Origin of the sequence: Sphingobium sp. AP50, from assembly GCF_900109095.1 — a bacterium.
In the GTDB taxonomy this organism is placed as follows: Bacteria; Pseudomonadota; Alphaproteobacteria; order Sphingomonadales; family Sphingomonadaceae; genus Sphingobium.
The window spans coordinates 112,444-154,583 of sequence record NZ_FNYZ01000015.1; the positions used below are offsets into that span (position 1 = coordinate 112,444).

Annotated in this window: 48 protein-coding genes and 1 tRNA gene; 30 read left to right on the top strand and 19 right to left on the bottom strand. The window is 63.6% G+C overall.

Annotated features, from left to right (window positions below; all coding sequences use genetic code 11):
* The first annotated feature begins 41 nt into the window (after positions 1-41).
* Entirely contained in the window at positions 42-938 is an 897-nt protein-coding gene (locus BMY84_RS20745; RefSeq protein ID WP_093086224.1) for a peptidylprolyl isomerase, read from the top strand.
* A gap of 67 nt (positions 939-1,005) precedes the next feature.
* On the opposite strand, the gene BMY84_RS20750 is transcribed toward BMY84_RS20745, so the two are convergent.
* Complete coding sequence (locus tag BMY84_RS20750) at positions 1,006-1,473, bottom strand: Lrp/AsnC family transcriptional regulator (RefSeq protein ID WP_093086225.1); 468 nt, start codon at positions 1,471-1,473, stop codon at positions 1,006-1,008.
* A gap of 157 nt (positions 1,474-1,630) precedes the next feature.
* Between BMY84_RS20750 and ald the strand changes: the two genes are divergently transcribed.
* The 6 genes from ald (at position 1,631) to BMY84_RS20780 (ending at position 7,219) form a co-directional block, all read left to right on the top strand.
* On the top strand, positions 1,631-2,746 hold the full coding sequence (ald, locus tag BMY84_RS20755) for an alanine dehydrogenase (RefSeq protein ID WP_093086304.1): 1,116 nt from the start codon (positions 1,631-1,633) through the stop codon (positions 2,744-2,746).
* A gap of 347 nt (positions 2,747-3,093) precedes the next feature.
* Positions 3,094-3,924: a sulfite exporter TauE/SafE family protein gene (locus BMY84_RS20760; RefSeq protein WP_093086227.1), complete on the top strand. Its 831-nt coding sequence runs from the start codon at positions 3,094-3,096 to the stop codon at positions 3,922-3,924.
* 140 nt (positions 3,925-4,064) lie between these two features.
* On the top strand, positions 4,065-4,778 hold the full coding sequence (locus BMY84_RS20765) for a response regulator transcription factor (RefSeq protein ID WP_093086228.1): 714 nt from the start codon (positions 4,065-4,067) through the stop codon (positions 4,776-4,778).
* Positions 4,771-6,123, top strand: coding sequence for a sensor histidine kinase (locus BMY84_RS20770; protein WP_093086230.1), 1,353 nt, complete (start codon positions 4,771-4,773; stop codon positions 6,121-6,123). The genes BMY84_RS20765 and BMY84_RS20770 overlap by 8 nt, the downstream gene beginning before the upstream one ends.
* Positions 6,116-6,667, top strand: a complete 552-nt coding sequence (locus tag BMY84_RS20775; RefSeq protein ID WP_093086231.1) for a hypothetical protein — start codon at positions 6,116-6,118, stop codon at positions 6,665-6,667. The genes BMY84_RS20770 and BMY84_RS20775 overlap by 8 nt, the downstream gene beginning before the upstream one ends.
* Positions 6,668-6,841: 174 nt before the next feature.
* Entirely contained in the window at positions 6,842-7,219 is a 378-nt protein-coding gene (locus BMY84_RS20780) for a hypothetical protein (RefSeq protein ID WP_093086233.1), read from the top strand.
* Between the two features lie 34 nt (positions 7,220-7,253).
* Here BMY84_RS20780 and BMY84_RS20785 read toward each other — a convergent pair whose 3' ends face one another.
* Complete coding sequence (locus BMY84_RS20785; protein WP_093086234.1) at positions 7,254-8,504, bottom strand: phospholipase D-like domain-containing protein; 1,251 nt, start codon at positions 8,502-8,504, stop codon at positions 7,254-7,256.
* A gap of 89 nt (positions 8,505-8,593) precedes the next feature.
* Between BMY84_RS20785 and rpoZ the strand changes: the two genes are divergently transcribed.
* Positions 8,594-8,938: a DNA-directed RNA polymerase subunit omega gene (gene rpoZ / locus BMY84_RS20790; protein ID WP_093086236.1), complete on the top strand. Its 345-nt coding sequence runs from the start codon at positions 8,594-8,596 to the stop codon at positions 8,936-8,938.
* A gap of 118 nt (positions 8,939-9,056) precedes the next feature.
* Here the strand turns inward: rpoZ and BMY84_RS20795 are convergent, their stop codons facing one another.
* Together BMY84_RS20795 and ung are read right to left on the bottom strand one after the other, a co-directional pair.
* Entirely contained in the window at positions 9,057-9,407 is a 351-nt protein-coding gene (locus tag BMY84_RS20795) for a glycine zipper 2TM domain-containing protein (RefSeq protein ID WP_093086238.1), read from the bottom strand.
* Between the two features lie 108 nt (positions 9,408-9,515).
* The gene (gene ung / locus BMY84_RS20800; RefSeq protein WP_093086306.1) at positions 9,516-10,205 is read right to left on the bottom strand and encodes a uracil-DNA glycosylase; all 690 of its coding nucleotides are present in this window, start codon (positions 10,203-10,205) and stop codon (positions 9,516-9,518) included.
* A gap of 96 nt (positions 10,206-10,301) precedes the next feature.
* Between ung and BMY84_RS20805 the strand changes: the two genes are divergently transcribed.
* From BMY84_RS20805 to BMY84_RS20815, 3 genes are all read left to right on the top strand, one after another.
* Positions 10,302-11,357: a serine hydrolase gene (locus BMY84_RS20805; protein ID WP_093086239.1), complete on the top strand. Its 1,056-nt coding sequence runs from the start codon at positions 10,302-10,304 to the stop codon at positions 11,355-11,357.
* A gap of 65 nt (positions 11,358-11,422) precedes the next feature.
* Complete coding sequence (locus BMY84_RS20810; protein WP_371262434.1) at positions 11,423-11,779, top strand: Mpo1-like protein; 357 nt, start codon at positions 11,423-11,425, stop codon at positions 11,777-11,779.
* Between the two features lie 51 nt (positions 11,780-11,830).
* The gene (locus BMY84_RS20815) at positions 11,831-12,898 is read left to right on the top strand and encodes a GNAT family N-acetyltransferase (RefSeq protein WP_093086242.1); all 1,068 of its coding nucleotides are present in this window, start codon (positions 11,831-11,833) and stop codon (positions 12,896-12,898) included.
* Here BMY84_RS20815 and BMY84_RS20820 read toward each other — a convergent pair.
* On the bottom strand, positions 12,876-13,745 hold the full coding sequence (locus BMY84_RS20820; protein ID WP_093086244.1) for a cupin-like domain-containing protein: 870 nt from the start codon (positions 13,743-13,745) through the stop codon (positions 12,876-12,878). The genes BMY84_RS20815 and BMY84_RS20820 overlap by 23 nt on opposite strands.
* Positions 13,742-14,872: a GNAT family N-acetyltransferase gene (locus tag BMY84_RS20825; RefSeq protein ID WP_093086246.1), complete on the bottom strand. Its 1,131-nt coding sequence runs from the start codon at positions 14,870-14,872 to the stop codon at positions 13,742-13,744. Before BMY84_RS20825 ends, BMY84_RS20820 begins: the two co-directional genes overlap by 4 nt.
* Before the next feature lie 154 nt (positions 14,873-15,026).
* Here BMY84_RS20825 and BMY84_RS20830 point away from each other — a divergent pair, with 154 nt between their 5' ends.
* Entirely contained in the window at positions 15,027-16,028 is a 1,002-nt protein-coding gene (locus BMY84_RS20830) for an NAD-dependent epimerase/dehydratase family protein (protein WP_093086248.1), read from the top strand.
* A gap of 20 nt (positions 16,029-16,048) precedes the next feature.
* On the opposite strand, the gene BMY84_RS30205 is transcribed toward BMY84_RS20830, so the two are convergent.
* Entirely contained in the window at positions 16,049-16,195 is a 147-nt protein-coding gene (locus tag BMY84_RS30205; RefSeq protein ID WP_218146996.1) for a hypothetical protein, read from the bottom strand.
* A gap of 132 nt (positions 16,196-16,327) precedes the next feature.
* On the opposite strand from BMY84_RS30205, the gene BMY84_RS20835 reads away from it, so the two are divergent.
* The 3 genes from BMY84_RS20835 to BMY84_RS20845 are packed head-to-tail and all read left to right on the top strand — an operon-like array spanning position 16,328 to position 18,734.
* Positions 16,328-17,338 carry a KpsF/GutQ family sugar-phosphate isomerase gene (locus BMY84_RS20835; RefSeq protein ID WP_093086249.1) on the top strand — a complete coding sequence of 337 codons (1,011 nt, stop codon included), beginning with the start codon at positions 16,328-16,330 and terminating at the stop codon, positions 17,336-17,338.
* Positions 17,335-18,144: a 3-deoxy-manno-octulosonate cytidylyltransferase gene (gene kdsB, locus BMY84_RS20840; protein WP_093086251.1), complete on the top strand. Its 810-nt coding sequence runs from the start codon at positions 17,335-17,337 to the stop codon at positions 18,142-18,144. The genes BMY84_RS20835 and kdsB overlap by 4 nt, the downstream gene beginning before the upstream one ends.
* A complete protein-coding gene (locus BMY84_RS20845) occupies positions 18,144-18,734 on the top strand; it encodes a histidine phosphatase family protein (RefSeq protein WP_093086252.1) in 591 nt (196 codons plus the stop codon). The genes kdsB and BMY84_RS20845 overlap by 1 nt, the downstream gene beginning before the upstream one ends.
* A gap of 10 nt (positions 18,735-18,744) precedes the next feature.
* Here BMY84_RS20845 and BMY84_RS20850 read toward each other — a convergent pair whose 3' ends face one another.
* Genes BMY84_RS20850 through BMY84_RS20860 form a run of 3 tightly spaced genes read right to left on the bottom strand, consistent with a single transcriptional unit; the run spans position 18,745 to position 20,586 of the window.
* A complete protein-coding gene (locus tag BMY84_RS20850) occupies positions 18,745-19,305 on the bottom strand; it encodes an LptA/OstA family protein (protein WP_093086254.1) in 561 nt (186 codons plus the stop codon).
* Positions 19,305-19,952, bottom strand: a complete 648-nt coding sequence (locus BMY84_RS20855) for an LPS export ABC transporter periplasmic protein LptC (RefSeq protein WP_093020807.1) — start codon at positions 19,950-19,952, stop codon at positions 19,305-19,307. Before BMY84_RS20855 ends, BMY84_RS20850 begins: the two co-directional genes overlap by 1 nt.
* 16 nt (positions 19,953-19,968) lie before the next feature.
* On the bottom strand, positions 19,969-20,586 hold the full coding sequence (locus tag BMY84_RS20860) for a ribonuclease D (protein WP_093086255.1): 618 nt from the start codon (positions 20,584-20,586) through the stop codon (positions 19,969-19,971).
* Positions 20,587-20,853: 267 nt separating this feature from the next.
* Here BMY84_RS20860 and BMY84_RS30765 point away from each other — a divergent pair, with 267 nt between their 5' ends.
* Together BMY84_RS30765 and BMY84_RS20870 are read left to right on the top strand one after the other, a co-directional pair.
* Positions 20,854-21,702 (top strand): cold-shock protein, encoded by an 849-nt coding sequence (locus BMY84_RS30765; RefSeq protein ID WP_093086257.1) that lies wholly within the window; start codon positions 20,854-20,856, stop codon positions 21,700-21,702.
* A gap of 382 nt (positions 21,703-22,084) precedes the next feature.
* A complete protein-coding gene (locus BMY84_RS20870; protein WP_093086258.1) occupies positions 22,085-22,366 on the top strand; it encodes a hypothetical protein in 282 nt (93 codons plus the stop codon).
* Positions 22,367-22,443: 77 nt separating this feature from the next.
* Here BMY84_RS20870 and BMY84_RS29890 read toward each other — a convergent pair whose 3' ends face one another.
* The gene (locus tag BMY84_RS29890; RefSeq protein ID WP_177204107.1) at positions 22,444-22,608 is read right to left on the bottom strand and encodes a hypothetical protein; all 165 of its coding nucleotides are present in this window, start codon (positions 22,606-22,608) and stop codon (positions 22,444-22,446) included.
* Between the two features lie 564 nt (positions 22,609-23,172).
* Between BMY84_RS29890 and BMY84_RS20875 the strand changes: the two genes are divergently transcribed.
* On the top strand, positions 23,173-23,346 hold the full coding sequence (locus BMY84_RS20875; RefSeq protein ID WP_256215337.1) for a hypothetical protein: 174 nt from the start codon (positions 23,173-23,175) through the stop codon (positions 23,344-23,346).
* A 346-nt stretch (positions 23,347-23,692) separates the two neighbouring features.
* On the opposite strand, the gene BMY84_RS20880 is transcribed toward BMY84_RS20875, so the two are convergent.
* The 6 genes from BMY84_RS20880 to BMY84_RS20905 all read right to left on the bottom strand — a co-directional run bounded on the left by BMY84_RS20880 (position 23,693) and on the right by BMY84_RS20905 (position 29,475).
* On the bottom strand, positions 23,693-25,036 hold the full coding sequence (locus BMY84_RS20880) for a sensor histidine kinase (protein WP_093086261.1): 1,344 nt from the start codon (positions 25,034-25,036) through the stop codon (positions 23,693-23,695).
* A gap of 10 nt (positions 25,037-25,046) precedes the next feature.
* A complete protein-coding gene (locus BMY84_RS20885; protein WP_093086262.1) occupies positions 25,047-25,766 on the bottom strand; it encodes a response regulator in 720 nt (239 codons plus the stop codon).
* Positions 25,767-25,907: 141 nt separating this feature from the next.
* Positions 25,908-26,594 (bottom strand): EF-hand domain-containing protein, encoded by a 687-nt coding sequence (locus BMY84_RS20890; protein ID WP_093086263.1) that lies wholly within the window; start codon positions 26,592-26,594, stop codon positions 25,908-25,910.
* Positions 26,595-26,818: 224 nt separating this feature from the next.
* A complete protein-coding gene (locus BMY84_RS20895; RefSeq protein WP_093086307.1) occupies positions 26,819-28,036 on the bottom strand; it encodes an argininosuccinate synthase in 1,218 nt (405 codons plus the stop codon).
* Between the two features lie 144 nt (positions 28,037-28,180).
* Positions 28,181-29,122, bottom strand: coding sequence for a hypothetical protein (locus BMY84_RS20900; RefSeq protein ID WP_256215338.1), 942 nt, complete (start codon positions 29,120-29,122; stop codon positions 28,181-28,183).
* 155 nt (positions 29,123-29,277) lie between these two features.
* On the bottom strand, positions 29,278-29,475 hold the full coding sequence (locus tag BMY84_RS20905; RefSeq protein WP_093086311.1) for a DUF4169 family protein: 198 nt from the start codon (positions 29,473-29,475) through the stop codon (positions 29,278-29,280).
* A 91-nt stretch (positions 29,476-29,566) separates the two neighbouring features.
* Between BMY84_RS20905 and BMY84_RS20910 the strand changes: the two genes are divergently transcribed.
* The 7 genes from BMY84_RS20910 to BMY84_RS20940 all read left to right on the top strand — a co-directional run bounded on the left by BMY84_RS20910 (position 29,567) and on the right by BMY84_RS20940 (position 34,319).
* Positions 29,567-30,553 carry a LacI family DNA-binding transcriptional regulator gene (locus tag BMY84_RS20910; protein ID WP_093086265.1) on the top strand — a complete coding sequence of 329 codons (987 nt, stop codon included), beginning with the start codon at positions 29,567-29,569 and terminating at the stop codon, positions 30,551-30,553.
* Positions 30,554-30,743: 190 nt separating this feature from the next.
* Positions 30,744-31,493, top strand: a complete 750-nt coding sequence (locus BMY84_RS20915; protein WP_093086266.1) for a hypothetical protein — start codon at positions 30,744-30,746, stop codon at positions 31,491-31,493.
* Positions 31,490-31,735 (top strand): J domain-containing protein, encoded by a 246-nt coding sequence (locus BMY84_RS20920; RefSeq protein WP_093086268.1) that lies wholly within the window; start codon positions 31,490-31,492, stop codon positions 31,733-31,735. Before BMY84_RS20915 ends, BMY84_RS20920 begins: the two co-directional genes overlap by 4 nt.
* A gap of 2 nt (positions 31,736-31,737) precedes the next feature.
* Entirely contained in the window at positions 31,738-32,841 is a 1,104-nt protein-coding gene (locus BMY84_RS20925) for a HesA/MoeB/ThiF family protein (RefSeq protein ID WP_093086269.1), read from the top strand.
* The gene (locus BMY84_RS20930; protein WP_093086271.1) at positions 32,834-33,094 is read left to right on the top strand and encodes a hypothetical protein; all 261 of its coding nucleotides are present in this window, start codon (positions 32,834-32,836) and stop codon (positions 33,092-33,094) included. Before BMY84_RS20925 ends, BMY84_RS20930 begins: the two co-directional genes overlap by 8 nt.
* The gene (locus BMY84_RS20935; protein WP_093086272.1) at positions 33,094-33,735 is read left to right on the top strand and encodes a ubiquitin-conjugating enzyme E2; all 642 of its coding nucleotides are present in this window, start codon (positions 33,094-33,096) and stop codon (positions 33,733-33,735) included. Before BMY84_RS20930 ends, BMY84_RS20935 begins: the two co-directional genes overlap by 1 nt.
* The gene (locus BMY84_RS20940) at positions 33,732-34,319 is read left to right on the top strand and encodes a Mov34/MPN/PAD-1 family protein (RefSeq protein WP_177204108.1); all 588 of its coding nucleotides are present in this window, start codon (positions 33,732-33,734) and stop codon (positions 34,317-34,319) included. The genes BMY84_RS20935 and BMY84_RS20940 overlap by 4 nt, the downstream gene beginning before the upstream one ends.
* 164 nt (positions 34,320-34,483) lie before the next feature.
* Here BMY84_RS20940 and BMY84_RS20945 read toward each other — a convergent pair.
* Positions 34,484-34,557, bottom strand: a tRNA-Gly gene (locus BMY84_RS20945).
* A gap of 149 nt (positions 34,558-34,706) precedes the next feature.
* Between BMY84_RS20945 and BMY84_RS20950 the strand changes: the two genes are divergently transcribed.
* The 4 genes from BMY84_RS20950 (at position 34,707) to BMY84_RS20965 (ending at position 40,254) form a co-directional block, all read left to right on the top strand.
* Complete coding sequence (locus BMY84_RS20950) at positions 34,707-35,642, top strand: LysR family transcriptional regulator (RefSeq protein ID WP_093086275.1); 936 nt, start codon at positions 34,707-34,709, stop codon at positions 35,640-35,642.
* A 114-nt stretch (positions 35,643-35,756) separates the two neighbouring features.
* Entirely contained in the window at positions 35,757-37,883 is a 2,127-nt protein-coding gene (locus BMY84_RS20955) for a TonB-dependent receptor (RefSeq protein ID WP_093086277.1), read from the top strand.
* An 85-nt stretch (positions 37,884-37,968) separates the two neighbouring features.
* The gene (locus BMY84_RS20960) at positions 37,969-39,084 is read left to right on the top strand and encodes a DUF47 family protein (protein ID WP_093086278.1); all 1,116 of its coding nucleotides are present in this window, start codon (positions 37,969-37,971) and stop codon (positions 39,082-39,084) included.
* Between the two features lie 168 nt (positions 39,085-39,252).
* A complete protein-coding gene (locus BMY84_RS20965; RefSeq protein ID WP_093086280.1) occupies positions 39,253-40,254 on the top strand; it encodes an inorganic phosphate transporter in 1,002 nt (333 codons plus the stop codon).
* A 77-nt stretch (positions 40,255-40,331) separates the two neighbouring features.
* Here BMY84_RS20965 and BMY84_RS29895 read toward each other — a convergent pair whose 3' ends face one another.
* The gene (locus BMY84_RS29895; protein WP_177184898.1) at positions 40,332-40,505 is read right to left on the bottom strand and encodes a hypothetical protein; all 174 of its coding nucleotides are present in this window, start codon (positions 40,503-40,505) and stop codon (positions 40,332-40,334) included.
* Positions 40,506-40,644: 139 nt separating this feature from the next.
* Between BMY84_RS29895 and BMY84_RS20970 the strand changes: the two genes are divergently transcribed.
* Positions 40,645-42,048, top strand: coding sequence for a helix-turn-helix domain-containing protein (locus tag BMY84_RS20970; protein ID WP_093086281.1), 1,404 nt, complete (start codon positions 40,645-40,647; stop codon positions 42,046-42,048).
* The last annotated feature ends 92 nt before the right edge of the window (positions 42,049-42,140 follow it).

Here is a 42,140-nt window from a genome sequence, read left to right on the forward strand (position 1 = left end):
AGGCTTTACATTATGTCGCGCGCGCTGTTTGATCGCGCACCATGAGCCATCGCCTTCCCATCGCCGCCCTGCTCGCATCGCTGAGCGCCGTCCCCGTGCTTGCCGCCGATGCGCCCGCGACCACGCCTTCCGCCGTCGTGGCGCAGGCACCGGCCTCCGCTTGGCGCGCCATTCCGGCCGAGGAATTGCTGGTGATGACGATCGAGGGCGGCAAGCGGGTCGTCATCCAGCTTGCACCGGCCTTCGCGCCGCGCCACGTCGCCAATATTCAGGCGCTGGCGAAGGCGCATTGGTGGGACGGGACCAGCATCAACCGGGTGCAGGATAATTATGTGGTTCAATGGGGCGACGCGACCGAGAAGAAGCCGATGCCGCCCGGCTTGTCCGTCACCAGTACGGAGGATTATACCGTGTCGATCGCCAATCGGCGGCTGGCGATCACGCCTTTGCCCTATGCCGATCCCTATGCGGCCAAGGCCGGCTTTGTCGGCGGCTGGCCGGTGGCGATGGATGGATCGGCCGCCTGGCTGCCGCATTGCTATGGCGCGGTCGGCGTGGGCCGCAATATCTCGCCCGATGCCGGGACCGGCGCGGAACTCTACACCGTGATCGGGCAGGCGCCGCGTCAGCTCGATCGCAACATCGCGGTGGTGGGGCGGATTATCGAGGGCATGGCGAACCTGTCGAGCCTGCCGCGCGGCACCGGAGACCTCGGCTTCTACACGCCGCAGGAACATCAGGTGCCGATCTTGTCCGTGCGCCTTGCCAGCGAGTTGCCGGAGGCGGAACGGCCGCATTTTCAGGTGATGGACGTCGCGTCGCCCAGTTTCGCGGATTATCTGCGCCTGCGCGCCAACCGGAAAGATGATTTCTACGATCGTCCCGCCGGCGGCGTGGACATCTGCAATGCGCCGGTGCCGGTCAGGGCTGCGCCATAAGCGATTTCAAGCCTGATGCCGCATCCGATGTTTGGAAATGGCATCTCCTGTGCCGAAATCGCGCCCATCAAAGACGTAGCCCGCGCAGGCGATAGCCCTGCCAGTTGCGGATGCGGCGGATGGCAAAGCTGGTGCGGATTGCCGATACACCGGGCAGGCGCGCCAGACAGTCGCGATGGATGGCGTCGAAGCCCTTCAGGTCTGCCGCCGCTACCCGCAACAGATAGTCGGCCTGCCCAGCCATCAGATGGCATTCCAATATTTCGGGGAAGTCCGCCACGGCCGTTTCGAACCGGTCCATCGTCTCGCGGCTCTGGCTGGTCAGCGACATCTCGACAAAGGCGTGCAGCGTCAGGCCCAGTGCCTCCGGGTCCAGTTGCGCCGCATAGCCCGCGATCAGCCCGGCATCCTCCAGCGACTTGATGCGCCGGTGGCAGGCGGAAGCGGACAGGCCGATATGCTCGCCCAGTTCCGCCATCGACCGGCGTGAGTCGGCCTGCAACGCTTCCAGCAACGCGACATCGAACCGATCCATGCAATGATATCCTGATAAATATAATTTATGCAGGATATCATCCTGATCCTCTCAGCCAAAGCCGGAAAATCAGGGAACATAAACCGACTCGTCTGCGCTATCCTGTGGTCATGAGGATGCGCATCGGCGCGCCGCCTGATTTTTTCGGAGAGTCATGATGATCGTCGGCACCGTCAAAGAGATCAAGAATCACGAATATCGCGTCGGCCTGACGCCCGAAAGCGTGCATGAACTGACCGCCCATGGGCATCGCGTACTGGTGGAAAGCGGCGCGGGCGAGGGGATCGGCGCGCATGACGCACTGTACGAAAAGGCGGGTGCCGAAATCGTCGCGACCGCCGCCGAGATTTTCGCCACGGCGGACATGATCGTGAAGGTGAAGGAGCCGCAGGCCGTAGAGCGCGCCATGCTGCGCTCCGGCCAGATTCTCTACACCTATCTCCACCTCGCCCCCGATCCGGAGCAGACCCGCGACCTGATCGCCTCTGGCGCGACCTGCATCGCCTATGAAACCGTGACCGACGCTAGCGGCGGCCTGCCGTTGCTCAAGCCCATGAGCCAGGTGGCTGGCCGCATGGCGATTCAGGCTGGCGCCACCGCACTGGAAAAGGCGCATGGCGGCCGTGGCGTGCTGCTGGGCGGCGTGCCGGGCGTGCTCCCGGCCAAGGTCGCGGTGATCGGCGGCGGTGTCGTCGGCTTCAACGCGGCGCAGATGGCGGCGGGCCTGGGCGCAGACGTCACCATTCTCGACCGCAGCCCCGAAGTGCTGGAAAAGCTGGGCATGTATTTCGAGGCGCGGGCCAAGACCCGTTTCTCCAACCGCGCGAACCTGGCCGAATGCGTGGCCGAGGCCGATCTGGTGATCGGCGCGGTGCTGATCCCCGGCGCCGCCGCGCCCAAGCTGGTCAGCGCGGAAATGCTCAAGACCATGAAGAAGGGGGCGGTGCTGGTCGACGTCGCGATCGATCAGGGCGGCTGCTTTGAAACCAGCCACGCCACCACCCATGCCGATCCGACCTATATCGTCGATGGCGTGGTCCATTATTGCGTCGCCAACATGCCCGGCGCGGTCGCCCGCACCAGCACCTATGCGCTTAACAATGTGACGCTGCCCCATGCGCTGCGCATCGCCGAACTGGGCTGGAAGGAAGCGCTGCGCCGCGATCCGCACCTGCGCGAAGGGCTCAATGTCTGGGACGGCAAGGTGACCTATCGCGCCGTCGCCGACGATCTGGGCCTGCCCTACTCCCCGGCGGAAGAAGCGATCGCCTGATCCCTGCAGGCGGTGATCCGGCGCTCCGACAGGCGCCGGACAAAAAGCGGCGTCAGCTCCTTCCTGGAGCTGACGCCCTTTATTTTTCTTGCGCCTTTGATCCAGCAATTCCGGGCATTGTTTCCCGATCGCGTCAGCCCTCGGCAGAATCTGTTGCGGGTTCCGCCCCCTTGTTCGTCTAGCCGGGACAGGGGGACATGACCACATGCCCCCCATGCATCCTGGTTCCGCCGAAGAGAGGCATGGTTTAACGTCATGGTCGATTACCCAAAATTCGCCGCCTTGATCCGCAACGGCGAACGCAGCAATGTGCGCGTTCGCAGCACTGTGCAGAAAGGGGCGCGCTGATGTCTGGTGATCTTATGACCTGGCTCGTTCCGCTTGTCGCCATGCTGGCGGCGGGTCTGCTCGCCGGCTTTGCGGCGGGCATCTTCGGCATCGGCGGCGGTTTCGTCGTCGTGCCTGCGCTGCTGGTCGTGCTGCCCCTGCTGGGCGGTACGAAGGACGCCATCGCTCATGTCGCGATCGGCACGTCGGCCGCGACCATCATCGTCACCTCGATCCGCTCGCTCCTCTCCCATGCCAAGCGCGGAGCGGTGGAGTTCGAAGTGCTCAAGACATGGGCGCCCTGGATCATCCTGGGCTGCGGCGCCGGCGTGATGCTGGCCAGCCATGTCGATGGCACGACGCTCAAGATGATCTTCGGCGGCGGCGTCATCCTCATGTCGCTCAACTTCCTGCTGCCCAAGGTCAGCGGCAAGGTGCTGAGCGAAAACATGCCCTCGGGCATGCTGCGGGTCGGCATCGCCGGTGGCCTCGGCACCTTCTCGTCGCTGCTGGGCATTGGTGGCGGCACCATCGCCATCATGGTGATGACGCTCTGCGGCCGCACCATCCACCGCGCCATCGCCACCGCTTCGGGTATCGGCACGCTGATCGCGATCCCGACGACCATCGGCTTTGCCATCATCGGCCTCAAGGAAGGCGGCCTGCCCTGGGGTTCGCTGGGCTATATCAACCTGCCCGCTACCTTCGCCATCGCCTCCATGTCGATGCTGACCGCGCCGCTCGGTGTCGCCGCCGCGCACAGCCTGCCCGCCGGCCCGCTCAAGAAGATCTTCGGCATCTATCTGCTGATCATCGGCGCCCTGATGCTCCGCGCCGGCCTGAAGGTCTGATCCCTTCCACCATCGGTCGATCTGAAACGGCCGTCAGTGACGGGCTAGGGCCCATCGACACGTCACCATCTGACTGTCGGTAGGCCCTAACAGCCTTTGTCACTGGCGGCCGTTGCCGTTATGGATAAGGCGGGGGGATTATGGGGCAGGCCGATCAGATTAGCATTTTGCTGGTGGAGGATGACGATGCCGCGCGCGCCAATATCGCCGGCATCCTGACCGGCGCGGGCATGACCGTGGAGCAGGCAGCCGATGGCGCCACCGGGCTGCATCGCGCGGGCGGCGGCAGCCATGACGTGATCATCCTCGACCGGATGCTGCCGCACCTGACCGGCATCGACATCGTCACCCGGCTGCGCGTTGCGGGGGTGGGTGCGCCGGTGCTGATGCTGTCCGCGCTCGGCCGCAGCGAACATCGGGTCGAGGGGCTGGAAAGCGGCGTCGACGATTATCTGGCCAAGCCCTTCGAACCGGACGAACTGGTCGCCCGCGTCCGGGCGCTGTGGCGTCGCGCCAATCGCGGCGGCAGCCATGATCCGGTGCTGCTGTTCGGCGATCTGGAATGCCATGTGAAGGCGCGCACCGCCTTCCGCAACGGACGGCATCTGCCGCTCTCGCCCAAGGAATTCGAACTTTTCCGCTATCTGATGGACCATGCCGGCGAAGTGGTGACGCGCGAAATGCTGCTGCGCCATGTGTGGAAACTAAACTTCGATCCCCAGACCAATGTCGTGGACGTCAATGTCGGCCGGTTGCGGCGCAAGCTGGAAGACGGATTTGACGGCCCGGTGCTGGAAACCGTTTGGGGCACGGGCTATCGCTTGATCGCGGCATCGGCGCCCGCCAGTGCCTAGACCCGGCCTGCTGCGGTCTGTCTTCGGCCGTGTCACTCTCTCCGCGCTACTGGTCAGTCTGCTTTCCACCCTGGCCCTGTTTCTGGTCGTCCAGAAGATCGTCGACGATGACGGCCGCACCATGTTGGCGCGGGAAGTCGATACCGATCTTGCGGGCCTTGCCGACATCTATCTCAGCGGAGGCGGCTCGGAACTGCGCGATCGCATGAGCGATCGTCTGGCCGTCAACCGGGAGGATGGCGAACGCAGCTGGTATCTGCTGGCCGACGCCAATGGCCGGATATTGGCCGGCAATCTCGATCGCTGGCCCGCCATCGCGCCCGAAGTGTCGGAAGCGCGCTTCGTCGTCCTGCCCGATGGCGAGCGCATGTTCGCGCGCGCGACCCAATTGGGACCAACGACCCGTCTGGTCGTGGGGCGCAGCAATTATCGCGGCGAAGCGCTGCTTACCCGGCTGGCCGTCGCCTTCTCCATCGCCGGGGCGGGCATCGCTCTCCTCAGCCTGATCGCAGGGCATTTTGCTGCCCGCCGCCTGCGCGCGCGGGTGGGCATGGTGAATGCCACTTTCGACGCCGTGCGCGCCGGCAGCATCACGGCGCGGGCGCCCAGCGCCGGGGACAATGACGAACTGGCCGAACTGGCCGCCAATACCAACACCATGCTCGACCAGCTCGAACGACTGGTGGAGGCGCAGCGCGCCGTGTCGGATCAGACCGCGCATGAAATCCGCACGCCGCTGATGCATCTCGACACGCGTATCCTCAAGGCGATGGAGGGTACGCAGGACGAAGCGCTGCTGCGCACGCTGGAACAGTCGCGCGGGGAAATTCGCGGCGTCGTGCGCCTGCTCGATTCGCTGCTGGATATCGCCAGTACGCAGGCGATGCGTGGCGACCTGCGCGGTCTGGCCGATGTCGACCTCAGCGATATCGCCGAAAGCCTGGCCGACCTCTACGGCGCCAGTGCCGAGGAGCTGGGCATCGGTTTCCATGCCCGGATCGCGTCGGGCGTGCATTTCCGGGCCGATCCGATGCAGATGACGCGGCTGATGTCCAACCTGCTCGACAATGCCTTCAAATATGTGCCGAGCGGCGGTTCCGTCACGCTGCAACTGGCGCCAGGGCCGCATATCATCGTGCAGGATGACGGGCCGGGCATCCCCTGTGCCGATCGGGAGCGGGTGTTCGATCGCTATGTCCGGCTTGACGGCGCGCGGGGCGGGGGGCATGGCTTGGGCCTGTCGCTCGCACGGGCGATTGCGGAACGGCATGCGCTGTCGCTGCATGTGGAAGACGCCGCGCCGGGGGCGCGGTTCGTCGTTCAGCCGGAGAAGGGCGATGATTAGGTTGCTCATGTCGGGATTGCTGCTCGCTGCCGCGCCGGTTGTCGACACGCAGCCTATCGACCCGGTATTGCACACCCTGATGGAGGGCGACGCTGCGCAGGCGCATGGCGACCCCGATACGCTGATCGACATGGCCCAACTGCTCGACACGCTGGGCGCGAAGCCGGCGGAGGGGCAGGAAGATCTGGCCGCGCTCTGGACGCGGGAGGCCAGCGATCATGGCGCCAACGGATCGCCGCTGGCTTATCGGGGGCGGGCGCTCGGCCCGGCCTATCGGCGCGGATCGCTCAATGCCGGCGGCACCGTCACCATGCGGCAGCTTTTCTTCGCGGGCCAGCGGGCGCAGATTTCGGTCGCGCCCTCCGGCCCCACCGCCAAATTGTCGGTGAGGGTACGCAACGCCGACGGCGGCACGCTGTGCGCCAAGCCGGTCGGCGGCCCACAGGCCGATTGCGCCTGGATGCCGATTTTCACCGACCGCTTCGACATCGTCATAGCCAATAGCGGCGCGGAACCGGCGGCTTTCTATCTGGTCGTGCGTTGACCCTTCAGGGCGCTGATTTCATTCGATAAAGATGCAGATCATCGCCGATATCCCCGGCGCGACCCATCGCTGACTCCGCTCGCTTCATCCCTTCTGCACATCCGTTCAGGCGCAAACAGCGCGGGTCGGTGCGTTATGTTCATCATGGTTCACACCAGCAGGAAGGAGAAAACCATGATCCGTTCGAAGATATTTGCCGCCGCCGCGCTGCTTGGTTCCGCCACGCTGGCGCTGCCCGTCGCCGCGATCGCCCAGGCACCGGTGGTCAGCTATGAGGAACAGCTCGCCAAGGTAGAGGACCAGCTGGCCTATCAGGCGCCGATCGCCGGGGTCGAGAACAACTATTGGTTCAACTATCAGACCGATCTGGCCGAAGCCCGCAAGGAACTGACCAAGGATCTGCGCCATGCCACCGATGCCGAGGATAATCGCGATGCCTGGGACGAATATCGCGCCGAACTGGCCGATGCCCGCGGCGACTATGCCAAGGAAATGGCCGAAAAGGGCTATCCGGTCGGCGAAGTCCGCGTCCTGACCGACAATGGCCGCTAATCCGCATTGATTGAGGGGGAGGGGCGCTTCCCCCTCAGTCCGCATCCGGATCGCGGAAATTCAGCCGCCGCGTGACGGTATAGTCCAGCACGCCGACCAGCAGATAGCTGATCCCCTGCTTCAGCAAGGTCAGGAAAGTGCGGCTGGCCCGATGCTCCGCCAGGCTGATCGCCCGGCTTTGCCCGGCCTCCTGCGTGATGAAGGCGCGCATGGTCGCGGCGAAATCCCGGTCCTCCACCCGCAGCATCACTTCCAGATTCAGGAACAGGCTGCGCATGTCGAAATTGGCCGATCCAATGAACACCGCGTCATCGATGACGATCAGCTTCATATGCAGCTTGCAGGGCTGATATTCGTAAATCTCGACCCCGCGCCGCAACAGCGGCCCATAGAGCAGACGCGCCGCCGCCACCGTCGCGCCATTGTCCGACCGGGTCGGCAGGATGATGCGCGCGCCCTTGCGCCGCGCCGCCCGCGCTATCCGCTTCAACATGCCCCGGCCGGGCGAGAAATAGGCCGCGATCATGTCGACCCGCCCGGCATGTTCCAGATCATGTTTCACCACCTGCGCCCAGGGGCTCAGGCGCCGGGTCGGTCCGCCGATCAGCCAGCGAAACGGTTCGGCCGGGTCATGATGCAATTCGGGGTGCCATTGCCGCACCATGCGGCGCAGCGTGCGGAATCGCTGCTTCTTCGTCGCCACCCATCGCCATAGCTGGCCATACCAGCGCACCATCGCCTCGACCTGATCGCCTTCGACCAGCAGGCCGATGTCGCGCCAGCAATCCTCCGCCGGAATGCCGAAATAGCCATCCTCGACATTGAACCCGCCCATCAGCATCCGCGTCTCGTCGGCAATGGCCATCTTCTGGTGATTGCGGATCAGATAGCGAGTCGATCGCCGCGTCCCGAAGCGGGCGAAATGCGCGCCCGCCTCGATCAGCGGGGCAAAGAAGCTGTCGGGCGTGTGCGACGATCCGAACCCGTCGACCATCAGCGTCACGGCGACACCGCGCGCCCGTGCCGCGATCAGCGCGTCGCGCACCAACGTCCCGCTGCCATCGCTCGCAAAGATATAATAATAGAGTTTCAGGCTGTGCTTTGCGCCCTCGATCAGCGCGATCAGCGCGTCCCGTATCGCCGGTCCGTCCGTGATCAGGCGCAGGTTGTTGCCATGCAGATCGGCACGAATATCATCCGCGTTCGCACTGGATGCGACAGGGGCGGGGGCGGGCTGGATGGTCGCCATGCCCCTTTCATGCCGCTTTTGGGTGGGGTGCGCCATGGCTTTATGGCCTTTTCATTGACTCTTTATGGTGGCGCTGCTAGTCGGCGGGTTCACGACTTTCCTTCCGTTTTTGCAGGAGGCCCTGTTTGGCCCGCGTCACCGTCGAAGATTGCGTCGACAAGGTTACCAACCGTTTTGACCTCGTCCTCCTCGCCGCCCAGCGTGCGCGGGAAATTTCCGGTGGGGCCGAGCTGACGCTCGACCGCGACCGGGACAAGAATCCGGTCGTCGCCCTGCGCGAAATCGCCGAAGAAACCGTCATGCCTGCCGATCTTCATGATTCGGTCATCGCGTCGCTGCAAAAGGTGCAGATTGACGATGATGATACGCCGGACGAAATCGGCTCGATCGCCCAGTCGGCGGAGGCTCTGCGCCTGACCGCCGCTGCGCCGCCGCGCAATCAGAATATCGGTGGCGATTACGACGGCTGATCGCTCTACGTGTTTGGAGAGGGAAAGAGGCCCGGCCTGCGCAAGCGGGACCGGGCCTCGACCTTTCTGGGGATAGAAAAATGGCGCGGGGACCATGTCCGCCGCGCCATTTCCTTTTTTAGCAGCTCGAATTGCGATCGATCGCCCGGCCAGCCAGCGCGCCCGCGCCCGCGCCGATGATCGTGCCCGGTGCGCGGTCGCCGCGCGTATCGACGGCCCGGCCCAGCAGAGCCCCGGCGACGCCGCCCAGCAGCAGGCCGGTGGTGCCGCCCGACTTGCGGCAGCGATAGCTGCGATCGTCGCGATAGCCGCGCCGGTCGGCATAGCGATCGCCCCGATGATGATCCCCGCGATACTCGCGATGATAGCCGCGACGATCATGATCGCGGGCATAGGATGCCGACGGGATCACGGCCGTCAGCGAAGCTGCGGCAAGGGCGGTGGCCATAATGGCTTTACGAATGATCATGTGCTTCTCCTCAGACCTGATCTCTTTGACTACGGTCCGGATATCGCACACCCCGAATGATATATTCCTGAACCGCGCTGTTATGCGCCGTTCAGCTAAAGCCTGGCCCTAACCCAGCGCCGGCAGCGCCCAGTCGATCGCGCCACGCCCCTTCGCTTCCAGAAACTCATTGGCCTTGGAAAAGGGCCGCGATCCCAGAAAGCCGTTGTGTGCCGACAAGGGGGAAGGGTGAGCCGACTTGATCACCAGATGGCGGCTCTGGTCCACGAACGCCGCCTTGCGCTGGGCATAGGCACCCCAGAGCAGGAAGACGACCGGCTCCTCCTTCTGCGCGACCAGCCGGATCACCGCATCGGTGAACACTTCCCAGCCCTTGCCCTGATGGGAGGCGGCGCGGCCCATCTCCACCGTCAGCACGCTGTTGAGCAGCAGCACGCCCTGTTTCGCCCAATGTTCCAGAAACCCATGGCTGGCCCGTTCGATGCCCAGATCGGCCTGCATTTCCTTGTAGATATTGACCAGCGAGGGCGGCGTGCGCACGCCCGGCTGCACCGAAAAGCACAGGCCATGCGCCTGTCCCTCGCCATGATAGGGGTCTTGCCCCAATATCACTGCCTTCACCTGATCCAGTGGCGTCAGGTCCAGCGCGCGGAAATATTCGCTGCCTTTGGGGAAGATGCGCTTGCCCGCCGCCTTCTCCGCCTGAAGGAAAGATTTCAGCGCCTGCATATGCGGCGCGGCGAATTGCTCCGCCAGCGGCGTGCGCCAGCTTTCGTGCAGCTTGATCATATCGGTCATGGCGCCCTGCATGGCCTGCGCTGCAAAGCCCTGTCAACGCGCCCATATGCGGTTAATGGTCTTGCCTACCCCGCCGCGATCCGCGACTAGGGGGCCATGTCGCTTCCCCGTTCGCTGTCGTTCCTCGCCGCCCTTGGCCTGTTTCTGGCCCCCTTGCCCAGCGCCGATGCCTTTGGCCCGCCGCCCAAGCCGCTGCTCCAGCAGAGCGCGGAGGCCAAGTTGCAGGCCGAATTCGCCCGTTTCGCCGCCTTGTCGGACGGCACGGTCGGCATTGCCGTGCGCGATCTTCAGACCGGCGAGACGCAGGCCTTTAATGGCGACACGCTCTTCCCCATGGCCAGCGCCTATAAGGTCGCGGTGGCCGGGCGCATCTTCTCCCTGATCGATGCGGGCGACCTGCGGCTGGACGACAAGCTGGCGCTCGATCCCGCGCTGGCCAGCGAAGGCGGCATCGCCTGGATGTTTTCGCGCCCCGGCGCCAGCCTGTCGGTCGACCGGCTGCTGGAGCTGATGCTGCAAAAGAGCGACAATAATGCGACCGACGTTCTGGTCGCGCGTGCGGGCGGGCCACAGGCGATCACTGCCTTCGTCACCAAGCTGGGCGTCACCGGCCTGCGCGTCGACAGTGACACCGCGCATCTTCTCTACCGCGCCATGGGCATCCATCCGCAATCCGGCAGCTTCCGCCAGAATGCCGAGGCCGCCCGCCGCGCCGATCCGCAGATCGCCGTGCGCGATATCCGCGACCTGCCCAATCTGGCCTTCTCGATCGAGCCGGAGGATACCTCCACGCCGACCGCCATGCTCGACCTGATGACCGCCTATGAGGAAGGGCGCGCCTTCTCGGCCGCCAGCACCCAGCGCTTCTTCACCATCATGGCCCATTGCGAAACGGGCAAGGCGCGGATCAAGGGCATGTTGCCGCCCGGCACCGCCGTCGCGCACAAGACCGGATCGCTGAACGGCGTAGGCAATGATGTCGGCATCGTGCGCCTGCCCGACGGGCGCCGGATCGCTATGGTCGTCTTCGTCATGAAGGACAGCAAGGGCCATGTCTCGCGCGACCGCATCATCGCGGAGGCATCGCGCGCTGCTTATGATTATTTCCTCTACGCCCCGGACAGGGCGCACGGCCGGGCGCATGAAGCTTAACGTGGATCAAGCGATTCGATAGGATCGCGTCAGAGAGGCCTAAAAGAGAGGATGCCGTGAGCAGCATGAAGCTTTTTCGCGATTTCTGGCCCTATTATTTGCAGGAACATGCCCGTCCCGGCACGCGCGCTCTCCATTATGCGGGCACCAGTCTGGTCGTCGGCCTGCTGCTCAGCGCGCCGTTCATCGGCCAGTGGTGGATGGCGGCCGCGCTGCCGGTCGCGGGCTATGGCTTCGCCTGGGCCGGTCATGGCCTGATCGAGCGCAATCGCCCCGCTACCTTCCGCCATCCGCTCTGGTCGCTGCGCGCTGACTTCGTGATGTGGCAGCGCTTCCTGACCGGCAAGATCAGCCGCGATCTCGCCAAGGCCGGCGTCCGCGCCGACGGCACGGTCGATCCGGCGCGGCGGATCAGCGTCTGAACTTTCCGCACGCCGCTTGACCCCGCCCGACGCTCTGCCACAAGGGGCGCGATGGCATGTTCCGCGACCTTCTCGCTGCCCGACCGGGCCCTCTTGGCGCAGCGCTGGCAGGCGCTGGAGGCGCGATCGGATGCCTCCTTCTTTCTGCGCTGGACCTGGGTTGGATCATGGCTGGACAGCTATCCCGTCCGGCCCGAATTGCTCGCCGTCACGGACGATAAGGGCCAGGATATCGCGCTGGCGCTGGTCGGCCATGCGATGCAGCCGCGCCTGCTGGGCAGCATCGCGACGCTCAGCCTCAACCAGTCGGGCGATGCGGATGCCGATCGGCCCTATGTGGAATATAATGGCCTGCTGATCGAGACGGGCAGGGAAGAGGAAGCGATCGCCGCCGCCCTTGCCGCGCTCGCCCGCCGCCGCGACTGGCGCGCCTTGCGGCTCAGCGGCATCGCGCCGCAATCCCCGTTCACGGGCATAGCCGCCCGCCGCAAGACCCGCGTTGACGTCTCGCCCGTCTATCAGGTCGATCTGGATGCCGTGCGCGCGGCCGATGGCGATTATCTCGCGCTGCTCAGCGCCAACACGCGCAGCCAGATTCGCCGCGCGATGAAGGATCATGGTGGCCCGCTGCCCGATATCGCTATCGCCACGCCGGACGATATCGCGCCATGGCTGGACGAAATGGCCGCGCTCAACAGCGGCCGTCACGCCGACAATGCCTGGGACAGCGCGACCTTCCGCCATTTCGTCGCGACCATCGCCGCGCGCGGTCTGCCCGAAGGCATGGTGGAACTTCTGCGCTTCACCGATGCCGGTGGCCCGGTCGGCCTGCTGGTCAATTTCATACAGGGCGGGGTGGCGATGAACTATCAGTCCGCCTTCGCGCAGCCGCGCACCGGCAAGGACAAGCCCGGCCTGCTCTGCCATGCCGCCGCCGTCGGCCATTATGCCGCGCGGAGCCTTGGCCGCTATTCCCTGCTCGCGGGCAAGGATCGTTACAAGCAGAGCCTCTCCACCTGCGAGGAATCACTCGAATGGTGGCTGCTCGAACGCTTCACCCCGCGCCTTGAAGCCGAAGCGCTGCTGCGCCGGCTGCTCAGGCGCCCAGCTTCCGCATGAGGCGATAGACCAGGCGGCGCAGCCCCTGTTTCTCCGGCGCTGCGCTCACCGCGCCGGTCGGCAGGCCGCGCTTGCGCAGCAGGGCGTTGAAACTGTGCAGTTCGCCCTCGGCCACGCTGCGGTCCGACCGCCATGTCACGGACAGGCTGACCGACACGGTCGGGCCATTTTCCACGAAATGCGGCGCCTTCACCGGCACATGGATGGCGTCGCCCGGCTCCAGCAGAACCGCCGTGCCGCGTGCTTGGAACCCATCCTGCCAGATCAGGTTGCGATGCCCGCCGGCATGGAAATCCTCGCTCTTTTGCGCCGGCACCAGTTGCTCGTCGCGGGCAGGGAAGACCGTCATCGTCTTGGTGCCCATGATCTGGAGCAGGATATTATGCTCCGGGTCCATGTGGAACGGCGTCACGCTGCCGGGGGAGGACAGGAAGATGAAGGCTTCCCGCTTCAGCATCGGCCCGGTCGTCTTCGCGACGATCGGCTCCAGTTCCGCCAGCGCCGCGTCGAGCAGCGCGCCATAGGCCGGATCGCGCTCGACATTTTTCAGCACAGCCCAGCTGCCATTCGTGTCGATCGTGCGGATCGTCTCGCCCAGCGTCAGCCCGTTGGACGGCGTATCTTCCGGCCGCACGCCCAGCGGCAGCTTGCCCAGATTATATTCGACCGACGTTTCCGGCATCCGCTCCGCCAGCGTCGCCAGCGCGTCCAGCGTCAGCAGGTCATGGCCGATCAACTGATGGGTCAGCCGGGTCGACTGGTCGGGATAGGCGGCGGCGAAGGCGGCGCGGGCCGCGTCCGAAAATGTCGCGCCGTTCGCCGGCGCGATGCTGCTCTGCGCGGTCATCGCTGTCCTTTCAACATTCTGGCTATGGTCTCGGCGCCGTTCGCCATGGCAAAGGCGACGCGGCGCTCCATCCATGCGCGCCCCTTGCCATGCAGCGCTATACGATATTGTACGATGGTGCGCCGCTCCGCCCACAGGCTGTCGATCATCGGATGATCGGGCGCGGCGCAACTGTCCATCCAGCCGATCGCCGGATCATCCTGCACCGCATGCAGATTGGCGATTTCGATCAGCACGCCGGGCGAAAAACGACCCAGCGCTTCGTCAAAGGCGATCTTGAACGAAAAGGCACCGTCGCCATGGCGGAAATTGACCAGCATGGCGATCGCCCGGTCATCCAGGTCGATGCGCAGCATATGCAGCCGCCCGGCCGCAAAGGCCGACGCGCAGGCGCTGCGGAAAAAAGCGGCGTCCTCCGGCTTGCAGCCCAGCGCCGTGCCATTCTCTCCCTTCCAGCCCGATGCTTCCAGCGCCAGAAAATCGTCGCACCAGCGGGCGAGGTCCGCGCCATCGTCCAGCAATCGCGTCTCGACGGCGCCCAGTTCGCCCAGCCGCTTTTGCAGGCGGCGCAATTCCTTGCGCTTCTTCGATCGAACCTGCGTTTCCCAATAGGCGTCGGCGGAGAGGTCCGACCGCAGCATCGCCCGTTCATAGCGGTGGATTTCGCGCCAGCCCCGCCGCTGTTCGACGCAGACCGCCTCGATCGCGGCGGCATTGGCGCCGGCAGCGTCCAGCCCCTCCAGATGCAGGAATCCCGGTGCCCAGGGCGCAGCGTCGAGTTCCGCCAGAAAGCCGCGCCAGGCGGCTGCTTCATGGCCCCGGCGCAGCATCGGCGCGCCGAAGAAGCAATGATCGTGCATCCAGTTGGATATGCAGCCGATCGGCAGGCGGCCGTGGCGCGCGCGTATCGTCACCGGCAAAATGCCGATCAGCATAGCGCCATCCCGTGCTTCGATCAGGCGCACATCCTGTCCGCCGGGCAGATGATCGATCGCCGCCCCCAGCATGTCGGGCGCGTAAAAACCATTGGCTTCCGCCGTATCCAACGCCAGCGCCGCCCAGTCGGCGCGCTGATCCTCGCCCGCTGTGGGGGCGTTGGGCCGTGATGGATGGGATGCCATGTCCATGACTGTCGCATAGTCGGTAAAGATTAGGGAAAGCCTAAATCGCTATCCCGTCCATATCGCACGCGCGGCAGGACGGGGCTTTACATTATATGGCGGATTGTTTGAGACGGGGGCGGGCGGCATCCGGCCGCTGGCAGACTAAGGAGAAAATGGCATGACGATCCTGATCACCGGCGCAGCCGGGTTCATCGGCATGCATGTTGCCGACCGTCTGCTGGCGCAGGGGCATGCTGTCGTCGGCGTCGACAATATGAATGACTATTATCCGGTGTCGCTCAAGCGCGACCGGATCGCCCGCTTGCAGGCGGCGCATGGCCGGCTCTTCACCTTCCACGAACTGGATTTTGCCGATCTGGAGGCTGTGCAGGCGGCATTGGCCGATCAGGTGATCGAATCCATCGTGCATCTGGGGGCACAGGCCGGGGTGCGCTATTCGCTCATCAACCCCCATGCCTATGTCCGCTCCAATCTGGCGGGGCATGTCAACATGCTGGAACTGGCGCGGGAACGGCGGGTGCGGCATCTGGTCTATGCCTCTTCCTCCTCCGTCTATGGCGGCAACGACAGCTTGCCTTTCCGGGTCGAGGATCGCGCCGACCATCCCGTTTCGCTCTACGCCGCGACCAAGCGCGCCGACGAACTGATGAGCGAAACCTATGCCCATCTCTTCCGTATCCCCATGACGGGGCTGCGGTTTTTTACCGTCTATGGCCCTTGGGGGCGCCCCGACATGGCGATGTGGATCTTCACGTCGAAGATTTTGGCGGGTCAGCCGATCCCGGTCTTCAACCACGGTCGGATGCAGCGCGACTTCACCTATATCGACGATATCGTGACCGGCATATTGGGCTGTCTTGATCACCCGCCGGTGGACGACGGCGCGGTAAAGGCCGGGGGCAGCCGCGCGCCGCATCGGCTCTACAATATCGGCAATAACCAGCCCGAAGAACTGATGCACCTGATCGCGGTGTTGGAAGGCGCGCTGGGCATGAAGGCTAATATCGATTTCCAGCCGATGCAGCCGGGCGACGTGCATGCCACCTATGCCGACATCAGCGCGATCGCGCAGGACATTGGTTTCGCGCCGACGACCGGAATCGAGTCGGGCGTTCCACGATTCGTGAACTGGTATCGCACCTATCATGAAGGGCGATAATGCCGTGTTGCAATGCACGTTCACAAAGCAGAAAAGTTCCGCAATTCATCGCTCAAAATGATCGACTTGCCTTGATCGTTTCGGTCGGCGGTGGCTTTTTCCTGTTCGAATTTTCTTTCGCACTTGCAAAATGGATTGCCATAAGTGCCTGAAACAGCGTAAGCCATATACCCATACCGGTTGAAAAACTGGTTAGGGGTCGCGGAATTGAGGAAAAGACGACACATCGAACACGATGGTTCGTCGCCGTTGTACGCGCCGGGTTATCCGGTGCGGAATACGGGGAAAAGGGCAAACGCGTGTCGACACCAGCTTCGAAAATTGTTCCTTTCGGCTCAGGAGGGCGCATCGTAGAGAGCGCCTGCCGCAGCCTGTCGATCGCAGCCTTCGGGCTGAATGCGCTGGAAGCGAAGTTTTCCGAGCGCGATTTTGCCGCCACCTTCCTGCGCGTCATCGGCATCATCATGAAGGTGCGTGGCCGCGTCATCGTTACCGGCATCGGCAAGAGCGGCATCGTCGCCCGCAAGATGACGGCCACGCTGACCTCAACCGGCACGCCCGCCATCTTCCTGCACCCGGCCGACGCCGGTCATGGCGATCTGGGCATGATCACGCCCGACGATGTCGTGCTGATGCTGTCTCATTCCGGCGAGTCGACCGAACTTGGCCCGATCATCCATTATTGCAAGCGCTTCGCCATCCCGCTGGTCGCGATTACGGCCCAGATGCACAGTACCGTCGCCGCTGCCGCCGACATCTGCGTGCAGATGCCCGAAGTGGAGGAGGCCTGCCCCAATTCGCTGGCGCCCACCACATCGACCACGGTGCAGATGGCGTTCGGCGATGCGCTGGCCATTTCGCTGATGGAAATGCGCGGCTTTTCTGCCGACGATTTCCACAAATTCCATCCCAATGGCAAATTGGGCGCGCAACTGGTCAAGGTGCGCGAACTGATGGCGACCAATCAGGACGTGCCGATGGTGCGCGAAGATGCCTCGCTGCTCGACGCCACCATCGAAATGACCCGCGCGCGCCTTGGCGGCACCGCGATCGTCGATCGCAATGGCCGCCTGATCGGTGCCTTCACCGATGGTGATCTGCGCCGCACCGTCACCGGCAAACAGAATCTGACCGATGCGGTCGGCCGTTTCATGACCCAGACGCCGCTGGCCGTCGCGCCGGACGAACTGGCGTCCGAAGCGCTGCATCTGATGCATGAACGCAATATCATGCTGCTGTTCGTGTGCGAAAATGCCCGTCTGGTCGGTGCCGTCCACATGCATGACCTGCTGCATGCCGGGGTCGCCTGAGCCTTCTCGTCGTCATTCCTGCGCGTGCCGGTTCTACCCGTCTGCCACGCAAGCCGTTGCGCCCGATCGCCGGGCGCACCCTGCTTCATCGCACCATCGCCATGGCCCGCGCCGCGATCGGCCCGCGCGAAGGCGTTTCGCTGGTCGTCGCCACCGATGACCAGCCGATCGCCGATCACGCCTACGCGGTGGGCTGTGACGCGGTCCTGACCGACAGCGCCATCGCCACCGGCTCCGGTCGTGCGCTGGCCGCAGCCCTGGCCCAGCCCGTCACCCCCGATTTCGTCGTCAATCTTCAGGGCGACTCGCCCTTCCAGCCCGAAGGTGCGCTCGGCGCCGTTATTGCTGCGTTGCAGCATGGTGCGCAGGTCGCGACGCCGGTCATCGCGCTTGACTGGTCCGCGCTCGATGCCCTGCGCGACCATAAGAGCCGATCGCCCTTCAGCGGCACGACCTGCGCCCGCGGGCCCGACGGACAGGCGCTGTGGTTCTCCAAAAATATCATCCCCGCCATTCGCAATGAAGATAGGCTTCGCGCGGAACAGCCCCGCTCGCCGGTCTGGCGCCATGTCGGCCTCTATGGCTATGCGATCGACGCGCTGCGCCGGTTCGAGGCCTGCCCGCCCACCGCGCTGGAAAATCTGGAGGGGCTGGAGCAACTGCGCCTGCTCGAACTGGGCATCCCGGTCATGACCGTCGCGGTCGATCCGCCCCTGTTCGACAGCAGCGGCATCGACACCGAAGCGGACATCCACCGGGTCGAGGCGCTGATCGCCGAACATGGCGATCCCACGCCGCCGCTCTGATGCGCCGTCTCTTCATCATCCGCCACGGCAATACCTTCGCCAGCAGGGCACAGGCCTGCCGCGTCGGCGCCCGCACCGACATTCCCCTGGTCGACAGCGGCCGGGAACAGGCGGACCGGCTCGGCCAATGGTTCGCGGCCCAGGCGCTGCCCGTCCGCCATATCCTGTGCAGCCCGCTGCTACGCGCGCGCGAAACCGCCAGCCGAATCGGTGCTGCCATCGATCATGAAGTGGACGGCCAGCGCGACTGGCTGGGCGAGATCGACCATGGTCCGGACGAAGGCCGTCCAGAATCGGAAGTATTGGCCCGCATCGGCGCACGGGCGCTGCTGGACTGGGACACCCGCGCCATCGCGCCGGATGGCTGGATCGTCGACGCCGACGCCCGCATCGCCGCCTGGCGGGCCTGTTTCGCTGAGGAAGGGGAGGGCGTCGACCTGCTCGTCACCAGCAATGGCGCGGCCCGTTTCGCCTTGCTGGCGGCGGACCTGCCGCTCGGTACGCTCAAGCTGCGCACCGGGGCTTTTGGCGAACTGGCGGTGGACGCTCGCGGGCAGGTGACGCTGTTGCGCTGGGACGAACGTCCCTAGACCTGCCGGATCAATTCTTCCGCTGCGGCACCGTGAAAGTGCCCGACACGCGCCCGCTGGGGCTGGTCGCCGCGCCCGGCACGCTGCCGCCGGCCGAACGGCCGTCGACGGTGGACCGGCCGCTGTTCAGGTCCATCACCAGCCGTCCGCCGGTAAGGCGATTGCTGCCCTGGGTCAGCGCGACATTGCCCAGCATCGTGATCAGCTTGGCATTGAGGTCATAGATCGCGACATTGCCACGCGCGGTCTGGTCCGCCTTGGTCACCACGACATTGCCCGATGCATCGATCCGGTCGATCTGGATGCCATCGGTGCCGGTGCCGCCGCCGGGCTGATTCTTGTAGGCCACGGTCATCCGCGCGGCGTTCAGCGTCATGCCGGCCTGCGTCACCACGACATTGCCCGACACCAGCACGCGATCGGCGCGATCCTGCACCTCGATCCGGTCGGCGGTGAAGTTCACCGGGGCGTTGCTGTCATGATTCTTCATCACCTGCGCGCCGGCCCCGGCGATCATCACGCCAGCGGTGCCCAGGAAAGCGACGGAAGACAGGATCAGGGTGCGTTTCATCACTTCTGCCCTTTGAGGCCATTTTGCTCGATGCGCAAGCTCGCCCGGCCATTCAGCGTTACAGTACGCGCCGCCATGTCCGCTTCCAGATGGTCGCCGCTGAACGTGCCGATCGGAATGCGCCCGTCCACACGGCCCGCGCTCTTCATGCGTCGGCTCTTCAGGTCCACGCCCACGTCCCGCGTCGTCAGGCGATAGCCGCCGGCCGCTTCGAACTGCACTGGTCCCTCGATCCCGACTCGCTCGGTGTTCATGTCATATCGCCCCTTTTGCGCGGTCAGCACCGCCGGACCATCGGTCAGCAGGATTCGGGCGGACATGCTGTTCAGGTCGACGATCGGTTCGCGGGAGCTTTTCTGCACGGCGGAGCCCGCCCGCAGGGAAAAGGGCTGGCCCTTGCTATCCTCGCCGCGATACAGCGCCTCGGTCACGCGCATCCGTTCCTTCGCCACCTCAACCTTGTTCTTGTCGAGCAGGAAGCTGACCTTGTCGCCGCCGGTAAAGGGCGCCATCGCCAGCAAAGCCGCCAGCACGCCCACCGCCACCGGCAGCCAGTTCTTCAGCAGCGCCACCAGCCGGTCATGGCTGCCGCCGGGCCGCGCCCAATGGCGGCGCACATTGCGTTGCTGTTCGGCCTGGACGGACACGGAAGCCGTATCTCCCTTACATATGCGCGAAAATGTCGATTTCCGGCCAGCCTGCCAGGTCCAGCTCGGCCCGGTGCGGCAGGAAATCGAAACAGGCCTGGGCCAGTTCCATCCGCCCTTCGCGGATCAATCGCTTGTCCAGCTCGGCCTTGAGCGCATGGAGATAGCGCACGTCCGACGCGGCATAATCCTTTTGCGCGTCGGACAGGACCGGGCCACCCCAGTCGCTCGACTGCTGCTGCTTGCTGATGTCCTGGCCCAGCAATTCGCGCACCAGTTCTTTGAGGCCATGGCGGTCGGTATAGGTGCGGATGAGGCGCGAGGCGATCTTGGTGCAATAGACGGGAGCTGCGACCACACCCATATAATGTTTGATCGCGGCGATATCGAACCGCCCGAAATGATAGAGTTTCAGCCGTTCCGGGTCCGCCAGCACGGCGCGCAGGTTCGGCGCGGCATAGTCGCTGCCCGGATTGAAGCGCACCAGATGCTCGTCGCCCTTGCCATCGCTGATCTGCACGACGCACAGCCGGTCGCGCGGGGTGATCAGGCCCATGGTTTCGGTGTCGATGGCGATGGGGCCGGGGGCGAGCACGCCTGCGGGCAGATCTTCTTCGTGGAAATGAACGGTCATGGCATCTCCCTTATGGCGAAACCTGCCGCGCTGCAATGAAGGCTTTGCATCGCAGGAGTGGCGAAATGCTGGTGGAGAGGGCGGCCTGACGGGTTATTTCGCCTGAAAGGAACGGAACATGATCGCATCAGTGAAAATCATTCGCGCTGCCCTGAAAAGTTGATATAGTGATTCCCAAACCCGCCTTTGCGGTGGATTCTGCATGTCATTCGCCCGACATGTTTGTCCGAATTGTCTTTGGGGCGAAGCGAAAGTGACTAACAGGGCATGAGTTTTGACAGAGGTCGCCGCGGCGGGCGCGGCAAGGACAAGCGCGACGGTTTCGGCGACGACAATTTTTACGGTGGCGGCGGTGGTGATCGCGGTGGCTTCGGCGGCGGCGGTTTCGGCGGTGATCGCGGCGGCTTCGGCGGCGGCGGTGGCGGCTGCGGCGGCGATCGTGGAGGTTTTGGCGGCGGTGATCGCGGCGGCTTCGGCGGCGGCGGTGGTGGTCGCGGCTTCGGCGGCGGCGGCGGTGGTTTCGGCGGCGGTGGCGGCGGTGGTCGCGGCATGCCTGCCCAGGTCGTCGGCGAAGGTAAGGGCGTCGTAAAGTTCTTCAACGGCCAGAAGGGCTTCGGCTTCATCGTTCGTGACGATGGCGGCGAAGACGTGTTCGTGCACATCAGCGCGGTCGAACAGGCCGGCCTGACCGGTCTGGCCGAAGGTCAGCAGCTCGGCTTCACGCTGGTCGATCGCGGCGGCAAGGTGTCGGCGACCGATCTGGTGATCGACGGTGAACCGCTTCCCGTCACGGAACGCGCTCCGCGCGAACCGCGTGAACCCCGCGCCGGTGGCTTCGGTGCCGATCGTGGCGGCTTCGGCGGCGGTGCCGATCGTGGTCCGCAGCGTCAGCTGACCGGTGAACGCTCCAGCGGCACCGTGAAGTTCTTCAACGCGATGAAGGGCTTCGGCTTCATTCAGCGCGATGACGGCCAGCCGGACGCCTTCGTGCACATCAGCGCCGTCGAGCGCGCTGGCATGGGCGCCCTGAACGAAGGCGACCGCCTCGACTTCGAACTGGAAGTCGATCGTCGCGGCAAATATGCTGCGGTGAATCTCCAGTCGAAGGCCGACTGAACGACTTAGGATCATCCCTGTTATAAGGGAGAGGATGCAAGGGGCTGCTCGCAAGAGCGGCCCCTTTTTCTTTGCGGGTGCAGCGTGGGGCAGGGGTGTCTTCCCACTCAAACAACCGTCATCCCCGCAAAGGCGGGTCGAGGAAGAGGCACGCGACTCTCCCTCGACATCTCTCGGCTCTCCCCTGGCTGACAGGTTAAGAGATGGCTTCCCGCATTGGCCTGTGGCCCCCTTTCGGGTCACGGGAATGACGGGGAAGGGTGGGGACTGGAAGGTCGGCTTTTGGGTTGACGATCGGCGATAGCTGACGCCACGCAGTGAAAAATCTTTCGGGAGCAATCGCTCCATAGCAGACGCCAGCGTTAATCGTTATGGCGGACCTATGAAGAATATCCTGATCGTCGATGGTGCGATGAATGCTACCTTCAGCGTGTTCCAAGCCACAGATGAAGAGTATGCGATCCTTTTCCCTAACGGAGAGGAGATCGAGGTAATCGAGGATGTCATCGACCGGGTCGGCGAGGCTGTGGCAGATGAGATATTTGCTAGCGTTTGGGAGCGTCCTATTCTGAAAAGGGAGGTTCAAGGTATCCACGCTACCCTGATATACGATGAGCCATCGCGCCGTGACTATCTGCCAACGTCTCGACGCGAGGTCGACTGAGACGAAGGCTCAATCAATGAGGCGCAGCGTCGTCTATTTCGTTCAAAGCGGTAGCTTCCGCTTTCTACCAGTTTTGGTCATTCAGTCTTCACCTTGCCATCGGCATGAGTGGCCAGTTTCAGCGATACGAATGATTTGACGGAGTGACCTAGAATGGTCGTGATCAGACCTTCATCGTCATGCCAGCGAGGGCTGGCATCTTCCCCGGAGGCGCGAAACGGTTTAGCGTGGCGCTTGTCCAAATCTATCCTGCCACCGCCTGAGACTCCAGCGTTGGCTTCGCCGCCCTGCGGGTCGCTGGGGTGACGAAAATGAGAGGCGGCTTTCAGGCAAGGTCGCGCTCCGCTCGCATTTTCGCCTTCGGTCGCTTTGCACCGACGGTGCATATCATACGCGCGCAGAGGCGCGGAGAACGCAGAGCGGGCGGGGCAATTTCCTCTGCGCTCTCTGCGCCTCTGCGCGAAATCTTCCTTTGATTGGGTTCACGCGGAGACGCGGAGAGGATGCGCAACCCCTCCCCGTCTTCGCGCCTCCGCGCGAACAACATGTACTGCCTGCGATGCCCCTCCAGCGACCTGCCTGTTGAAGCTGATCCCGCCATGCACGCTGCCCATACCATAGCGATAATCCTCAATTCAGATCGGGCATTATGTCCAATGTCCATCATCTTTATATCGAAATATGGCGATATCGATGATGGCAATTAGAATCTGCTTATTTTCCATAATATTTGAGGCATCTTGAAATAAATGGATTGGGTTCCCGTTTTTCTCATCATATTCAAGGTCGTCGTGCTTGGCGCGGGCATGTTTTTCGCCGTCAAATGGCATTATGACAAGGATAGAAAGGCCCAGAAGGCAGGGGTGCTCAGCGCTGTCGGCAAGATAGCCGCGATCCTGATGATATTGCTTCCGGCCCTGCTGTACGCCACCTTCACGCTTGCCAGGACGCTTGGTCTGGACTTGACGCTACCGGGATAGTGGCGCGCCTGCACCAGAGCCACTTTGCTCGCGGTTTCCAACATCCTTCCAATGTAGGATTTTCTCTGGTCTATCCTGTCGGATGGAACCGTCGGCCGATCCACTACCGCTTGAGCCCATACAAGGTGCGCCGACCCGACGCATAAGGCATGCGCGAGAGGCGCGTCCCTGCCGCGCGCGCGAAGCGTTCCTGTCGCGTCACCATGGCGTTTCAGGCGCGCCGCATGGCCCTCCAGTGGCGCGTCACAGGGGCGTTACAGGCGCGTCGCGGGCGCTTTCCCGGTGCAATAGGCCCCAAAACAGCCGACGACACTATGAACTTCGGTCGTCTCCTATCGCCGCTGTCTCAGGCCGGCAGCACCAGACTCGCTTCCAGCCCGCCCTCGGGCCGGTTGGCCAGCCGCAATTCGCCCTGATGCTCGGCCATGATCGCCCGCACCAGCGCCAGCCCCAGCCCCGCGCCGCCCGTCTCCCGATTGCGCGATCCTTCCAGTCGCGTGAACGGCTCCAGCATCTCGGTCATCCGGTCTTCGGCAATGCCCGGCCCATCGTCAGCTACGGCGATGCGGATCATCCCGTCCGACTGGCTCACCGACACATAAGCGTGCTCGCCATAGACAATGGCATTTTCAATGAGGTTGCGCACCGCCCGGCGGATCTGCTGCGGCCGCACGAAGGCGACGGCCCGGTCGCTGTCCGCCATGTCCACCGGCGATCCCAGTTCGATGAAATCCTCCACTACGGCATCGGTCAGCGAGGCAAGGTCCACTTTCTGCGGATTTTCGGTGCTGCGCCCGGCGCGGGCCAGCGACAATATATCCTCCAGCATCCGGTTCATCTCGTCGATCGTCTCGGACATGCGGGCGCGCTCGCCCTCATCTTCGACCGACTCGGTCCGCACCCGCAGCGACGCGAGCGGGGTGCGCAGATCATGGCCGATCGCGCCCAGCATCCGGTCCTTCTCGTCCAGCATGGCGATAATGCGCGCGCGCATCGCGTTGAAGGCCAGCGTCAGGTCGCGCACATCGCCCGGCCCGCGCTCGTCGACAGGGTCGGCTGCGCCGGTCCTGGCAAATTGCTGCGCCGAACCGGTAAGCTGCTTGAGCGGCCGGGCCAGCCGACGCCCCATCCACAGCAGCGGCACCAGCACGATGACATAAAGCACCAGCGTCTGCCCGACCAGCCAGCCGCCATAGCGTTGCGGCCGGTCATTGGCGCGTGCGTCAGCCAGAACCCATTTGCCCGGCTCATATTCGGCCGCCAGCGTCAGCACCGTGATCTTGTGGTTGCGCGGTGCTTCCCCGGTCGCACGGCCCCGAATCCTTTCCCACCGGCGCAGCGGCATCACCGCCTCTTCCTCCACCACGCGAACGGTGCGGATATTGAGGCCGATATCCTCGAACATGGTGGTGGCGCGATGCTCCACATCCGGGCGGGCGCGCCCCGTCAGATGCGGATCACCCTGCACGAAGCGGGCGCGTGGCCGTTCCCGATCCTGCCGATCGGGCCGGGTGTCGAGTGCATCCACCACCCGATAGACGGCCGGCGCGGTCTGCGCGGTCAGGGTCAGCCGGTTGCGCTCGCGCAGCAGCAGAGCGAAATTGATCGCCTGCGCCACGAACAGCGCAAACGCGACCAGCAGGATGATCTGGCCAACCAGACTTTGCGGCCACAGGCGCAGCTTGCTCATAGGGGGTGCTTCACAGTTTGCGGACCTCTGCCGACAATGTGTAACCGCCGCCCCACACGGTCTTGATCAGCGTCGGGTTCTTGGGATCGGGCTCGATCTTCTTGCGCAGCCGGCTGATCTGGTTGTCGATCGCCCGGTCGAACGCATTGGCTTCGCGGCCCTGCGTGATGTCCAGCAACTGGTCGCGGCTCAATATCTGGTTGGGCCGCGTGGCAAAGGCCAGCATCAGATTATATTCGGCGGTGGACAAAGGCAGGGACACGCCCTCGCTGTCGACCAGGGTGCGCTCCTGCGATTTCAGCAGCCATCCGGCAAAGGCGTAAGATGCTCCGTCCGGCGCGGTGACACGCTGCCCGCCAGTCGCCACGCGGCGAAAGATCACCTTGATGCGGGCCACCAGTTCGCGGGGAGAAAAGGGTTTGAGCACATAGTCATCTGCCCCCATTTCCAGCCCGACGATGCGGTCCGTCTCCTCCGACTTGGCGGTCAGCAGGATCACCGGAATCTCGCTCGTCTCGCGGATATGGCGGCACAGCGACAGGCCATCCTCACCGGGCATCATGATGTCCAGGATGATCAGGTCGATCGCACTGGCGTTCAGCCGCAACCGCGCTTCGGCGGCATTTTCGACGGCGGTGACGCGAAACCCGTTGCGCGACAGATATTGCGCCAGCGGTTCACGGATCGAACGCTCGTCATCGACGAGCAGCAGGTGGGGACGGTCGCTCATCTTGCCTGTCTGTCATGGGTTGGAAGCGGTTGGAAGGGCGAAGGCCAAGGGGGAAGCCTTCGCCCTTCCGGGATGGGCGGCCGGTGGCAGGGGGACAGGGGAGGGAACCCCCGTGCCGCACGGGCCGCCCATGGCCTGTCTTCAGTCCGCCGGCGGGGGCGGAGGGGCATCCTGACCGGCCGCATTCGGGCCGGGGCCGCGATGCCCCATCGGGCCGCGCTTATGGTCGCGCATCTGCGGACGGGCGGCCTTCATCTCGTCGGCAGTGACGAAACCGTCCTTGTTGGTATCGGCCTTGTCGAACATCGCCAACGGCCCGGCCATGAATTCGGCCTTGGTCACGGTGCCATCCTTGTTCGCGTCACCAAAGCCGGGACCGCCCGGCCCACCGCGCATCATGCCACGGCCGGGACCACGATGGCCGCCCTTGCCCCAGCCGCGCCCGTCGGGCTTGCCGGCTTCTGCGCGCTTGTCGGCACGGGCCTGATGGCCAGTGGTGAATTCCGCCTTGCTGATCTGGCCATTCTTGTCGGTGTCGAGCGCGGCGAACCGTTCGTCCATCCGCTGCTGATGGCGCAAGTCCCGATCCTTGTCGGTCAGCTTGCCGTCCTTGTCGACGTCCATCCTGGCGAAGCGGGCTTCCAGCGCGGCGGTCAGTTCCGCCTTGCTGATCTTGCCGTCCTTGTTGGTGTCGGCCTGTGCCATCATGCCGCCACGCGGGCCGCCGGGGCCTTGCGCGCCGGGCTGGGCATAAACGGTGTGGGTTGCCGCGAGGCCGCCGACGAACAGCGATCCGACCGCGACGGTGGTGAAAAATTTGCGGAGCATGTCCTGTTTCCTTCCAGTGTCTTCGTGAACGGCAGGTCCGCCGTCCTTGAAGATGCTTATGGAAGGAATTTGTCCCGCATCTATGTCACGACGCCCGTTTCTTTGTCGCGAATTGTAACGGGTTTCTTTGTTAGAGAACCGCACCGGCCCGCACCCCCGCCCGACCGCCCATCCAGGATATACTGTGGGAGGTCGGGTGGGGTGCGGGCCGGTGCGGCGCTAAATTAACGGTCGCGGCGACCGAGAAGGCGCAAACGCAGCGCGTTGAGCTTGATGAAGCCCGCCGCGTCGCGCTGGTCATAGGCGCCGGCATCATCCTCGAAAGTCACGACCTTTTCGCTGTAGAGCGAATAAGGCGACTTGCGGCCGACGACATAGACGCCACCCTTGTACAGCTTCAGGCGAACGGTCCCCGTCACCTTCTCCTGGCTGTAATCGATGGCAGCCTGAAGCATCTCGCGCTCCGGCGAGAACCAGAAGCCGTTATAGATCAGCTCGGCATATTTGGGCGCCAGCTCATCCTTCAGATGCGCGGCACCACGGTCGAGCGTCAACTGCTCGATACCGCGATGGGCGAGGTGATAGATGGTGCCGCCCGGCGTTTCATACATGCCGCGCGACTTCATGCCGACGAAGCGGTTCTCGACCAGATCGAGGCGGCCGATGCCATGCTTGCGGCCATATTCGTTCAGCGTTTCCAGCAGGGTCGCGGGCGACATGCCGACGCCGTTGATCGCCACGCCATCGCCACGTTCGAAATCGATGGTGATATATTCCGGCGCGTCGGGCGCGTCTTCCGGGTTCACCGTGCGCGAATAGACATAGTCCGGGGTTTCTTCCCACGGATCTTCCAGAACCTTACCTTCCGACGAGGTGTGCAGCATGTTCGCGTCGGTCGAGAAGGGGCTTTCGCCACGCTTGTCGCGCGGAATCGGAATCTGGTGCTTTTCGGCGAATTCGATCAGCTTGGTGCGGCTGGTCAGATCCCATTCGCGCCAGGGTGCGATCACCTTGATGTCGGGGGCCAGGCCATAATAGCCCAGCTCGAAACGGACCTGATCATTGCCCTTGCCGGTCGCGCCATGCGACACTGCGTCGGCGCCCAGCTGCTTGGCGATTTCGATCTGGCGCTTGGCGATCAGCGGACGCGCGATCGAGGTGCCGAGCAGGTAAAGGCCTTCATAGAGCGCGTTGGAGCGCATCATCGGGAAGACATAATCCTTCACGAACTCCTCGCGCAGGTCGTCGATGAAGATATGCTCTTCCTTGACGCCCATCAGGCGAGCCTTGGCGCGGGCCGGCTCCAGCTCTTCGCCCTGACCCAGATCGGCGGTGAAGGTGACGACTTCGCACTGATATGTCTGCTGCAACCATTTCAGGATCACGCTGGTGTCGAGGCCACCGGAAAAGGCGAGGACGATGCGATTGATCTTGTCGGACATGGGCAGGCGACTCTTTTCGTGCAGGAAGGACGCGATATTGTTGCGCGCGCCCGGTATCAGGCAAGCCGCCAAAGCGCAACCGGACAGAAAAAGAGCCGGGCATCTGCACGCCCGGCTCCATCATTTCTGCGTCGCTTTTTTATGTCAGCGCGTACGTGGCTTCAGGAAGCCCGACTGCGCCTGTCCGCCAAAACGATAGACGGTCTGGCTGCGATCCGGTGCAGGGGCCGCGACCGGTTCGGCATGCATGGTCTGCGGTGCCGGGGCCTGCGCGTGACTGGCCGCCTGTCGCGCCAGCAGGAACTTCGCACGACGCATCCGCTTGGTCCGCGTAGTGAAGGGATTGTCGGCGCTCGGTGCCGCCGCGATCATCGCTTCGAGCGTGGCGTCGGAAGCGGTCAGTGGCATGGCGGGGGCCAGCGCCGGACGCACCGGCTGATAGGCCGGTTCCGCGACAGGCGTGGCGACCGGAACGACAGCCGGCTCGATCTGCGGATCGGCGATGACGGCCTCGTCATCGCGACGACGGCGCATCAGTGCGGTGCCACCAAGGCCAAGCAGCAACAGCGCGCCGCCACCCAGTGCCCAAAGCAGCGCATTATCGGTACGGGCCGGTTCGGCAGCAGGCGAAGCTGCGGTAGCTTCAGGCGCTGCGACCGGAACCGGCTCAACAGCGGCGACTGGCGCCGCGACCGGGGCAGGCATGGGGGCTTCGGCCACCGGCGCAGGCGCGCGTTTCGTTACAGCGGTTCTTTCAGCGCGCGCTTCTGGCGCAGGGGCAGGGCGCGAACGGGCAGCAGGACGTGCCTGCGCCTGCTCAGCCTCGGCAGCAGCGGTCGCCGCCGCAATGCGTTCATCGACCGGCGGTGTGGCTTGCACCATCGGCTCGCCCGGCGTGAAGACCGGTGCTGCGCTGGCAGGCGTGCTGGCCGCTGCGGGAGCGGGCGCCGCAACCGCTTCCGTCGCAGGCGACGTCACGCTGGGCGGAACGACCACGGTCTGTGCAAGCAGCGGGGTTGCACTCAAAGCCAGAACAGCGGCAATCGCGGCCCTGGCGGGGCGGATGAAGCGAATATTTTTTGTCATAGCGAAAGATCAACAATCGATATGAGCAATCTATCTCATGCCATGGATCAGAATCGCGATGAAATGTGCCAATCTATGGCTATGCCGAATAGTATGAACATGCATTCATATTCCGGGATGAACCCTATATTTACAGGTCGGATAAAAGGGCTGTGCTATTCGTCATCTCTGCTTGAGCGATCTTCCCGATAGGCGCCGTCCAGCCGTGAAGTCTTCTTCTGCTCTTCGGCAACATCGGCCGCCTTCTGCGCCTTGGTCCGGCCGAACTTGGCGCGATTGGCCTCTGCCTCCCGCGCCTTGTCGGTCCGTTGCTTGGCCTTGCGCGCTTGTCGCAGGTTGATGACATTGCCCATCGGCACATCATAGTTGCGATGACGACATCTTGCCAAGAGCCCCGCAAACTGCGCATGACAACCTTTTCCCAGCGGGCTGAGCCAATATTTCATGACGAGTATTCACGACGTCGCCGCCCTGGCCAAGGTTTCGATCAAGACGGTGTCGCGCGTCGTCAATAAAGCGCCCAATGTCAGCCCGGAACTGCGCGATCGGGTGCAGGCGGCGATCGAGCAGCTCGGCTATCGTCCCAACCAGTCGGCACGGCGACTGGCGGGCGGGCGCTCCTTCATGATCGCCTTCCTCTATAATAATCCCGCGCCCGGCTATGTCAGCCGGATTCAGATCGGCGCAGCGTGGCGCTGTCGGGAACTGGGCTATCATCTGGTGGTGGAGCCGATCTCGCTTGGCGGGGAGGAACGGTTTGAGGTGCTCGACCGGCTGGTCGCCGCGCTGCGCCCCGATGGCGTGCTGCTGGTGCCGCCACTGTCGGACGATCCCGGCCTGCTCGCAAGACTGGCGGACATGGGGCTGCCCTATGCGCGCATCGCGGGATCGGGCGAGGAGGGCGGCTTCACCATCGAAACGCCCGAACGTGCCGGCGGACGCATGGTCGCCGACCATCTGATCGCGCTGGGCCATCGCCGCATCGGCGTCATCACGCCGCCGTCCACCCACCATGCCGCGCAGCATCGCGTGGAAGGCTTCCGTGACGGGCTCGCCGCTGCCGGCCTGCCGGTCGAAGACGATCTGTTCCTTCAGGGCCGCTTCGACTTCGCGTCGGGCATAGAGGCCGGGGAAGCGTTGCTGGCCTTGCCCCAGCCACCCAGCGCGATCTTCGCGACCAATGACGAAATGGCGCTCGGCGTGCTGACGCTGGCCCATAATATCGGCCTGCGCGTGCCGGAAGACCTGTCGGTGGCGGGCTTCGACGATACGACCGCCAGCCACACCTCCTGGCCGCCTTTGACCACCGTGCGCCAGCCGCTGGAGGATATGGGCCGCCGCGTGATCGACGCGCTGGCCAAGGGGCCGACGGAGGGTGCGGGCTTTGAATTCACGCTGATCGAACGGGGAAGTTCCGGCCCGCCAAGCTGATGGGACTGGGAAAAAGTGGATGCGCGCGATTCCATCGTCGCGGCTATGGACGACTGCCGTCTCTGCGATATAGTCGTTAAGCCGCTGGATTGGGGGAGCAATTACACTGCTTGCACGACGCATCTTATCCGACAGGCCGGAATTCATGCCGCTGCATCGTGTGCATGAAGGCTATTCGAGCTAGAATCGGATGCTGTATATTGCGCTGATCGTCGGATTCTTTTGGATTGTTTCCTGGTTCCGCGACAAAATAAAACCTCCATCGTCGCCCCCGGCCAGTCGGCCCAATCGCGTACCGCCACCTCCTCCCCCGCCGCGGCCCGCAACTGTCCATCGTCCCAGCCGCCAAGCCAGCCCGTCTCCGATCCGGTTCAACAATATCGACAACGCTATCGATACCGGCGGCGGCGAAACTCTGTCGCAGGAAAATCTTGATGGCCTGCGGGATGCGTTCACGGGCGCACCCCTTGATATCGGCCTTGGGCTGTACAGATGTTCGACCTGTCAGGTCTATTATCATCGCGAAAGCTATGATGTTGTTCGAAGCGAAAATGGCGGACACTGCGTCGCCTGCGCCTCGACCGCCATCGTCCCGGTGCATGACAAGACGTCTCCGGGGCGGAACTTCACCCCGGATGTCGTGACGCTCGCCAACTTCCGCGATCATTTCGGCCATGTCGTCACCTTCGAAGGCGAGGTGAAAACCGTTCGGATCAGTCAGCGCGGAACGGATTTCGCGGTCATGTTTGAGCGCAAGTCGTGGGTGGCCGGTTTTAAGCCGGTGTTCTTCCGCCAGGCTGTCCGCAAGGTGGGCGGAGCTGACTTCATCAACAGCCTGCAAGGCCGTCGTGTTCGTGTGCGAGGATTGTTAATCAATCATGCGCAATTTGGACCGGAGATCATCATCTCCGAGCGCTCGATGATATTGGAAATAACATGATCAGATGGCGCAATCTGGATGATCCCTATTCGGACCGGCTCGCCAGTGTCCGCACCCGGGCCCCGCACGACATATTGGGCGTGCCGGTCGATTGCACGAAGGCGCAGGCGCGCCGCGCCTATCTCGCGCTCGTGAAAACCTATCATCCCGATCATGCAGACCCGTTCATGGCAGCCTATAATCAGGAGATGCTCAAGCTGGTGAATCAGGCCTATGCCTATGTTTCGAAGCGGGCGGTTTGACGATGGATCGCTATGCCCGGCACAATCTGATCGACTGGTTTTCGCAAGATGCGCTTGCCGGCATGACAATCGCCGTGATCGGCGCTGGCGCCGTTGGGAACGAGGTGATCAAGAACCTCGCCCTGCTGGGTGCAGGCCATATTTTCGTTTTCGATTTCGATCGGATCGAACCGCATAATCTCACTCGAAGCGTGCTGTTCCGGGAGGGGGACATTGGCGGCTGGAAGGCGCAGGTCGCCGCCGCCCGCGCGCAGGAGCTTGACCCCAATATCGAAGTGACCGCGCATGTGGGCGACTTCTGGTCGCTTCTGTCTTTGCGGGATCTCAAGGCCTATGATGTCGTCTTCTGCTGCGTGGATAATTTCGAAGCCAGAATCCGATGCAACATGATGTGCATCCTTGCCGGGGTCGATCTTGTAAATCTTGGCATCGACAGCCGATTTTCCGTGGTTGAAGCCTTCCGCTTCTCGTCCTCGGCAGATAGCGCCTGCTATGAATGCAGCCTGCCGGACTCCGTCTATCAGCGCATGGCCCAACGCTATTCCTGCGGTCACCTGCGCAAGGCATCCTTCATCGAACGAAAAATTCCGACGACGATCGTGACATCGGGCACGGCCGCCGCATTGGGTGTCTCGATGGGCCTGCGGCTCGGTTCAGATAAGGAAGTGGAAGCGACCAGAGTTCTTGTCGACACCATTTCGGGCGCGTCTACCCGAACCGGCCTTGTGCGCAATCCGATCTGTCCGGCGTGCGGACGGCTGCCCGCCAGTCCGCCGCTCCTGACATGCGGTCGACACATGGGCAATCTTGATCTCGCCCATGATCCCGCAGCCATCACGGTCACCTTCAGCGAGCCGATCCTGACAGGCTACCGGATCGGCGGCGATTATATCACGGTCTTCAAACGGGCCTCCGATTTCGACGATAGCTATGCCAGCCAGTTGGCGGATAATCCGGAAGCTGTGGACATCGAGATTCGTGATCAGTTCAGTTTTGCAGAATTGATCAGTACATTCGGCCATCATCCGGTTCCGGCCAAATTTGCCATCGTTGAAGCCGATGGCCGTAGCATCGTCTTTGAATTTCAGGGAGATATGGATGTCTGAGGTCAAAATCATATTGCGCACAGCGGATCAGACGCGAAAGGCTGAGGTCGAACTGGCTCGTTCGATGGTGGGTGCCGATGTCATTCAGGCGGCAGTGCAGAACTGGTCGATGCCGGTCGATACGGATTATACGCTGGTCAACACGGCGACCGGAAAGGCGATCTTGCCGACGCAGGCCCTTGTGGCGGGCATCGTCGATGATGGAAATATCCTGGAGGTCCAGCCGGTTCTGGTGGCGGGGTATATAGGCTGATGTCCGCCTTTGCCGAACGTCGCGTTCAGGACATTGAAAAGCTGCGCCAACTGAGCAGCACGTCGAATGGGCGGATCATCCTGACGGCGGCAACCGGTCATCCTGTTTCCCGGATCATGGTGCAATTGCATTATCGGACGGCAGGATCGCACCGCTTTCCAGCGGAAGTGCAAAATGTCACCGAAGTCGTCATCGATCTCCCGGCCCGATACCCTTTTTCGGAACCGTCTGCCAAAATCCTGACGCCGATCCATCATCCCAACGTCTATACGTCGGGCCTCATCTGTTTCGGTCAGAAATGGTTGCCATCGCAAGCACTGGATTTGCTGGTGCAGCGGATCGTCCAGATTGTGACTTTCGACCCCCTGATCCTGAATGAGCTTTCGCCCGCCAATGGCGCGGCGCTAACCTGGTACCGGGAAGTGCGCCGTCAGAACCCCTCGCTGTTTCCCACAGACAGGCTGGACGCCGCGGCCACCGCGAAAAAGCCCACCATGGCGTGGACGGATGTGCCCAAGGCCAGTCCGGAACGGACAACCGTGACTTGCCCTCACTGCGCAGCAAAGCTGGCTTTGCCGACCGGGAAAGGCGGCAGGGTCAATTGCCCCAGATGCAGCACTGGCTTCGAGGTCAGAACATGATCCGTTGGACCGATAAGGCGCCCGACTTTACCATCCTGCCGCTGGACAGGCTTTTCGCCCGGCTTGGCTTTGCCGAGGCGGTTCTTCTCTGGAAGCAGGTTGGCGATGGCCTGCTGATCGTCGTTGATACCCATGTCCGCGAGCGCGTCGAGAACCATCTCCAGTCTCAACGGATCGAACAAGGCGGATTGCTGATTGGCAGGGTCTTCGGTGAAGACCCGCATGATCCGGTCATTGTCACCGTGGAAGAGGCCGTCGGTGCGAGCGACGCCCATGGCACGGGCGTCTCGCTCATCATGGGAAGTCGCGTATGGGACGATGCGCAGACGCTTTGCAAGGAGGGTCTCTATATAGTCGGATGGTATCATAGCCATCCGGACCTGGGCGCTTTTTTCAGCGGTACGGACCGAAACACGCAGCGCGCTTTCTTCGGCAATGCTCATTCGATAGGCCTCGTAAGCGACCCGATCCGTGGGCAAGAGAAATGGTTCGCCGGGCCCGATAGCGTCGAAGTACCATTCAGCGCGCGATATAGCTGGCCGCTCAGCGCGCCTGTCCCACACCTTGGGCAGAGCCTTTCATAGGCGGTCATCGGCTCGCTTGTCGCTATTCGGATCTTGCAAATCTGGGCTCGATGCTTGCCACAACTTAGCACCTGCCCCCGCCGCCTATCGCATCGTTGCCGCACAGGCTGTTCCGCTCAAACTGGTGAGCGACGGCAAAAGGGCTGATTTCCGGGGAAAATTCATGGAGCGGGTAGCGGGGATCGAACCCGCATCACAAGCTTGGAAGGCTAGTGCTCTACCATTGAGCTATACCCGCCCGGCAGGCGGACGCCCTGCCATCATCATAGGGGGTTCGTCAACAGGAGACTGTCTGGAAATACGCCTTCGCACATCTGCGCTGGCATTGATGGTAAATGGGCGAAGATCGCCCTTACCCGCGCCCGCCATTTCCTCTATCAGTCGCGCATGAACAGCCCATCCCTGCGCCAGTTGGACATATTTGCGCAGATGGTGGCGGCGGGAAGCGCAAGGCGTTGCGCCGCCGACCTGGGCATCGGCGTCGATCTGGTGTTGCGCGATATCGCCTCGCTGGAGATGCGGCTGGGTTATCGGCTGTTCGACGATCCGGAGGGCGACGCGCGCCTGACCCCGGCTGGTCGCAAGACGGCGCAGGCCATGACCCTGCTCGACCAGGATGCCCCGTTCCCCGAGAGCGAACCTGTGCCTGAGGCTGCATCCGAAGCGGCCAGTGCCACGCCAATCATCGCTGCGCCGGAAGCCCCGCCGCGCAAGACGATCGTCCTCGCCGCGCCCGCGCCGATCTTCGGCCATTTCCTCGACGCGCTCACCGCGTTCGAGGCGGCGAACGAAGATATCGCCATCACCCTCGACCTGCGGGTCCAGACTGCGCAACAGGCCATGGCCGCGCTCGCCAGCGGTCGCGCCGACATCGCCTATTTCTACGCGCTGGAGGAGCCTGCCGGTTTCGCCTCCCGCTATGGCTGGTCGGAGCCGCTTAACCTCTATGCCGGCAGCGATCATGAACTGGCGCGCGCCGATTATGTCAGCCGCGATGCACTCGCCATGACGCCGATGCTGACGATGGAGCCGCAAAACGGCATGCGCGACATCATCGACGCCGCCCTTGCCAAGGGGCGGGTGCGCGCTTTGCCCGCGTTGCTGGAGAGCGACAATATGTTCGAAATCATCGCCGCTCTGCGCGATGGCGCGGGCTATTTTGCCGCGTTCGGCTCGCTGGCCCGCGATCTGGGGCGCATGGGCGGTATCCGGCGACTGGCGCTCGACATGCCGCTGCCCGCGATTGAAATCCGCCAGGCGATCGCACCACGCGCGATGGAGAAACCGGCGGTCGAGGCGCTGGCCGAGTTCCTGTTTCTGTAAAGATGACGAAGATTTAATGCCGCGGCGCAGCGAAAATGCGGCCAACTGATCTTGATATGATGTATCATTCTAGATACAGAATCACATAGACCAGAACCAAAGGGTTGATCTTCCATGTCCCGCTTTCCGATATTGCGCACAGGCTGCGCCCTGTCCGTGCTGTGCCTTGCCGTTCCCGCCTTTGCCGAAGATGCCGCGCCGGCCACCAGCGCTCCCGCCACCGACAGCCAATATCATGATCAGCGCGCCGACATCGTCGTCACCGCGCTGATCCCGCGCAAGCAGGGGGATATCCTGTCCGGCACCACGGTTGTCACCGGCGAGAAGCTGACCCGCGAACTGCGCACCAGCATTGGTGAAACGCTCGCGCGCCAGCCGGGCGTGTCCGCCACCTCCTTCGGCCCCAATGCCTCGCGCCCCATCCTGCGCGGCTTCCAAGGCGAACGCGTCCGCATCCTGACGGACGGCATCGGCAGCTTCGACGTATCCAACACCTCGGTCGACCATGCCGTCGCGATCAACCCGCTGACCGCCGATCGTATCGAAATCCTGCGCGGCCCGGCGGCCCTGCTCTATGGTTCCTCGGCGATCGGCGGCGTGGTCAATGTCATCGACAGCCGCATCCCGCGCCGTGTGCCGGACGAACCGGTGCATATCGACGCGATCGGCACCTATGGTAGCGCGTCGAACGAGCGCACCGGATCGGGTGAAGTCGAAGTGCCGCTCAGCGACAAGTTTGTCGTCCATGTCGACGGCAGCTATACCAAGACCGGTAATCTCGACACCGGCAGCTATATCCTGACCCCGGCCCTGCGCGCGCAGGCCGCCGCCAGCAGCGATCCGGATATTCAGGGCCTGTCGACCCTGCATGGCAAGCTGCCCAACAGCGCCGCCGAAACCTGGGAAATCGCGGCCGGTGCAGCGCTGATCACCGACGGCGGCAATCTGGGCTTCTCGGTCGCGCATACCGACAATCTCTATGGCGTGCCGGTCCGCTATGCCGTGACTGACGGCGGTGAGGCGGAACAGGTGCGGCTGCATATGAAGCAGGACCGCGTCGACATGCGTGCGGAACTGCCGGTCAATGGCGACATTTTGGAATCGATCCGCTTCCGCGCGGGCTTTGCCGATTATCAGCATCAGGAAATCGAGGACACGGGGGAGGTCGGCACGACCTTCTACAACCAGTCGATGGAATCGCGCCTCGAACTGGTGCAGGCCAAGCGTGGCGGATGGGATGGCGCGGTCGGCGCGCAGTTCTTCACCCGCAAATTCTATGTCGTGGGCGAAGAGAAGTTCCTGCCGCGTAACCAGACCGACCAGATCGGCATCTTCACCCTCCAGTCGCTGGATCTGGGCACGACCCGTGTCGAGGTCGGCGGCCGGTTCGAACATACCGATGTCAGCGCTGATGCGGACGAAACCCTGTTCAACCCGTCCTACAGCCGCAGCTTCGACACCGTCTCCGGCTCGATCGGCGCCAGCCATGAACTGGTGCCCGGCTGGCGGCTGGGCCTGAACCTGTCGCGCACCGAACGCGCGCCCTCGGCCGAAGAATTGTTCGCCCGCGGCAATCATGCCGGCACCCAGGCGTTCGAAGTCGGCAACCCCGATTTCAACAAGGAAAAGAGCTGGGGCATCGAAGGCACGCTGCGCGGGCAGGGGACGGGCTACAGCGTGTCGCTGTCGGCCTATCACAACTGGTTCAGCGGTTATATCTATGACGCGCTCGTCGCCGACGATGCCTGTCTGGCGGTCAATGGCGGCGCGGAACTGGAATTCCCCTGCTATCAATATAATCAGGCCGACGCCCGCTATATGGGCTTTGAAGCCGAAGCCACGGTCAAAGTGGCACAGGTCGGGGGCTATGCCATCAATGTCGATGGCGTTGCCGACTATGTCCGCGCCACGATCAAGGGCACCGGTCCCGCGCCGCGCATTCCCCCGCTGCGTCTGCTGGGCGGGCTGGAAGCGCAGGGTGATCGCCTGAGCCTGCGCGCGGAATTCGAGCATGACTTCGCGCAGAACCGCACGGCCGAAACGGAAACCGATACGGACGCCTTCACGCTGGTCAACGCCTCCATCTCGTGGAAGCCGCTCAAGGATAATAACCGCACGACGCTCACACTCTCGGTGAACAATATCTTCGATGTGGAGGCCCGCCGCGCCGCCAGCTTCCTCAAGGATTATGCGCCGCTCGCCGGTCGCGACATCCGCCTGACGGCGCGCCTGTCCATCTGACCCGAATGCCGCCGGCGCGCCCGATAATAGGACGCGCCGGCTTCGCACTTCTTGCGCATTGTGACAATTTCGTTACAAGCGGTCCATGCGCCAGATCGCCGCCTTGCCCTATACCACCGCTGCCGACGGATCGATGCAGATATTGCTGATCACGTCGCGCGACACGCGGCGCTGGGTGATTCCCAAGGGCAACCGGATCAAGGGCCTGGCGGGCCATCGTGCCGCCGAACTCGAAGCCTATGAAGAAGCTGGCATCCACGGCATCGCCTGTCCCGCGCCGCTCGGCCGCTATGTCTATGACAAGCGCAAGCGCAAGGGCGGGTCGCGCGAAGCGACGGTGGAGGTTTTTCCGCTTGCGGTCACCGGCCACCTGACGCAATGGCCCGAACAGGGCCAGAGGGAATTGCGCTGGTTCCCGGTCGCCGAAGCCGCTGGTGCGGTCGACGAACCCGATTTGAAGTCGATCATCGCGGCCTTCCGCGAACCGCCCGCCGATCCGGGCTGGTTCATCCGGATGCTGCTGGCGATCCGCGAGAAGCAAAGTGAAAGGACTGGAATGCTGCGCTGGTTTCATGCGCTGATGCCCAAGCAGGGGCGCTTCTTCGAACAGTTCGAGGATCATGCCGCCACCCTTGTCGCAGGCGCCGACGCGCTGGCCCGGCTGCTCAAGGGCGGCCCGGACATGGCCGAGCATATCAAGACCATTTCCGATCAGGAGCATGAGGCGGACGATATCATCCGCGACGTGCTTCAGGATGTGCGTCGCATCTTCGTGACGCCGTTCGATCGCAGCGCGATCACCGGTCTGATCGGCGTGATGGACGACGCGATCGACCAGATGAACCAGACCGCCAAGGCGATCGCCCTGTTCGACGTGAAGGAATTCCCGTCGCAGATGCAGGATATGAGCGCCCTGATCGTCGAATGCGCCCGCATCACGGCAGAAGCGACGCCGCTGCTGCGCTCGCTCAACCTCAACGCCACTCGCCTGCACGAGTTGACCGAGCGGCTGGTCAAGCTGGAAGGGCATGCCGACATCCTGCATGAATCCGGCCTCAAGGCGCTCTATGAACAGGCGCGGGCGGGTAATCCGATGGACTTCATCGTCGGCAACGAGATTTACAGCCATCTGGAAAAGGTGACCGATCGCTTCGAAGACGTCGCCAACGAGATTTCCGGCCTGGTCATCGACCACGCCTGACGGTGGGGTTCCCCTCACCCGTTCGCCCTGAGTAGGGACTGAGCCTAGTCGAAGGCCTGTATCGAAGGGGGGCGCATCGCTCCAGTCCTTCGATTTGCCCCCCGGATCAAGTCCGGGGTCAGCGGCTACTCAGGACGAACGGACTTTTGAAGGACAGACGTCAGTTCCATGGACGCCCATATCGCCTTGCCGCTGCTGATCGCGCTGATCGGTGTCGCCTTGCTGTTCGATTTCCTGAACGGCCTGCACGACGCTGCCAATTCGATCGCGACCATCGTGTCGACCCGGGTGCTGAAACCGCAATATGCGGTCGCCTGGGCCGCTTTCTTCAACTTCATCGCCTTCCTCTTCTTCGGCCTGCATGTCGCCGAAACGGTGGGGAAGGGCATTGTCGACGCCAGCATCATCGACGCGCAGGTCATTTTCGGCGCGCTGATGGGGGCGATCGCCTGGAACCTCATCACCTGGGGGCTGGGCATCCCGTCCTCCTCCAGCCATGCGCTGATCGGAGGCCTGCTGGGCGCGGGCACGGCCAAGGCAGGCCTTGGCGCGGTGGTGTGGAGCGGCGTGTTCAAGACCAGCGCCGCCATCGTCATTTCGCCGGCCGTCGGCCTGTTTCTGGCGCTGATGCTGGTGCTGCTGATCAGCTGGATATTCCGCAAATTCACGCCGCAGGGTGCGGACAAGGTGTTCCGCAAGCTGCAACTCGTCTCCGCCTCGCTCTATTCGCTGGGCCATGGCGGCAATGACGCGCAGAAGACGATGGGGATCATCGCGGTGCTGCTCTATTCGCAGGGCATGTTGACCGGCGATTTCCATGTGCCGCTGTGGGTGGTGCTCAGTTGTCAGGCGGCGATGGGCCTCGGCACCTTGCTCGGCGGCTGGAAGATCGTTCACACCATGGGGTCGAAGATCACCCGGCTGACCCCGGCGCAGGGCTTCTGCGCGGAAACGGGCGGCGCGATCACCCTGTTCATGGCGACCCATTTGGGTGTGCCGGTGTCCACCACCCACACCATCACCGGCGCGATCGTCGGCGTGGGCGCGTCGCGGCGCCTGTCGGCGGTGCGCTGGAACGTGGCGTCCAGCATCATCGTTGCCTGGGTCGTCACCCTGCCTGCTGCGGCGATCATCGGCGCGCTCTTCTACGGTCTGACGACATTCTTCTGATCGTCGGAACATGCAACAGAAAAGGGCGCGGGAGTGATCCCGCGCCCTTTTCTTGTGTCACAATCGGCAGGAGCCGATCAGGCCACCCGGCCCAGCCGGTGATAGAGATTGGCATATTTGACCGATTCCGGCTGGTCCTGCACTTCCTTCAGATAATGGGCGATGGCGGTGCGGATCAGGCCGAAATCCTCCTGGCTGAAAACCGCGCGCGAGCGAGCGGGCTGGGGCTGTTCGATCGTGTCGGTGGTCATGTCTGTCTTCCTTCATGGCTGGCCCCTGCGGGCTATGAACATCGAAATAGACAGGTGATTGGTTTTGCGTAAGGCCGATGAGTGGCCGCAAGTCATAATCAGATTTGGTCATTATGTCATTCTATGACATAATGACTTTATGGCAGAGCTGACCGACCGCAAACTCTATCTGGGGCCAAAGCTGCGCGTGCTGCGCCGGGAACTGGGCCTCAACCAGACCCGCATGGCCGAGGAGCTGGGCGTGTCGCCCAGCTATCTCAACCATCTGGAACGCAACCAGCGCCCATTGACCGCGCAGATGCTGCTGCGGCTCGCCAACACCTACGACATCGACATTCGCGATTTCACCGCGACCCCGGCGGAGGGCGGCCCCGGCGAACTCAGCGAAATCCTGTCCGACGCACTGGTCCGCGACATCGGCATCGCCCGCGACGAAGTGCTGGAAGTGGCGGAAAATTACCCCGGCGTCAGCGAAGCGATCGCCCGCTTCTACCGCGCTTTGGGCGACCTGCGCCGCCTGCCGGGGGAGGCGGTCGCCCGCAGCGGCCCCGCGCCGCTCGTCGCCCCGGTCGACTGGCTGCGCGAGACGATTGCGCGGGCAGGCAATCATTTCGCGGAAATCGACGCGGGCGCCGAAAGCCTGGCCGCGACGCTGCCGGACGATCCGGCACTGCTACAGGCGGAGTTGCGCGCCCGGCTGAAGGACCGCCATGGCATGAGCGTGCAGGTGGTGCGCGCCGATGTGCTGGCCGGTACGCTGCGTCACTATGACATGCATCGCCGCCGCCTGATGCTGAGCGAACGACTGCCCGCTTCCGGGCGGCTCTTCGCTATCGCCTATCATCTCTGCGCGCAGGAACTGGCCGACGCCATCGCCGCCCAGATCGGCCGTGCCGCCCCGCCGGACGAAGATAGCCGCCGCTTCGCCAGCATCGCGCTCACCAACTATGCCGCTGCGGCTTTGGTCATGCCCTATGACCGCTTCCGGCAGGCGGCCGAACAGAGCCGCCATGACATCGCCTTGCTGCGCGATCGTTTCGGCGCCTCGACCGAACAGGTGGCGCATCGGCTGACCAGCCTCAACCGCACCGGCGCGCGCGGCATCCCTTTCTTCATGGCGAAGATCGACCGGGCCGGTATCCTGTCCAAGCGGTTCGACGGGGAGGCATGGCCCTTCGCCCGCTATGGCGGCACCTGTCCGCGCTGGGACGCCCATGCCGCCCACGCGCCCGATCAGGTGACGCCGCAACTGATCGAGACGCTGGACGGCAAGCGTTTCCTGACGCTGGCGATCGCTCTGCCGCAGGGGGAGGCGCGGGGCCGATCGGTGATCGCGCTGGGCTGCGAGGCGAAGCATGCGCCGCGCATCCTCCACGCCGACGGCATCGACCCGGACAAGGGGGAGGCGACCGAAGTCGGCCCGACCTGTCATCTGTGCGAACGCCGTGCCTGCCCGGACCGCGCACTGCCGCCTGTCACCCGCGCGCTCGACCTGCACAGCTATGAAAGGACGACCGCGCCATTCCCGTTCAGAAGGGTCTAGAGCATCGAGCCTTTAATCGGACGCATATCCAGCGGCTTTGAGGAAGTTTCGGCATTCGTCTGGGGTGTAGAGGTCGCAGATATTGCCGATGG

What these genes read in the sequence shown, in the direction of transcription:
- BMY84_RS20745 (WP_093086224.1), top strand. Translation starts at nt 42, where the DNA reads ATGAGCCATCGCCTTCCCATCGCCGCCCTGCTCGCATCGCTGAGCGCC.
- BMY84_RS20750 (WP_093086225.1), bottom strand. Translation starts at nt 1,473, where the DNA reads ATGGATCGGTTCGATGTCGCGTTGCTGGAAGCGTTGCAGGCCGACTCA.
- ald (WP_093086304.1), top strand. Translation starts at nt 1,631, where the DNA reads ATGATCGTCGGCACCGTCAAAGAGATCAAGAATCACGAATATCGCGTC.
- BMY84_RS20760 (WP_093086227.1), top strand. Translation starts at nt 3,094, where the DNA reads ATGTCTGGTGATCTTATGACCTGGCTCGTTCCGCTTGTCGCCATGCTG.
- BMY84_RS20765 (WP_093086228.1), top strand. Translation starts at nt 4,065, where the DNA reads ATGGGGCAGGCCGATCAGATTAGCATTTTGCTGGTGGAGGATGACGAT.
- BMY84_RS20775 (WP_093086231.1), top strand. Translation starts at nt 6,116, where the DNA reads ATGATTAGGTTGCTCATGTCGGGATTGCTGCTCGCTGCCGCGCCGGTT.
- BMY84_RS20780 (WP_093086233.1), top strand. Translation starts at nt 6,842, where the DNA reads ATGATCCGTTCGAAGATATTTGCCGCCGCCGCGCTGCTTGGTTCCGCC.
- BMY84_RS20785 (WP_093086234.1), bottom strand. Translation starts at nt 8,504, where the DNA reads ATGGCGCACCCCACCCAAAAGCGGCATGAAAGGGGCATGGCGACCATC.
- BMY84_RS20795 (WP_093086238.1), bottom strand. Translation starts at nt 9,407, where the DNA reads ATGATCATTCGTAAAGCCATTATGGCCACCGCCCTTGCCGCAGCTTCG.
- ung (WP_093086306.1), bottom strand. Translation starts at nt 10,205, where the DNA reads ATGACCGATATGATCAAGCTGCACGAAAGCTGGCGCACGCCGCTGGCG.
- BMY84_RS20805 (WP_093086239.1), top strand. Translation starts at nt 10,302, where the DNA reads ATGTCGCTTCCCCGTTCGCTGTCGTTCCTCGCCGCCCTTGGCCTGTTT.
- BMY84_RS20810 (WP_371262434.1), top strand. Translation starts at nt 11,423, where the DNA reads ATGAAGCTTTTTCGCGATTTCTGGCCCTATTATTTGCAGGAACATGCC.
- BMY84_RS20815 (WP_093086242.1), top strand. Translation starts at nt 11,831, where the DNA reads ATGGCATGTTCCGCGACCTTCTCGCTGCCCGACCGGGCCCTCTTGGCG.
- BMY84_RS20820 (WP_093086244.1), bottom strand. Translation starts at nt 13,745, where the DNA reads ATGACCGCGCAGAGCAGCATCGCGCCGGCGAACGGCGCGACATTTTCG.
- BMY84_RS20825 (WP_093086246.1), bottom strand. Translation starts at nt 14,872, where the DNA reads ATGGACATGGCATCCCATCCATCACGGCCCAACGCCCCCACAGCGGGC.
- BMY84_RS20830 (WP_093086248.1), top strand. Translation starts at nt 15,027, where the DNA reads ATGACGATCCTGATCACCGGCGCAGCCGGGTTCATCGGCATGCATGTT.
- BMY84_RS30205 (WP_218146996.1), bottom strand. Translation starts at nt 16,195, where the DNA reads ATGGCTTACGCTGTTTCAGGCACTTATGGCAATCCATTTTGCAAGTGC.
- BMY84_RS20845 (WP_093086252.1), top strand. Translation starts at nt 18,144, where the DNA reads ATGCGCCGTCTCTTCATCATCCGCCACGGCAATACCTTCGCCAGCAGG.
- BMY84_RS20850 (WP_093086254.1), bottom strand. Translation starts at nt 19,305, where the DNA reads ATGAAACGCACCCTGATCCTGTCTTCCGTCGCTTTCCTGGGCACCGCT.
- BMY84_RS20860 (WP_093086255.1), bottom strand. Translation starts at nt 20,586, where the DNA reads ATGACCGTTCATTTCCACGAAGAAGATCTGCCCGCAGGCGTGCTCGCC.
- BMY84_RS30765 (WP_093086257.1), top strand. Translation starts at nt 20,854, where the DNA reads ATGAGTTTTGACAGAGGTCGCCGCGGCGGGCGCGGCAAGGACAAGCGC.
- BMY84_RS20870 (WP_093086258.1), top strand. Translation starts at nt 22,085, where the DNA reads ATGAAGAATATCCTGATCGTCGATGGTGCGATGAATGCTACCTTCAGC.
- BMY84_RS20875 (WP_256215337.1), top strand. Translation starts at nt 23,173, where the DNA reads ATGTTTTTCGCCGTCAAATGGCATTATGACAAGGATAGAAAGGCCCAG.
- BMY84_RS20880 (WP_093086261.1), bottom strand. Translation starts at nt 25,036, where the DNA reads ATGAGCAAGCTGCGCCTGTGGCCGCAAAGTCTGGTTGGCCAGATCATC.
- BMY84_RS20885 (WP_093086262.1), bottom strand. Translation starts at nt 25,766, where the DNA reads ATGAGCGACCGTCCCCACCTGCTGCTCGTCGATGACGAGCGTTCGATC.
- BMY84_RS20890 (WP_093086263.1), bottom strand. Translation starts at nt 26,594, where the DNA reads ATGCTCCGCAAATTTTTCACCACCGTCGCGGTCGGATCGCTGTTCGTC.
- BMY84_RS20895 (WP_093086307.1), bottom strand. Translation starts at nt 28,036, where the DNA reads ATGTCCGACAAGATCAATCGCATCGTCCTCGCCTTTTCCGGTGGCCTC.
- BMY84_RS20900 (WP_256215338.1), bottom strand. Translation starts at nt 29,122, where the DNA reads ATGACAAAAAATATTCGCTTCATCCGCCCCGCCAGGGCCGCGATTGCC.
- BMY84_RS20905 (WP_093086311.1), bottom strand. Translation starts at nt 29,475, where the DNA reads ATGGGCAATGTCATCAACCTGCGACAAGCGCGCAAGGCCAAGCAACGG.
- BMY84_RS20910 (WP_093086265.1), top strand. Translation starts at nt 29,567, where the DNA reads ATGACGAGTATTCACGACGTCGCCGCCCTGGCCAAGGTTTCGATCAAG.
- BMY84_RS20915 (WP_093086266.1), top strand. Translation starts at nt 30,744, where the DNA reads ATGCTGTATATTGCGCTGATCGTCGGATTCTTTTGGATTGTTTCCTGG.
- BMY84_RS20920 (WP_093086268.1), top strand. Translation starts at nt 31,490, where the DNA reads ATGATCAGATGGCGCAATCTGGATGATCCCTATTCGGACCGGCTCGCC.
- BMY84_RS20925 (WP_093086269.1), top strand. Translation starts at nt 31,738, where the DNA reads ATGGATCGCTATGCCCGGCACAATCTGATCGACTGGTTTTCGCAAGAT.
- BMY84_RS20930 (WP_093086271.1), top strand. Translation starts at nt 32,834, where the DNA reads ATGTCTGAGGTCAAAATCATATTGCGCACAGCGGATCAGACGCGAAAG.
- BMY84_RS20935 (WP_093086272.1), top strand. Translation starts at nt 33,094, where the DNA reads ATGTCCGCCTTTGCCGAACGTCGCGTTCAGGACATTGAAAAGCTGCGC.
- BMY84_RS20940 (WP_177204108.1), top strand. Translation starts at nt 33,732, where the DNA reads ATGATCCGTTGGACCGATAAGGCGCCCGACTTTACCATCCTGCCGCTG.
- BMY84_RS20950 (WP_093086275.1), top strand. Translation starts at nt 34,707, where the DNA reads ATGAACAGCCCATCCCTGCGCCAGTTGGACATATTTGCGCAGATGGTG.
- BMY84_RS20955 (WP_093086277.1), top strand. Translation starts at nt 35,757, where the DNA reads ATGTCCCGCTTTCCGATATTGCGCACAGGCTGCGCCCTGTCCGTGCTG.
- BMY84_RS20960 (WP_093086278.1), top strand. Translation starts at nt 37,969, where the DNA reads ATGCGCCAGATCGCCGCCTTGCCCTATACCACCGCTGCCGACGGATCG.
- BMY84_RS20965 (WP_093086280.1), top strand. Translation starts at nt 39,253, where the DNA reads ATGGACGCCCATATCGCCTTGCCGCTGCTGATCGCGCTGATCGGTGTC.
- BMY84_RS29895 (WP_177184898.1), bottom strand. Translation starts at nt 40,505, where the DNA reads ATGACCACCGACACGATCGAACAGCCCCAGCCCGCTCGCTCGCGCGCG.
- BMY84_RS20970 (WP_093086281.1), top strand. Translation starts at nt 40,645, where the DNA reads ATGGCAGAGCTGACCGACCGCAAACTCTATCTGGGGCCAAAGCTGCGC.